Annotated in this window: 61 protein-coding genes, 3 pseudogenes and 1 other annotated feature; of the genes and pseudogenes, 16 read left to right on the top strand and 48 right to left on the bottom strand. The window is 44.3% G+C overall.

Annotation, left to right across the window (positions count from 1 at the left end):
- Nucleotides 1–145: 145 nt before the first annotated feature.
- Both LWH95_RS19260 and sipS read right to left on the bottom strand, forming a co-directional pair.
- Nucleotides 146–490 (bottom strand): hypothetical protein, encoded by a 345-nt coding sequence (locus LWH95_RS19260; protein WP_003236697.1) that lies wholly within the window; start codon nt 488–490, stop codon nt 146–148.
- A gap of 236 nt (nt 491–726) precedes the next feature.
- Entirely contained in the window at nt 727–1,281 is a 555-nt protein-coding gene (sipS, locus tag LWH95_RS19255) for a signal peptidase I sipS (RefSeq protein ID WP_060398946.1), read from the bottom strand.
- A gap of 356 nt (nt 1,282–1,637) precedes the next feature.
- On the opposite strand from sipS, the pseudogene LWH95_RS19250 reads away from it, so the two are divergent.
- A pseudogene (locus LWH95_RS19250) lies at nt 1,638–1,843 on the top strand (hypothetical protein).
- Here LWH95_RS19250 and LWH95_RS19245 read toward each other — a convergent pair.
- Entirely contained in the window at nt 1,786–1,992 is a 207-nt protein-coding gene (locus tag LWH95_RS19245) for a zinc ribbon domain-containing protein (RefSeq protein ID WP_003236703.1), read from the bottom strand. The pseudogene LWH95_RS19250 and the gene LWH95_RS19245 overlap by 58 nt on opposite strands.
- 299 nt (nt 1,993–2,291) lie before the next feature.
- Here LWH95_RS19245 and LWH95_RS19240 point away from each other — a divergent pair, with 299 nt between their 5' ends.
- Nucleotides 2,292–2,504 (top strand): spore germination protein, encoded by a 213-nt coding sequence (locus tag LWH95_RS19240; protein ID WP_003236705.1) that lies wholly within the window; start codon nt 2,292–2,294, stop codon nt 2,502–2,504.
- Nucleotides 2,505–2,655: 151 nt separating this feature from the next.
- On the opposite strand, the gene LWH95_RS19235 is transcribed toward LWH95_RS19240, so the two are convergent.
- Nucleotides 2,656–3,087, bottom strand: coding sequence for a peptidylprolyl isomerase (locus LWH95_RS19235; RefSeq protein WP_003223931.1), 432 nt, complete (start codon nt 3,085–3,087; stop codon nt 2,656–2,658).
- 257 nt (nt 3,088–3,344) lie between these two features.
- Here LWH95_RS19235 and LWH95_RS19230 point away from each other — a divergent pair, with 257 nt between their 5' ends.
- Nucleotides 3,345–4,217 (top strand): DUF1002 domain-containing protein, encoded by an 873-nt coding sequence (locus tag LWH95_RS19230; RefSeq protein ID WP_232920170.1) that lies wholly within the window; start codon nt 3,345–3,347, stop codon nt 4,215–4,217.
- 26 nt (nt 4,218–4,243) lie between these two features.
- On the opposite strand, the gene lysA is transcribed toward LWH95_RS19230, so the two are convergent.
- From lysA to ansA, 23 genes are all read right to left on the bottom strand, one after another.
- Entirely contained in the window at nt 4,244–5,563 is a 1,320-nt protein-coding gene (gene lysA, locus LWH95_RS19225; RefSeq protein ID WP_232920171.1) for a diaminopimelate decarboxylase, read from the bottom strand.
- A 106-nt stretch (nt 5,564–5,669) separates the two neighbouring features.
- On the bottom strand, nt 5,670–7,151 hold the full coding sequence (spoVAF, locus tag LWH95_RS19220) for a spore germination protein SpoVAF (protein ID WP_232920169.1): 1,482 nt from the start codon (nt 7,149–7,151) through the stop codon (nt 5,670–5,672).
- Nucleotides 7,096–7,713 carry a stage V sporulation protein SpoVABEA gene (spoVAEA, locus tag LWH95_RS19215; protein ID WP_100274454.1) on the bottom strand — a complete coding sequence of 206 codons (618 nt, stop codon included), beginning with the start codon at nt 7,711–7,713 and terminating at the stop codon, nt 7,096–7,098. The genes spoVAF and spoVAEA overlap by 56 nt, the downstream gene beginning before the upstream one ends.
- 7 nt (nt 7,714–7,720) lie before the next feature.
- Nucleotides 7,721–8,071, bottom strand: coding sequence for a stage V sporulation protein AE (spoVAE, locus tag LWH95_RS19210; protein WP_003236718.1), 351 nt, complete (start codon nt 8,069–8,071; stop codon nt 7,721–7,723).
- A 1-nt stretch (nt 8,072) separates the two neighbouring features.
- Nucleotides 8,073–9,089, bottom strand: a complete 1,017-nt coding sequence (gene spoVAD, locus LWH95_RS19205) for a stage V sporulation protein AD (protein WP_003236720.1) — start codon at nt 9,087–9,089, stop codon at nt 8,073–8,075.
- Between the two features lie 12 nt (nt 9,090–9,101).
- Entirely contained in the window at nt 9,102–9,554 is a 453-nt protein-coding gene (gene spoVAC, locus LWH95_RS19200; RefSeq protein WP_003236723.1) for a stage V sporulation protein AC, read from the bottom strand.
- A gap of 12 nt (nt 9,555–9,566) precedes the next feature.
- Nucleotides 9,567–9,992, bottom strand: coding sequence for a stage V sporulation protein SpoVAB (spoVAB, locus tag LWH95_RS19195; protein ID WP_003236725.1), 426 nt, complete (start codon nt 9,990–9,992; stop codon nt 9,567–9,569).
- Nucleotides 9,982–10,602, bottom strand: a complete 621-nt coding sequence (gene spoVAA / locus LWH95_RS19190) for a stage V sporulation protein SpoVAA (protein ID WP_019258805.1) — start codon at nt 10,600–10,602, stop codon at nt 9,982–9,984. Before spoVAA ends, spoVAB begins: the two co-directional genes overlap by 11 nt.
- A 126-nt stretch (nt 10,603–10,728) precedes the next feature.
- A complete protein-coding gene (gene sigF, locus LWH95_RS19185) occupies nt 10,729–11,496 on the bottom strand; it encodes an RNA polymerase sporulation sigma factor SigF (protein ID WP_003236728.1) in 768 nt (255 codons plus the stop codon).
- A gap of 11 nt (nt 11,497–11,507) precedes the next feature.
- The gene (gene spoIIAB / locus LWH95_RS19180; protein ID WP_003236730.1) at nt 11,508–11,948 is read right to left on the bottom strand and encodes an anti-sigma F factor; all 441 of its coding nucleotides are present in this window, start codon (nt 11,946–11,948) and stop codon (nt 11,508–11,510) included.
- Nucleotides 11,945–12,298: an anti-sigma F factor antagonist gene (spoIIAA, locus tag LWH95_RS19175; RefSeq protein ID WP_003223957.1), complete on the bottom strand. Its 354-nt coding sequence runs from the start codon at nt 12,296–12,298 to the stop codon at nt 11,945–11,947. Before spoIIAA ends, spoIIAB begins: the two co-directional genes overlap by 4 nt.
- A 95-nt stretch (nt 12,299–12,393) precedes the next feature.
- Entirely contained in the window at nt 12,394–13,563 is a 1,170-nt protein-coding gene (gene dacF / locus LWH95_RS19170) for a D-alanyl-D-alanine carboxypeptidase DacF (RefSeq protein WP_148981927.1), read from the bottom strand.
- 157 nt (nt 13,564–13,720) lie between these two features.
- Nucleotides 13,721–14,536 (bottom strand): purine nucleoside phosphorylase I, inosine and guanosine-specific, encoded by an 816-nt coding sequence (locus tag LWH95_RS19165; RefSeq protein WP_003236738.1) that lies wholly within the window; start codon nt 14,534–14,536, stop codon nt 13,721–13,723.
- Between the two features lie 12 nt (nt 14,537–14,548).
- Nucleotides 14,549–15,733: a phosphopentomutase gene (gene deoB / locus LWH95_RS19160; RefSeq protein WP_060398953.1), complete on the bottom strand. Its 1,185-nt coding sequence runs from the start codon at nt 15,731–15,733 to the stop codon at nt 14,549–14,551.
- 160 nt (nt 15,734–15,893) lie between these two features.
- Entirely contained in the window at nt 15,894–16,784 is an 891-nt protein-coding gene (gene xerD / locus LWH95_RS19155) for a site-specific tyrosine recombinase XerD (protein ID WP_003236743.1), read from the bottom strand.
- A gap of 7 nt (nt 16,785–16,791) precedes the next feature.
- Complete coding sequence (locus LWH95_RS19150; protein ID WP_003236745.1) at nt 16,792–17,019, bottom strand: YqzK family protein; 228 nt, start codon at nt 17,017–17,019, stop codon at nt 16,792–16,794.
- Nucleotides 17,020–17,142: 123 nt separating this feature from the next.
- On the bottom strand, nt 17,143–17,592 hold the full coding sequence (gene fur, locus LWH95_RS19145) for a ferric iron uptake transcriptional regulator (protein ID WP_003236746.1): 450 nt from the start codon (nt 17,590–17,592) through the stop codon (nt 17,143–17,145).
- A 112-nt stretch (nt 17,593–17,704) separates the two neighbouring features.
- Nucleotides 17,705–18,349 (bottom strand): stage II sporulation protein M, encoded by a 645-nt coding sequence (gene spoIIM, locus LWH95_RS19140; protein ID WP_019258808.1) that lies wholly within the window; start codon nt 18,347–18,349, stop codon nt 17,705–17,707.
- A gap of 100 nt (nt 18,350–18,449) precedes the next feature.
- Nucleotides 18,450–18,665: a hypothetical protein gene (locus LWH95_RS19135; protein ID WP_232920168.1), complete on the bottom strand. Its 216-nt coding sequence runs from the start codon at nt 18,663–18,665 to the stop codon at nt 18,450–18,452.
- Between the two features lie 101 nt (nt 18,666–18,766).
- Nucleotides 18,767–20,086 carry an NAD-dependent malic enzyme gene (locus LWH95_RS19130; protein WP_003236751.1) on the bottom strand — a complete coding sequence of 440 codons (1,320 nt, stop codon included), beginning with the start codon at nt 20,084–20,086 and terminating at the stop codon, nt 18,767–18,769.
- A 17-nt stretch (nt 20,087–20,103) separates the two neighbouring features.
- On the bottom strand, nt 20,104–21,510 hold the full coding sequence (gene mleN / locus LWH95_RS19125) for a malate-H+/Na+-lactate antiporter MleN (protein WP_133487059.1): 1,407 nt from the start codon (nt 21,508–21,510) through the stop codon (nt 20,104–20,106).
- Between the two features lie 140 nt (nt 21,511–21,650).
- The gene (gene aspA, locus LWH95_RS19120; RefSeq protein WP_003236755.1) at nt 21,651–23,078 is read right to left on the bottom strand and encodes an aspartate ammonia-lyase; all 1,428 of its coding nucleotides are present in this window, start codon (nt 23,076–23,078) and stop codon (nt 21,651–21,653) included.
- 45 nt (nt 23,079–23,123) lie between these two features.
- Complete coding sequence (ansA, locus tag LWH95_RS19115; RefSeq protein WP_060398958.1) at nt 23,124–24,113, bottom strand: asparaginase; 990 nt, start codon at nt 24,111–24,113, stop codon at nt 23,124–23,126.
- A 181-nt stretch (nt 24,114–24,294) separates the two neighbouring features.
- Between ansA and ansR the strand changes: the two genes are divergently transcribed.
- Complete coding sequence (gene ansR / locus LWH95_RS19110) at nt 24,295–24,645, top strand: HTH-type transcriptional regulator AnsR (RefSeq protein ID WP_003236759.1); 351 nt, start codon at nt 24,295–24,297, stop codon at nt 24,643–24,645.
- A gap of 8 nt (nt 24,646–24,653) precedes the next feature.
- On the opposite strand, the gene LWH95_RS19105 is transcribed toward ansR, so the two are convergent.
- Both LWH95_RS19105 and nudF read right to left on the bottom strand, forming a co-directional pair.
- Entirely contained in the window at nt 24,654–25,817 is a 1,164-nt protein-coding gene (locus tag LWH95_RS19105; protein ID WP_232920167.1) for a TIGR00375 family protein, read from the bottom strand.
- Nucleotides 25,814–26,371, bottom strand: a complete 558-nt coding sequence (gene nudF / locus LWH95_RS19100; protein ID WP_133487055.1) for an ADP-ribose pyrophosphatase — start codon at nt 26,369–26,371, stop codon at nt 25,814–25,816. Before nudF ends, LWH95_RS19105 begins: the two co-directional genes overlap by 4 nt.
- 73 nt (nt 26,372–26,444) lie before the next feature.
- Between nudF and mciZ the strand changes: the two genes are divergently transcribed.
- Nucleotides 26,445–26,567, top strand: coding sequence for a Z-ring formation inhibitor MciZ (gene mciZ, locus LWH95_RS19095; RefSeq protein WP_232920166.1), 123 nt, complete (start codon nt 26,445–26,447; stop codon nt 26,565–26,567).
- Between the two features lie 62 nt (nt 26,568–26,629).
- Complete coding sequence (locus tag LWH95_RS19090) at nt 26,630–27,550, top strand: aldo/keto reductase (protein ID WP_232920165.1); 921 nt, start codon at nt 26,630–26,632, stop codon at nt 27,548–27,550.
- 32 nt (nt 27,551–27,582) lie between these two features.
- Here LWH95_RS19090 and LWH95_RS19085 read toward each other — a convergent pair whose 3' ends face one another.
- Nucleotides 27,583–27,807, bottom strand: coding sequence for a YqkE family protein (locus LWH95_RS19085; RefSeq protein WP_084993907.1), 225 nt, complete (start codon nt 27,805–27,807; stop codon nt 27,583–27,585).
- 163 nt (nt 27,808–27,970) lie between these two features.
- Between LWH95_RS19085 and LWH95_RS19080 the strand changes: the two genes are divergently transcribed.
- Nucleotides 27,971–28,888, top strand: coding sequence for an alpha/beta hydrolase (locus LWH95_RS19080; protein ID WP_232920164.1), 918 nt, complete (start codon nt 27,971–27,973; stop codon nt 28,886–28,888).
- Between the two features lie 40 nt (nt 28,889–28,928).
- Here LWH95_RS19080 and LWH95_RS19075 read toward each other — a convergent pair whose 3' ends face one another.
- The 7 genes and pseudogenes from LWH95_RS19075 to LWH95_RS19045 form a co-directional block, all read right to left on the bottom strand.
- Nucleotides 28,929–29,168: a YqkC family protein gene (locus LWH95_RS19075; protein ID WP_003236767.1), complete on the bottom strand. Its 240-nt coding sequence runs from the start codon at nt 29,166–29,168 to the stop codon at nt 28,929–28,931.
- A 13-nt stretch (nt 29,169–29,181) separates the two neighbouring features.
- On the bottom strand, nt 29,182–29,505 hold the full coding sequence (locus LWH95_RS19070) for an iron-sulfur cluster biosynthesis family protein (RefSeq protein WP_232920163.1): 324 nt from the start codon (nt 29,503–29,505) through the stop codon (nt 29,182–29,184).
- The gene (locus LWH95_RS19065; protein WP_232920162.1) at nt 29,502–30,533 is read right to left on the bottom strand and encodes a bifunctional GNAT family N-acetyltransferase/GrpB family protein; all 1,032 of its coding nucleotides are present in this window, start codon (nt 30,531–30,533) and stop codon (nt 29,502–29,504) included. Before LWH95_RS19065 ends, LWH95_RS19070 begins: the two co-directional genes overlap by 4 nt.
- Nucleotides 30,526–30,871 (bottom strand): annotated as a pseudogene (locus LWH95_RS19060) (antibiotic biosynthesis monooxygenase family protein). Before LWH95_RS19060 ends, LWH95_RS19065 begins: the two are co-directional and overlap by 8 nt.
- Nucleotides 30,872–30,881: 10 nt before the next feature.
- Nucleotides 30,882–31,352 (bottom strand): GNAT family N-acetyltransferase, encoded by a 471-nt coding sequence (locus LWH95_RS19055; protein WP_060398963.1) that lies wholly within the window; start codon nt 31,350–31,352, stop codon nt 30,882–30,884.
- 189 nt (nt 31,353–31,541) lie between these two features.
- On the bottom strand, nt 31,542–31,880 hold the full coding sequence (locus LWH95_RS19050) for a YolD-like family protein (protein ID WP_003236771.1): 339 nt from the start codon (nt 31,878–31,880) through the stop codon (nt 31,542–31,544).
- Complete coding sequence (locus LWH95_RS19045) at nt 31,877–33,115, bottom strand: DNA polymerase IV (RefSeq protein WP_232920161.1); 1,239 nt, start codon at nt 33,113–33,115, stop codon at nt 31,877–31,879. The genes LWH95_RS19050 and LWH95_RS19045 overlap by 4 nt, the downstream gene beginning before the upstream one ends.
- Before the next feature lie 167 nt (nt 33,116–33,282).
- Between LWH95_RS19045 and LWH95_RS19040 the strand changes: the two genes are divergently transcribed.
- On the top strand, nt 33,283–33,489 hold the full coding sequence (locus LWH95_RS19040; RefSeq protein WP_003226541.1) for a YqzH family protein: 207 nt from the start codon (nt 33,283–33,285) through the stop codon (nt 33,487–33,489).
- Between the two features lie 160 nt (nt 33,490–33,649).
- Here the strand turns inward: LWH95_RS19040 and LWH95_RS19035 are convergent, their stop codons facing one another.
- A complete protein-coding gene (locus tag LWH95_RS19035) occupies nt 33,650–33,853 on the bottom strand; it encodes a hypothetical protein (RefSeq protein WP_148981933.1) in 204 nt (67 codons plus the stop codon).
- A gap of 243 nt (nt 33,854–34,096) precedes the next feature.
- Here LWH95_RS19035 and LWH95_RS19030 point away from each other — a divergent pair, with 243 nt between their 5' ends.
- Nucleotides 34,097–35,329 (top strand): MDR family MFS transporter, encoded by a 1,233-nt coding sequence (locus LWH95_RS19030; RefSeq protein ID WP_232920160.1) that lies wholly within the window; start codon nt 34,097–34,099, stop codon nt 35,327–35,329.
- Between the two features lie 51 nt (nt 35,330–35,380).
- Nucleotides 35,381–35,539 (top strand): hypothetical protein, encoded by a 159-nt coding sequence (locus tag LWH95_RS19025; RefSeq protein ID WP_166638367.1) that lies wholly within the window; start codon nt 35,381–35,383, stop codon nt 35,537–35,539.
- A 25-nt stretch (nt 35,540–35,564) separates the two neighbouring features.
- Here LWH95_RS19025 and LWH95_RS19020 read toward each other — a convergent pair.
- From LWH95_RS19020 to LWH95_RS19000, 5 genes and pseudogenes are all read right to left on the bottom strand, one after another.
- Nucleotides 35,565–35,675: pseudogene (locus LWH95_RS19020) on the bottom strand (VOC family protein); the annotation flags it as partial.
- Nucleotides 35,676–35,679: 4 nt separating this feature from the next.
- Entirely contained in the window at nt 35,680–36,639 is a 960-nt protein-coding gene (coaA, locus tag LWH95_RS19015) for a type I pantothenate kinase (protein ID WP_003236785.1), read from the bottom strand.
- Nucleotides 36,640–36,710: 71 nt separating this feature from the next.
- Nucleotides 36,711–38,045: a D-serine ammonia-lyase gene (dsdA, locus tag LWH95_RS19010; protein ID WP_232920159.1), complete on the bottom strand. Its 1,335-nt coding sequence runs from the start codon at nt 38,043–38,045 to the stop codon at nt 36,711–36,713.
- Between the two features lie 78 nt (nt 38,046–38,123).
- Nucleotides 38,124–38,903 (bottom strand): SDR family NAD(P)-dependent oxidoreductase, encoded by a 780-nt coding sequence (locus tag LWH95_RS19005; protein ID WP_019258824.1) that lies wholly within the window; start codon nt 38,901–38,903, stop codon nt 38,124–38,126.
- Between the two features lie 5 nt (nt 38,904–38,908).
- A complete protein-coding gene (locus tag LWH95_RS19000) occupies nt 38,909–39,868 on the bottom strand; it encodes an MBL fold metallo-hydrolase (RefSeq protein ID WP_232920158.1) in 960 nt (319 codons plus the stop codon).
- Nucleotides 39,869–40,022: 154 nt separating this feature from the next.
- Nucleotides 40,023–40,225: a binding site (T-box leader), on the top strand.
- Nucleotides 40,226–40,269: 44 nt separating this feature from the next.
- Here LWH95_RS19000 and proC point away from each other — a divergent pair.
- Nucleotides 40,270–41,106, top strand: a complete 837-nt coding sequence (gene proC / locus LWH95_RS18995; RefSeq protein WP_232920157.1) for a pyrroline-5-carboxylate reductase — start codon at nt 40,270–40,272, stop codon at nt 41,104–41,106.
- A gap of 48 nt (nt 41,107–41,154) precedes the next feature.
- On the opposite strand, the gene LWH95_RS18990 is transcribed toward proC, so the two are convergent.
- Nucleotides 41,155–42,789, bottom strand: a complete 1,635-nt coding sequence (locus LWH95_RS18990; protein ID WP_232920156.1) for a M20/M25/M40 family metallo-hydrolase — start codon at nt 42,787–42,789, stop codon at nt 41,155–41,157.
- Between the two features lie 172 nt (nt 42,790–42,961).
- Between LWH95_RS18990 and namA the strand changes: the two genes are divergently transcribed.
- A complete protein-coding gene (gene namA / locus LWH95_RS18985; protein ID WP_232920155.1) occupies nt 42,962–43,978 on the top strand; it encodes an NADPH dehydrogenase NamA in 1,017 nt (338 codons plus the stop codon).
- 110 nt (nt 43,979–44,088) lie between these two features.
- Entirely contained in the window at nt 44,089–44,850 is a 762-nt protein-coding gene (locus LWH95_RS18980; protein ID WP_232920154.1) for an alpha/beta fold hydrolase, read from the top strand.
- Between the two features lie 41 nt (nt 44,851–44,891).
- Here the strand turns inward: LWH95_RS18980 and rpmG are convergent, their stop codons facing one another.
- Complete coding sequence (rpmG, locus tag LWH95_RS18975) at nt 44,892–45,041, bottom strand: 50S ribosomal protein L33 (RefSeq protein WP_003226511.1); 150 nt, start codon at nt 45,039–45,041, stop codon at nt 44,892–44,894.
- A gap of 78 nt (nt 45,042–45,119) precedes the next feature.
- Complete coding sequence (rnz, locus tag LWH95_RS18970) at nt 45,120–46,043, bottom strand: ribonuclease Z (protein WP_232920153.1); 924 nt, start codon at nt 46,041–46,043, stop codon at nt 45,120–45,122.
- 225 nt (nt 46,044–46,268) lie between these two features.
- Between rnz and zwf the strand changes: the two genes are divergently transcribed.
- The gene (gene zwf, locus LWH95_RS18965) at nt 46,269–47,738 is read left to right on the top strand and encodes a glucose-6-phosphate dehydrogenase (protein ID WP_148981941.1); all 1,470 of its coding nucleotides are present in this window, start codon (nt 46,269–46,271) and stop codon (nt 47,736–47,738) included.
- A gap of 131 nt (nt 47,739–47,869) precedes the next feature.
- On the opposite strand, the gene gndA is transcribed toward zwf, so the two are convergent.
- Together gndA and LWH95_RS18955 are read right to left on the bottom strand one after the other, a co-directional pair.
- A complete protein-coding gene (gndA, locus tag LWH95_RS18960; protein ID WP_232920152.1) occupies nt 47,870–49,279 on the bottom strand; it encodes an NADP-dependent phosphogluconate dehydrogenase in 1,410 nt (469 codons plus the stop codon).
- Between the two features lie 109 nt (nt 49,280–49,388).
- Nucleotides 49,389–50,633 (bottom strand): DNA polymerase IV, encoded by a 1,245-nt coding sequence (locus LWH95_RS18955; protein WP_133487037.1) that lies wholly within the window; start codon nt 50,631–50,633, stop codon nt 49,389–49,391.
- A gap of 72 nt (nt 50,634–50,705) precedes the next feature.
- Between LWH95_RS18955 and mifM the strand changes: the two genes are divergently transcribed.
- Together mifM and LWH95_RS18945 are read left to right on the top strand one after the other, a co-directional pair.
- Nucleotides 50,706–50,993 (top strand): membrane protein insertion/folding monitor MifM, encoded by a 288-nt coding sequence (gene mifM, locus LWH95_RS18950; RefSeq protein WP_080010842.1) that lies wholly within the window; start codon nt 50,706–50,708, stop codon nt 50,991–50,993.
- A 29-nt stretch (nt 50,994–51,022) separates the two neighbouring features.
- Entirely contained in the window at nt 51,023–51,850 is an 828-nt protein-coding gene (locus LWH95_RS18945; protein WP_232920151.1) for a membrane protein insertase YidC, read from the top strand.
- Nucleotides 51,851–52,340 lie beyond the last annotated feature (490 nt).

The raw sequence follows: 52,340 nt of genomic DNA, 5'->3' as shown, positions 1-52,340 counted from the left end.
CTTCAACCGGATAACTCACTCTTGTCCCCATAGAAAAAACACCTCCAAGTCTAATTTCGGATAACAATCATCCGTATTCAAACTTGAAGGTGTTTTTATTTGTCTCATCTTATGGGGTCAGTCCCATCCGAAAGGTGTTTTTTTGTTAATCATTCACTTTGGCAACCTTGATTAATCCGTCGATTCGCTTTGATTTGCTGAAGTATGCTTTAATCTTGTCGCCTTCTTTTATATCAGACAAATCCTGATTTAATTTTTTTCCGTTGAAGATGATTTTCGTGCCGTTTTCTGCTTCTCCATGATACTCTGAACCGTCAATTTCCGTCACTTTATATTCCTCGATGGTGTATTCCTCTTCTTCCGAGGACAAAGTTTGTCCAATTGCTGTCGGAACATCCTTCAGCTCAAGATCATTTATATACATATAACCGCCTGCAAGTAAAAGCAAAAGCACTAACAGAATGGTAATCTTGGTTTTTATTCTTCCCATTTTTAAACCTCCAGCCAATATGAATCTATTCATTCATATGAGTTATTCCTTTTTTTCATGAATAAAAAACCGTAAATTCTCGTAAATTATTAATATAACGATGCATAACGGGAATATGTTTCACATTTCTGCAAAAATTTCTTTTCTATAGATATACGAATTTATGTTCTGGTTTTGGGGGATGAACATAAAAAAGATATAAAAAAGCAGCCTCCTGTTCAGGAAGCTGCTAGATCCTAATTCGTTTTTCGCATTTCGTTAAACGGGAAGAAAACAAACTTTGACGTACCCGCAATTTGTTTTTTCGTGAAGAGGCCAAGCCCGTTTCGGCTGTCCATTGAATTCCGGCGGTTATCACCCATCACAAAATACTTGTCATCAGGCACTTTAACCGGGCCGAAATCATCGGTCAAACGGTCATAGCCATCCTGCTTCGCTCTCTTTTTATTAGCTGTCAAATAAGGCTCGTCCACCTTTTTCCCATTGATATAGAGCTGGTCGTTTTTCATTTCAACCGTATCTCCAGGCAGGCCGATAATACGTTTGACATAGTGAACATCATCCCCGTTTAAAACGACGATGTCTCCTCTATCAAACTCGCCGATATATTTGACTGTCATATTGACAAAGACCCTTTCCCTGTTATGAAGTGTAGGATACATAGAGTCACCATCAACGACATACGGCGCAAAAATAAAATTGCGAATGAGCAAAGCGAGAACGACAGCAATCACAATTGCTTTTGCCCATTCTAACATTGATTTTTTCTTCGAAACATTTTCTGATTTCAACTGATTTCCTCCAATAAACAACGGTCTTCAATTTATGTTATCACGAATCGAAAAGAAATCCCATCAGGACCATTGAAGTGATTTTACAATCTATTAATCCTCATCTTCCACCCAAATCATACCTATCTTTTTCTTGTCGATCACAGCTAGCCCTGCATCAAATGTTGCTTGAGAAATTGGACTCCAGCAATCGTATAATACACAGAGACATCCGAAAGTAATGAAAGAAATAATCACATAATTTCAGCAGAGATGGGCTTAGAAGAAAGACAGCTCGTATGCTAAATCTTTAGATAATATATAAAAGGTTACGAGCAGGTCTTTTCATCTACTGCATTCCATTGATCGCCCAGTCCATGATACCCATGGTGCTTGACAAAATGATTCACATCATGAAGGTTACTGGAATGTTTGCGGCAGCCCATTTCACAGGTGACATATCCGGCCTGCATCCCGTTTTGCTTTCAAGATATTTTAAATATCATTGAAGCTCGAAAACATGGATCAGCCTCCAAAAAATAAATCCAATATATTGCCGGCAGTTGAAGATTCTTTATTATAAAACTCCGAATATCCACAATTCTTGCAGTAAACCACGAGAAAACGGTTATTCTGAACGTCAAACAACTTCGATAATCCCGTACCGGTTGTGGCTATTTCTTTTTGGCCCGCTTCAGTGCTTCCGCATTTTATACAGCCTTTATTGTTCATATCGTCAAGCTCCCTTTCACAACATCACGTTTGTTTTGATTTATTTTACTACAAAATACCATTTTCATGAACCATGCAACTTTAAAGTTTTCTTAATTTTATATATGAAATCCACAGAAATAAAAGCCGATTTTGCTGCTTAACTCGAGTGACTGGCTAAAAAAGATGCAATGATTGAAGAATCCCCCCCTTTTCGCGACATCATAAAAAACATAAGTATTTTTACCAATAAGTTTACGCTTATTGACTCTAGCAATAATACATATAAAAAATAGAGAATTTGAAAGGAGACTCCGTGAATGATTGATTATCCTATTAATATAAACAATGTTTCCGGGAACAGTGTAGTAAACGTAGGCGGCGCTTTTACGATCAGACCATTAACTGTGTCCAAATCTGTGTTTGGTTCCGGCGGCTTGAATACTGGAATTGTCATTGAGAACAATTTTGTAAGCCAGTCCAAAATGATTAACAGTCAATTTTCCGATCAGCATGTGACCAAAACATTGTAATTTCTGTCTGCTTTAAGCAGATACAAAACTCCTCGTTAACCGGATAAACGTCTTTTTATTCACCGCCTCCAGCACTCAGGCGGTTTTCTATTGGATCATTTTTTTGCAAATAAAAAAGCTCCCCCGAGATGAGGAAGCCTTTTGCTGCCTATTAGCCTTCTACGCGAACTTCTTTCATGACGTCGCCATTAGACATGTTTTTCGCGAATTCTAGTCCGCTTGTTACTTTACCGAATACAGTGTGAACACCGTTCAAATGTGGCTGAGGTTCATGCACGATGAAAAATTGGCTGCCGCCAGTGTCTTTTCCTGCGTGTGCCATAGAAAGTGCACCCGCTTCATGTGTATGCGGGTTTCCTTCTGTTTCACATTTGATTGTGTATCCTGGGCCACCTGTGCCAGTTCCGTGAGGACATCCGCCTTGGCTGACGAAGCCTGGAATCACTCGGTGGAATGTAAGCCCGTCATAAAAGCCTTCGTTCGCAAGCTTTTCAAAGTTTGCGACAGTGCCCGGTGCAGCTTCAGGGTAAAGTTCAAATTCAATTTTGTTACCGTCTTCTAATAAAAAGTAACCTGTTTTCAATTGTATGCCTACTTTCTTTATTTTAATTTTCAAAGGAGATTATGTATGATAGGTTATAGCCTGTCTCTCCTTGTCGCGGCTATTATACCACACCTTTCGGGGGAAAACGAATCTCCCGGCTTTACAAAAAATAAAAATGAAACCTTGATCTCTTTATCTCCGTCTAACCTAACGGAACTGTATTTTCATCATGATCACAGGTCCTCGCAAAGCAGCTCTATCCAGCTGCTTGTGAAATTGAAGGAGGTCAAACTGCTTTGAAAAAAATATGGATTGGAATGCTGGCAGCGGCCGTTTTGCTGCTGATGATTCCGAAAGTCAGTCTCGCGGATGCCGCAGTTGGAGATGTCATTGTAACTCTGGGTGCTGATTTATCAGAATCTGATAAACAAAAAGTGCTTGATGAGATGAATGTCCCTGATAATTCCACAACGGTAACCGTGACCAATAAGGAAGAACATGAATATTTAGGAAAATATATACCGAGCGCTCAAATCGGATCAAGAGCCATTTCTTCATCGTCAATAACCATTGCCAAAAAAGGCTCTGGACTGAATGTTGAGACGCATAATATCAGCGGCATTACAGATGAAATGTACCTAAATGCCCTGATGACAGCAGGTGTTAAAGATGCGAAGGTGTATGTTACAGCACCATTTGAAGTATCTGGGACTGCAGCTTTAACTGGATTGATTAAGGCGTATGAAGTTTCTTCTGATGAAGCGATCTCGGAGGATGTGAAGCAAGTAGCTAACCAAGAGCTTGTCACGACATCAGAGCTTGGGGACAAAATCGGTAACGAAAATGCAGCTGCGCTGATTGCAAAAATCAAAGAAGAGTTTGCTAAAAACGGTGTGCCTGACAATAAAGCTGACATTGAAAAACAAGTGGACGACGCAGCTTCTGATTTAAACGTCACACTTACAGACAGCCAAAAGGATCAGCTTGTATCCTTATTCAATAAAATGAAAAATGTTGACATCGACTGGGGACAGGTCGGTGACCAGCTTGATAAAGCGAAAGATAAGATTACGAAGTTCATAGAATCAGATGAAGGCAAAAACTTCATCCAGAAAGTCATTGATTTCTTCGTATCTATCTGGAATGCGATTGTTTCTATATTCAAATAAAAAAGCGCCGAGAAATCGGCGCTTTTTTATTGCTTTACACTCGTTTTAAAGGGCAGGTCAAGTTTGACAATATCCTCGTAAGTTTCTCTTTTCACGACTAAATGAGCTTCGCCGTTTTCTACAAATACAACGGCAGGTCTCGGGATTCGATTGTAATTGTTGGCCATGCTGTATCCGTATGCGCCTGTACAAAAAACAGCAAGAAGATCGCCTTCTTTTACTTCCGGCAGGTCAATATCCCAAATTAGCATATCCCCGCTTTCACAGCATTTTCCGGCAATCGTTACCGTCTTATTATGCGCTTCTCCGATACGGTTGGCTGTTGCAGCTTCATATTTAGCCTGGTAGAGTGCAGGACGAATATTGTCGTTCATGCCTCCGTCTACCGCGACATACTGGCGGACACCCGGCACTTCTTTTTGAGAGCCAACCGTATAAAGGGTTGTGCCTGCATCTCCCACGAGAGAACGGCCCGGTTCGATCCAAATTTCCGGAATGTCAAAACCGTAACGGGCAGCATTTGCTTTCACAGCTTCGATAATTTTTTCAACGTATTCAGTAGCGTGAAGCGGTTCATCTTCCTCCGTATAACGGATGCCGAAACCTCCTCCAAGATTCAAAACCTTGGATACAAACGAGTATGAATCTCTCCACTCGTCTAGTTTTTTGAAGATTTTTTCCGCTGCTAACACAAAACCGGCCGTATCAAAAATTTGTGAGCCAATATGGCAATGGACACCCAGCAGCTGAATGTGTTCTGATTGTAATACTTGCTCAATCGCCCGTTCAGTTTGCCCGTTATGAAGGTCGAAACCAAACTTTGAATCTTCTTGACCTGTTGTAATATAGTCATGCGTGTGCGCTTCTACTCCGGGTGTGATCCGAAGAAGAACATCAATGGAGTGTCCCGTTTCTTTACATAAGTCTTCCAAAAGCGAAATTTCATAGAAATTATCCACCACAATGCAGCCGATGTGATGCTCAAGTGCCATTCGCAGTTCTTCCCTGCTCTTGTTATTCCCATGAAAGTGGATGCGTTCTGCCGGAAAGCCTGCGGCAACAGCTGTATAAAGCTCTCCCCCGGACACGACATCTAAAGAAAGTCCCTCTTCTTCAGCAAGCTGAATCATTGCAACTGATGAGAACGCTTTGCTCGCATATGCCACCTGTGCTTTCAGCCCTGCAGTAATAAATGCCCGCTTAAAGCTTTTAGCACGCTCACGTATTAAAGCCACATCATATACGTAAAGAGGTGTGCCATACTTTTCTGCTAAATAGAGAGCGTCCACACCTCCGATTTCTAAATGCCCATGTTGATTTTGTCTGCTTGTGCCATGTAAGAACAATGTCATTCCCTCTTTCTCCGCTTATGGGTGAAAAGGACAGTTTTATCGACTGTCCCTTCATAATTAAGACATACATTATCATACTCTTCAGTCAGTTTCAATGCGATTATGAATTGGTAGGTTGTCTTAAGCGATTTCTTGGGTGAACGATACTAGGTCTTACTTTTGCGCCAGGTTTCGTTGTGCGGACCAGTACCTGCCACAGCGCCTTGCCATTAAAGGGCATCAGCGGCCATAAGTACGGTGTTTGGAGGGATTTGATGCTGGCCATGGCAATAATTAGCACTGTAAATCCGATAACGAGCCCTTTTACATGAAATAAAGCAACGAATATCATCAGGGCAAGCCGGCTCATTTTGTTTGCCAAGCTTAATTCATAACTAGGCGTCGTAAAGGTTCCGATTGCTGCAAGTGAGACGTACAGAATCACTTCAGGCGAAAACAGGCCGACTTCAATGGCAATCTGTCCGATCAGCACAGCGGCAATTAATCCCATTGCCGTCGATAAAGCTGTCGGGGTATGAATGGCAGCCATTCTGAGAAACTCAATCCCTAAGTCAGCTAAGAATATCTGCAGGATGATCGGGATATGCGTATCTTTATTTAAGCCGATAAATTTCATATTCTCGGGCAGCAGGTCCGGCTGCAGCACAAATAGAAACCAGATCGGAAGAAATATAGTAGAAGCAATGATACCGAAAAACCTTACCCATCTTAAAAAAGTACCGACTGCAGGCGCCTGTCTGTATTCTTCAGCATGCTGGACATGGTGGAACAAAGTCGTCGGCGTGATAATCACACTCGGCGATGTATCAACCATAATGATGACATGGCCTTCAAGTACATGATTAGCAGCCACATCCGGCCTTTCTGTATAGCGGACGAGCGGATACGGGTTGTAGCCTTGTTTAATGATGAATTCCTCTACTGTTTTGTCTGCCATTGTTAATCCGTCGACATCAATAGCGGCAATTTCTTTTTCGACGATGTCAACCAGATCCGGATCTGCAATATCTTCTATATAACAAATGCTTAGATCCGTTTTTGATCGCTCACCGACCTTTGTCATCTTGATGCGAAGACGTTCGTCTCTGATCCGCCGTCTGAGAAGAGCCGTATTGACGACGATATTTTCTACAAATCCGTCTCTGGCTCCCCTGACGACCTTTTCCGTATCGGGCTCTTCAGGGTTTCTGCCCGGATAGCTTCTAACGTCAATAATAAATGCGAAGCCTGCGTCTTCAACAATGACTGCGACTAGCCCCGACAGCACTTGGTCAGTCGTTTCATCCAGCGTTTTTACTTTTTCAACCTGGGCGTTAAGCAGCCTGTTTTCGACGATATCGACCAGGTTATCAGCGTCCTCTTTCCGATTGTTAATGGCAACAAGCTCTCTCATTAAATGAATGATATAGGCGGTATCAGATAGTCCATTTAAATAGTAAAGCTGTATTTCCTTGTCTAAAATGTTGAGCTTGCGAACCCCTACATCATAGCTGGTTCCCATTCCGACCCGATTTTTAAAATACGCTTCATTTTTGGCTGGATTCCGATAAACCCGGATTTTCTCTTCCTTGTGACCCGGCATGATACCCGCTCCTTTCTAAAATAAACTCGACCGCTTTCATGGTGATGGGCGACCCTTTTGAGATATCGTCTTTTCTCCCCATTTTGCCGATATCCCCGATGCCGACAATAAGCGGAAGATCAAGTTTATCAAGGCAATAGACTGTGTCTCCACTCATTCTATGTTCATCAAACTCCCTTTCTCCGCCTTTATCGACGCCGTATTCTGTTATTTCTCCATTGCGGTCAATGCTTACGTCAACTCTGGTCCATTCAGCTTGATGGGTTTTTGACGCGACCGCAATCACACCGAGCACTTCAATTGACGGATGGGTGGCGACATAGGTAAGAGCGGCTTCTCCCGGACCCTCTCCTTGCAGGCCTGAGTCGTCAAACATGACAAATACGGGATCATACTGCGCTGAGGTGATTAGCTTGACAAGCTCCGCGCCGCTGCGGATGGAGGGGTTCCCTTTTGATTGTGAAATACATCGCCCCCCCACTTGGCTTGCGGCGTATTCAATTGTTTTAGCGGCATACACGTCCCCGTCTGTTACCAGTATGACCTTTCGCTTTGTCGTCATGTTGACATTATCCTTTCGGTTTGAAAATAACAGCTACGAGAAAGGCGAAGAGAATGGCGGCTGAGATACCGGCAGATGTCAGCTCAAAAATCCCCATGCCGATCCCGATAAATCCGTGTATATGCGCCTGATGCATGGCACCATGCAGAAGACTGTGGCCAAAGCTTACGATCGGAACAGTGGCGCCCCCTCCGGCAAATTCAATAAATTTATCGTAAATGCCGAAACCATCTAAAATCGCTCCTATAACGACAAAGGACGTCATGACGTGGGCTGGCGTCAATTTAAATACGTCTAACAGCAGCTGGCCAACAATACAAATAGCTCCGCCGCATACAAAAGCCAAAAGGTAGTCCATGTTAAGATGCACCTCCTGCGCGCTCAAATACAACCCCGTGGGCGATGGTCGGGATGGTTTCTTTTTGCTGGACCATTGTCGGGCTTAACAACGCCCCGGTCGCCACGACAAATACACGGTTTAATTTTCCTTCTCTCAGCTGCTTAAAAATGTGAGAGTAGGTAACGACCGCTGAACATGCGCAGCCGCTCCCTCCGGCAAAGACCTGCTGATCCGGCGTATAAACCAGAAGCCCGCAATCATCATGCTTTGTGCCGACCGGATAGCCATCTTCTTTTAAGATGTCTTTTACGATGGGAGATCCGACGCCGGATAGGTCACCTGTCAGGATCAGATCATAGTCATCCGCTGTCCGGTTGAGGTCTTTAAAGTGCTGTTTAATCGTATCAGCTGCAGCCGGAGCCATGGCCGATCCCATATCAAACGGATCTGTAATTCCTAAGTCAGAAACCTTTCCGACAGTCGCGCTTGTGATTTGGATATCACCCGGTGTCTGACTGATGACAACAGCTCCGCTTCCAGTTACAGTAGACGTTGCAGTGTCCGGTTTTTGGCCGCCGTATTCCGTCGGATAGCGAAACTGTCTTTCCGCTGTGGCATTATGACTGCTGGTGGCAGCGAGAGCCCTCTTGGCAAACCCGCCGTCAACTAAGGCTGATGCGACAGCCACCGTTTCCATTGATGTTGAACAAGCGCCAAACATACAAAGAAACGGAATTTTCAAGTGCCTTGCCACATAATTGGCCGTCACGTTTTGATTCAGCAAGTCGCCTGCCAGCAATAGATCAATATCATCTTTTTTTAGATTACTTTTTTGAAGCGCCGCGTTTACAGCGTCTTCCATCAGCTGGCGTTCAGCCATTTCCCAGCTTTTTTGATTACAGTGCATTTCGTCATAGGTTTTATCATATAAGGAGCCGAGCGGCCCGTCTTTTTCCTTTGGCCCAGCTGCTGTTCCCGCTGAGTTGACAAATAAGGGATTTTCAAATACCCAGGTTTGCTTTCCTGTTAATTTCATTTTCTTCTCCTCCTACGACATCAGTTTCTCAAAAGCAAACCGAATCATTCCGACGATGTAAGCAGCCACAACACCAAAAACGATGACATTTCCCGCCAGTTTAAACATGTTTGTCGCTACTCCGAGCACAAACCCTTCGCTTTTATATTCAAGAGCCGCGCTTGCCATGCTGTTGGCGAAACCTGTGACCGGTACGGCTGAACCGGCGCCTGCAAACTGCCCGATTCTGTCATAGATGCCGAACCCGGTAAGCAGGGCTGATAATAATATCAGCGTTGCCGCCGTTGGATTTCCCGCTGTTTTTTCATTAAAATCAAAAAAATGGATATAAAAATTCTGCAGACCTTGCCCGATCATACAGATCAGACCGCCTACCAGAAAGGCTTTTACACAGTTCCATACGTAAGGCGGCTTAGGCTGATACGTTTTTACTTTTGATTTGTAGTTTTCTTTTATGTTTGTCATCTTGAAACCTCCTTATGAATGATCAATAAAATATAGCCAGTGAAATAAAGATCCCGCGATTTTTCCAATCACGATGGCCATTAACAGAATAATGATTTTACTTCTGAGCCCGATTCGTTTTGCCAAAATCGGCAGGACATTTAAAACCTCTGTAAGGGCAGCCGCAAGCATTCCGACAAACACACCTGCCAGCAGCCCGACCGGTACAGCAATCCATTTTGTTAAAAAAAGATGGTTCATATGAAGCGTCTCCCATCCCCCGCAAACAGCGCCAAGAATAACAGCCGCTTCATAAGCCTGAACGAATCTCATCGTTTTGGTGAGCTGCATCAGCCGCGGAATGATCCCCATTACGGTTAAAAAAGCAACGAAGCCAGCCCCCACCGTGATGCCTCCGCCGAGCCCGACAAAAATAATGAACAATACACTAGCGATCATGCAGATCCTTTATTGTTTCTTGATTCTCATGCATGGCCACATATTGGTCGAGATCAAGCTGATAGTTAAACATCTCAACCTCCAGCGGGCTGGGCTCTTCATTAAGGCGCTTTTTAAATATGTGGTTGAAAAACACGATCATCCCAAGTCCCAAACCGATGCTGTATGGGATTTGCAGCAAATATGGATAGTCATTCCTCTCTCCAGTTATGATTTCATAAAGTGCAATATGAACATCTCTCATGCTTACATCCTCATGAAAGTTCATGATGGCAAGACACGATCCGATAAACAAAAGCAGCCAGACACCAATAAACAGAACCGTTGATATTTGCCGTTTCCGGTACTGAATTTCAACAATGGTTTCTGCTCCGCCTACCGTTTGAACATCAAGTGTCGGATCTTGTAAATGAATGGCTTTGAGGACTTGTATGATATCCAGAATTACGATATTTTTATCTTTTTCGCTCACCTGATAGAGCGGCATAGCCGAAAGTTTCTTTTTCAGCTGAAGCTGTCCTTCAATTTGCGCGGCATCTCCAACCGTGATGATATCCCCCGGATGTGCCAGCACCCTGTGGCGAAGTCGGATAAATATACGTCGTTCCATCTTTGATCACCATCTTTCGGTGGTTATATATGTAGTATGTGGTTCGATTTTGTTCTCATTCATCCGCTTGAAAAGACCATAAATTACCACGCTTTTGCACACAAAAAAGCCAGCCTGCATCGCAGACTAGCTATCCGTATGATCCATTTGAACCTTGATCTGTTTTAATATTTTCTTTTCAAGCCTGGAAACCTGAACTTGAGAAATCCCGAGCCGCTCAGCAACCTCGGACTGCGTCTGGTCTTTATAATATCTGAGATAGACGATTAGTTTTTCCCTTTCCTCCAAATCGCTGATCGCTTCTTTCAGCGCAATCTTTTCAAACCACTTTTCTTCAGAGTTGTCAGCGATTTGATCAAGCAGGGTAATCGGATCTCCGTCATTCTCATAAACGGTTTCGTGAATCGAAGACGGAGCCCTTACTGCCTCTTGAGCGAGTACGACATCTTCTGCTTCAATCTCCAAATGATCGGCGATCTCCTGCACTGTCGGCACTCTGCCCAATGTTTTTGAAAGTTCATCCTTCGCGCGCCTGATTTTGTTTCCAAGTTCTTTCAATGACCTTGACACCTTTACGGTTCCGTCATCACGGATAAAACGCTGGATTTCACCAATAATCATCGGCACTGCATACGTTGAAAAACGCACATCATAGGTTAAATCAAATTTGTCAACAGATTTTAACAGCCCGATGCAGCCGATCTGGAAGAGATCGTCAGGCTCATAGCCTCTGTTTAAAAACCGCTGTACGACAGACCAAACAAGACGCATGTTTTTTTCTATGAGGAGGTCTCTTGCCTGCTGGTCGCCATTTTGGCTTTGCTTGATTAATTCCTTTACTTCATGATCCTTCAGCTGAGCGTTTTTGCCGTTCTTCTTAACCTCCACATCCATAACAAATCTCCTTAATTACAAAGCGCTTTGCTTTTTGATAAGTGCTTTGTTAAGCGAATCGTCGTTCCCATCTCAGGCGATGAATCGATACTGACATCATCCATGAAATTTTCCATAATGGTAAAGCCCATTCCAGAGCGCTCAAGCTCAGGCTTCGTCGTAAATAAAGGCTGGCGGGCTTCTTCAAGATCTGTAATGCCCATGCCTTCATCACGAATGGTCAAATATACGACATGATCTTCCAGCGTCACTGAAATGTAAACTTTCCCGTCACAGTTCTCTTCATATCCATGGATAATGGCATTCGTCACAGCCTCTGAAACGACTGTTTTGATTTCGGTCAGTTCGTCCATTGTCGGGTCTAGCTGGGCAATAAATGAAGCAACTGTCACACGGGCGAATGATTCATTCTGGCTGAGGGCAGAGAACTCGAGATGCATTTCATTTTTCATGATGCCACCCCCAGCGTCAGCAGCGCCTGCTGCTCGGATTGTTCAAATCGGATAATTTTAAACAGACCCGACATATCAAACAGCCGTTTCACCGCAGGAGAGATAGCGCAAACGACCATTTCCCCACCAATTTGCTTAATTTGCTTGTATCTTCCTAAAATAACGCCAAGCCCCGAGCTGTCCATAAAGGAAAGGTCCTCCAGGTTCAGCACAATATGGCGAATATCATCCTTCTCCAATGATTGAGTCACTTTTTGTTTCAGGGTTTCAGCCGTATGGTGATCGAGTTCGCCTGTTAATCGAATACAAAGCACAGATTCTTTGACATGCATGTCAATTCCAAGGCTCATGCTCATTCCTCCTTGATATGATCGGATAATGAGTGTTTCGATTTCGACGGAATGAATTCCTTCACCGTGACAAAACTAGTGGTCATTCGGCATAATTACTTAAATTTTGTCCAGTCTCCCATCGTCCGCTTCAAGAATGTTATGAACCCGGCTTTCTTCATATCTTCTTTAGCAGCAACAGGACTTTCAGCAAGCACTTCTCCATCCTTTTTCAGAACGAGAGTGCCAAGCTCTTGGCCTTTTTGAATCGGAGCACTTACATTGTCATTCATTTTGATTTCTTTTTTCACATTTTTCATATCCTCGCCTTTTTTCGTCAATATTGAAATCGGCTCAGATGTAGTGAGTTCGACAAATTTTTGTTTTCCTTTTTTGACCTTTACTTTTGCTACTGTTTCATTTCGTTTATATAAAGGATGCGTTTCATATTGACTAAAAGCGAAATCAAGCATCTTTGTCACTTGCGCGTTTCTATCTTTAGGTGTGCTCGCTCCGAACACAACCGCAATGGCCCGCATGTTTCCTTTTTTAGCTGAAGCTGTCAGACAATATTTGGCCTCTCCTGTATAGCCTGTTTTTACACCGTCTACGCCAGGATAAAATTTGATAAGCCGATTCGTATTGACAAGCCAAAACTTTTTATCTGTATTTTCGCGCAGATAATCCTCATACGTACCGGTAAACTTCGTGATTGATTCGTATTTCAATAATTCCTTAGCCATGATTGCCATGTCATAAGCAGAGCTGTAATGCCCTTCCTCGGTCAGTCCGGTCGGGTTTTTGAAGGATGTGTTTTTCAAGCCAAGCTCTTTTGCTTTTTTATTCATTTTCCTAACAAATTCTTCTTCAGAGCCGGAAATGAATTCAGCCATTGCTACGGAAGCGTCATTCCCTGAAGCGATTGCGATGCCTTTCAGCATTTCTTCGACAGTCATTTCCTCACCGGGTTCAAGGAAAATCTGTGAGCCGCCCATTGAAGCCGCATGCTCGCTCGTACGGACCTTATCACTCATTTTGATTTTGCCTTCATCTAAAGCTTCCATAATCAAAAGCATCGTCATAATTTTCGTCATGCTTGCAGGCGCCAGTCTCTCATTGCTGTTCTTGTTGTAAAGCACTTTTCCTGTGTCACGTTCTATCAGCACCGCAGACTTCGCTTCATGAGCAAGCTCCGATGTACGTTTTCCGTCTTGTTTTGCAAATGCAGACGGTGCAAATGTAAGCAGCATTATACCAATCAACAAAGTGGATAAAAGACGTTTCATCTCAAAAGCCCTCCATTTCATAATCCTTTTTATTTTTTCCAAGCGGGATGGTTTTATACCCCACTGATGGAAAATGTTTCGTATCTTTTTTGGCATAAAAAAAGAGAGCTGCGTCCATGGGACACAGCTCTCTTTTGATCTTGCTCTGATTCAATTTTTATTCGTACTGAGCGACGACCGCTTTCACAAGCTGCAAGAAGCCAGCTTTTACTTTTTCCGTCACTTCCATTACTTCATCGTGGCTTAAAGGCTGATCCAAAATTCCGGCTGCCGCATTAGAGATGCAGGAAATGCCAAGGACACGCATTCCCGCATGATTCGCTACAATGACTTCCGGAACAGTAGACATACCGACAGCGTCAGAGCCCATTGTTCTTAAGAAACGGACTTCTGCCGGTGTTTCGTAAGAAGGTCCTGTCACAGCGGTATACACGCCTTTTTGAATTGGAATGTTAAGGTCTTTCGCAATCTTTTCAGCCAGTCCGGATAGGTCTTTGTCATAGGCTGACGACATATCTGGAAATCTGGCGCCGAAATCGGCTTCGTTTGGCCCGATCAGCGGGTTCGTTCCCATAAAGTTAATATGATCGGTAATGATCATTAAGTCTCCCGCACGGAATTCAGTGTTGACGCCGCCAGCAGCATTAGTTACGATCAACGCTTCCACGCCGAGCGCTTTCATCACGCGTACAGGGAAAGTGACTTTCTCCATTGAATAGCCCTCATAAAAATGAAAACGGCCTTGCATCGCAATGACGGATACTCCTTCAAGAGTCCCAAGCACAAGCTGTCCGGCATGTCCTTCAACAGTGGATACCGGGAATTCAGGTATGTCCTCATATTTCAGCTTGACCGGGTTTTCGATTTCGTCTGCCAAAATGCCAAGACCTGAGCCTAAAATAAGGCCGATCTTCGGAGATTCCGGCAGGTTTTGTTTAATAAAAGCGGCTGCACGTTCGATTCTGTCTTTCAAGAAACAGTCCCCCTATTGTAATAAAGATAAAAAGCTTTTTCCGTATTTCGGTTTAGTCGTTTGGAAATTATCAGCGATTGTTGCGCCGATATCAGCAAATGTATCTGCAAGCGGCAGCATTTGCGCATTCTTATGTTTTTTGCTGTAAGCGAGAATCGGCACGTACTCGCGTGTATGATCGGTTCCATGGTGAATCGGATCATTGCCATGGTCGGCTGTAATGATTAACAGATCGTCTTCTTTCATTTTCTCAAACACTTCCGGAAGCCTCGCATCAAATTCTTCAAGCGCGCGTCCGTATCCTTCCGGGTCACGTCGGTGTCCGAATAAAGCATCAAAATCAACAAGGTTCGCAAAGCTCAGACCTGTAAAGTCTTCTCCCAGCGTATCAATCACCTTGTCCATTCCGTCCATATTGGAAACCGTTCTTCGTGAAGAAGTAATGCCTTCTCCGTCATAAATATCAGAGATTTTTCCGATTGAGATCACATCTAAGCCGCTGTCTTTCAATTCATTCATAACAGTGCGGTCAAACGGCTTAAGCGCATAGTCATGGCGGTTTGGCGTCCGCTTGAATTGTCCGGGCTCTCCGACGAACGGCCGTGCGATAATGCGGCCTACCATATACTTCGGATCAAGCGTCAGCTCTCTCGCCGTTTCACAAATGCGGTACAGCTCTTCAAGCGGCACAACCTCTTCGTGAGCGGCAATTTGCAGAACAGAGTCAGCAGATGTGTATACAATTAAAGCCCCTGTCTCCATGTGCTCTTGCCCAAGTTCATCCAAAATCGCTGTGCCGGAGGCCGGCTTGTTTCCGATAATTTTGCGACCAGATCTCTTTTCCAGCTCCTGAAGCAGTTCATCTGGAAAGCCTTCCGGGAACACTTTAAACGGTTTATCAATGTACAAGCCCATGATCTCCCAATGGCCGGTCATCGTATCTTTGCCGTTTGACGCTTCTTGCATTTTTCCATAATACGCTAGCGGATGTTCCGTTTTTTCTACACCTTTGATATCTCCAATGAGACCAAGGCCGAGTTTTGCCATATTCGGCATATGTAATCCATTCATATGCTCGGCAATATGCCCGAGCGTATTTGCGCCTTCATCATTAAAGTCAGCGGCATCCGGCGCTTCGCCGATTCCGACTGAATCCATTACAATTAAAAACACACGATTATATTTGTATGCAGGCATCTTGAAAGCCTCCTTTTTTTCTATACGTCTATTGTATCGCTAAGAGGTCTGACAACTCAAGTATAAACCGTTTTCATTCCCGTTGACAATGCATTCGGAAATAATGAAAAACTTCAGTATTTTCTGTCGTTCTAAACAAAAAAGCCGCAGCCACCTGCGGCTAGGCGCGCGGATGAAACTGCTTGTACACATCCTTCAGCCTTGTTTTCGTCACATGCGTATAAATTTGCGTCGTGGATATATCCGCATGGCCGAGCATTTCCTGCACCGCTCTTAAATCAGCCCCGTTCTCAAGCAGATGCGTCGCAAAGGAATGCCTGAGCGTATGCGGGGTCAGCTCTTTTTTAATCCCAGCTTCCAGCGCGATTTTCTTCAGGTTTTTCCAAAATCCCTGGCGGCTGATTTGTTTGCCGTGATGATTTAAAAAGAGAGCGTCAGACACATTGTTCTTCAGCAGTTTCCCCCTGGCTTTTGTCATATATTCCTCAATGGCAGAAGCGGCTGCTTCACCGATTGGCACAATCCGTTCTTTTCTTCCTTTCCCAAAGCAGCGGACAAAACCCATAGATAAATGAACATCTGCCGTTTTCAATTCAATCATTTCACTGACTCGTATGCCTGTCGCATAAAGCAGCTCCAGCATCGCTTTATCCCGATAGCCGAAAGGGCTCGTCAGCTTAGGCGTGTCTAATAATCGCTCGACCTCATTGAGCGCGAGCACCTTCGGAAGCGCCCGCTCGGTCTTTTGTGTTTCGATATGAACGGAAGGATCCTTGTCCGTCACCTTTTCCCTGAGCAGAAATTGGTGAAAAGAGCGAATGGATGCCAAATGCCGTGCTGAAGTCTTGCCGGATTTCCCCGAGTCCTTCAAGTGCTTTAAATATTGAATAATATGTATACGGGTTACATGATTCCAATCCGTAACATGAAGGGTTTCTGTTAAATAAAGAGAATAGCTTTTCAAGTCACGTTCATAGGATACCACCGTGTTTTGGGAAAGCCCTCTCTCTACCATGACGTAGTGGATGAAATCCTTTATTTGATCTTTCACTCTTGATCTACTCCCCGTTTTGGTAAAAAAAGATCAACCGGTCGAACCATCCGCCTTTTTCATCCTGATCCATTTCAACAACTTTTACAGCGGAGCCTTCCGGTTTATCGTACCGATGATAGTTTTCATATTCTTGATTTACCCATATCATAGCATAATAGAACAGAGCGGTAAAACCGGTAAACAGGATGAAAACCTTCAATGCATCGAGAGTTGTTTTTAGGAATCTTCCCATGTCCTAATCGATCCTTTCCCTATGGTTCCAGTTATTTAACCATATGCCAAATCAGAAAGGTTTTATACATGGAAACAGCAAAAAACCCTTTCCCCAGGAGAAAAGGTTCGCGCTCGGCACCGTCTATTCAGCATCTTTTCCGTTACAGCGGTGGCAAATGCCGTGAAACGTCAATCTATGATCTTTAATCTTAAATTTCCAATCACGTTCAATGATTTCTTCCACGTCTTCTAGTAAATCTTCTTCAATTTCATCAACGGCTCCGCACTCCATGCACACTAAGTGGTGATGAAAGTGAGCTGCACCCTCTTTACGAAGATCGTAACGGGACACGCCGTCTCCAAAGTTAATTTTATCAACGACTTTTAATTCAGTTAATAATTCAAGCGTACGGTATACTGTTGCGAGACCGATCTCAGGAGATTTCTCTTTTACGAGGAGGTATACATCTTCTGCGCTTAAATGGTCTTCTTCATTTTCAAGCAGCACTCTTACTGTCGCTTCACGCTGAGGCGTAAGTTTGTAGCTGGATGAGTGCAACTGTTTCTTAATTCGATCAATACGGTTTTCCATGTCTTTCCCTCCTACGCCGCATTCCATGACTCATTATAACAAAATACGCGCAGAGTTCCAACTATAATTATTATAAACTGATAAATAAAACGATTTTTTCTTAATAATTATTTTAAAAAAGTCTTAATGTAAGCTTTTCCATTAATACAGGAGATAAATATGCTTCAAAGAGGGATGAGATCAGCGCTAAAAACAGAATGACCAGAAGCACAAAGGCATACCGTCCGAACCACTGAATCGGCGCGTCATGCAGGCTTCGTTTAACGAACAGCTGCCTGATTAACTTTAAAGAAAACGCAATCGCACACGTGCCCATAATGAGATAAGCCGGAATAAGCAGTACATTTTGCGGCAAAACGGAGACAAAGGATAAGAAAAAACCGCTGATTCCCATCTGATTGACGAGAAATCCGACAGTAAAGCCGACGACGATACCTTTTAGAAAGATCATGATAAAAATAATCGGCATCCCAATGACGGAAATCCCCAATATCCACATCAGCCCTAAATACTTTACATTATGAAAGATACTTTGCCCAAACATATCAGATGAACTTGCCTGTTTTCCATCCGAAAGCTGTCCAAAAAATTGACTTAAATAGTAATATAAATCTTCCTTCTGGCTGATGGTCATGCTGTTGACAATAATTGCGCCAAAAATGACACCCATGAAAAACAGCACTGAGACAAATATATAAAGAGAGAGATGATCTTTGACATGTCTGAGAAACATGTCTTTATAAGAGATTTTTCGCATACCGTTTCCTCCCGCCCGTTCTAGTGATTTGATTTAATAGATTGTATGAAAGAAACGGAAAAACATGCTCTTTTTCAAAAAGAAACGATAGAGAAGGATGCTAGGCTGCTTTTGTGGGCACAAAAAAACCCTTATCATCATATGCTGTATGATCATAAGGATTCCTATGCTTTTTCTTATTCAAAATCTCTTTTTTGCTTTTTGTCATTCTTTCATGCGTGCTGAACGATGGTGCGCTTCCTCTTGATAATAAAACGTCACGTCCGCCATTTCTCAGCAGGTGCTCCCGCTTCTTTTTCGCTCGGCTTTTTGCCATGCTGATCACTCCCTTATTTATTTTCACAGCAATTATAGCAAAAATGAACACATGATGAGAAAAAAACAGCACCTGTTATGCCAGGTGCTGTTTGACTTCATTTATTTAACTGCTGTAAGAGCTGCGTGTTCGACCGCAGCTGCTACCTCATGATGGACTTTTGAATCAAGCGGCTGAGGGACTACATCGCCTTGTTTTGTGCAGGCTGCGATGGCCTCTGCTGCTGCGACAAGCATATCATGATTGATCTCCTTGCTTTTTGCGTTGAGCGCTCCTCTGAAAATACCCGGGAAGCCAAGCACATTATTAACAGAACGTCCGTCCGCTGCATATGCGGCGCCAGCCTGCAACGCGGCCTCCGGCTCAATTTCCGGCTTCGGATTTGATAAAGCCAAAATCACCTGGCCAGAGCGTACAAATGCTGGTTTTATTAACCCTGGAACTCCCGTTGTTGCAACGACAATGTCACACACTTCCATGAGCTCCTCGATGCTGGAAACTGCCTGTCCGCCGTATTGTTCGAGACGGTCCATTGCTGCCTCTGATTTGTCTGTGCCGTAAACAGCTTTCACGCCATAGGCCATAAACATCCGGCAGATGGCAACGCCTGCTGCGCCCAGACCGATTTGCCCCACTTTCGCTTCTTTCAGGTCAACACCTGCACTCCTGCATGCCGAGATGGCAGCTGCCAGCGTCACAACAGCTGTACCATGCTGATCATCGTGCATAACAGGGATGTTCAGCTCCTCTTTTAGGCGGTCCTCGATTTCGAAGCAATGCGGCGAGCCGATATCCTCAAGCAGGATGCCGTTAAAACCTGGAGAAATATGCTTTACCGTTTTGATGATTTCTTCAGGGTCACTCGTATCAAGCAATATCGGAATGCCGCTGATACCCGCCAGCTGATCAAACAGAGCAGCCTTTCCTTCCATGACAGGCATGCCTGCGACAGAGCCGATATTCCCAAGACCGAGAATTGCCGTTCCATCTGTCACAATCGCAACAGAGTTGCTGATCGTTGTATAAATAGAAGCTTTTTCAGGTTCTTTTTCAATCAGACGGCACACGTCTGCAACACCTGGTGTATAGACCCGCCCGAGCTCTGCCAATGAGCGGATCGGCATTTTGCTTTTCATTTGGATTTTTCCGCCTTCATGTGCGGACAGGACTTCATCAGATACGGTGTGAAGCCTGATCCCTTCTCCTAGGGCCTGTACAGCCGCGATCACTTCCTGAAGCTGTTCTTCATTCTCCACTTGAACGGTAATATTCCGCATTGTGTAATTGGGTCCGACTTTTACCGTCTCCACCTCACCAATATCCCCGCCCAGAAGGCCGATTGCCGTAGCCACCCTTCCAAGATTTCCGGGAACCGAAGGCGTTTCGATCATCAGTGTCCGAATCATGTGTTTCGCTATCATTCAGTGATCCTCCCCTATTAGCCTAGTTTTTCGGCTTTAACTGTATTGTTTTTCGTATACCATATAAATTTTCCTGTATAACCATAGATAATTGCAAGACCTATTGCAACAAAACTGAGCCACATAAACGGCAGATAAGAGAAGGTAGAAACACCTAAAATACCAGCCATGTAAATACCGTTATCAGACCAAGGCACCATACCTGAGGTTAATGTTCCCCCGACCTCTGCGTTACGTGATAACACTCTTCTGTCCAGATGTAATCGATCATAGCTGTCTTCCATAATCTTCGGAGTCAAAATAAGGGATACATACATGGCACAGCCGAAGATGTTCGCTAAAAACGCTACAATCAGCGTAGACAAAGTGACATTGCCTGATGATGTTAATTTCTTTTCAAACGTTGAAACAATGACTTTTAACACGCCGAGTTTCTCAAGCAGGCCGCCAAAACCAAGGCCAAAGATAATCACAACGAGAGAATCAAGCATACCGACAATTCCACCGCGGTTTAACAGGCCATTCAAAAATTCAACATCTGTTTTAATAGAAAATCCGTTGTACGCTGTAGCAATCGCATCGGCAATATTCATGCCTTGGAAAACAGCTGCCCAGATTGCGCCAAGCAAAGCACCGATCACGATAACCGGCATAGACGGCTTTTTCAGCGCCAATAAGACAATGACGACAACAGCCGGGATCAGCATCCAAATATGAATGTCAAACGTATTTTGCAAAGATGATTTCAAGAATTCCACTTTGTCAAGATCAATATTTTTTCCGCCGTACATAAATCCAACAACTGTAAAGAGAATAGCTGTAATCACATATGCAGGTATTGATAAATAAAGCATCGCTCTCACGTGAGCCAATACATCGACTTTTGATAGTGAAGAAGCCAGAACTGTACTGTCAGACAGCGGAGACAGCTTGTCCCCGAAATAAGCGCCTGAAAGGATAGCTCCCGCCACAAGAGGAAGCGGAATTCCCAATCCTTCTCCAATTGCGATCATGGCGATGCCGGCAGTTCCGACTGTTCCCCAAGACGTTCCTGTAGCTACAGACATAATTGAACAAATAATTAACGTTGCCAGTAAAAAGATGCTAGGATGAATAAATTCTAACCCGTAATAAATCAGCGTCGGCACAACGCCTCCCGCAATCCATGTTCCAATGAGCGCCCCGACTGAAACAAGAATCAGAACGGCTTCAAGGCCATTCGATATCCCATGTACAATCGCATTTTGTAAATCTTTATAAGAATAACCGAGTCTAATACCTAAAAGCATTGCAATAAACCATGAAACAAAAAGCGCCAGCTGTATCGGCAAGTCGAGAAAGACTGTAAACGACAGAACAAGTGCTAAAAATGCTCCTAGTACAATAATAATTTCGAATAGTGTTGGCAATCTTACATCCTTCAAAAGAAGTCCCCCTTCATGTAAAAGCTAAAACGCTTTCAATATATAGTACAACACGTATACTATACTTCCTCATCCCTATGTTGTAAACAGCTTATTCATCCGACTATCCGGAGATGAATAAGCTGTATTTTGTTCAAATTTTATTTTTCTAATAGTTCTTTCCCTGCAATCCCTGGTTTTGTCATCTCATATGGATTTAAAATAATATCCAATTCTTCTTCTGTCAGCACATCATGCTGCAGGCAAAGATCACGGACTGATTGGCCTGTCATAATCGCTTCCCTTGCGATTCGGGCAGCCGCTTCATATCCAAGATGCGGATTGACTGCAGTGATCACTCCTGCGCTTTTTTCCACGTATTGCTTCAAGCGTTTTTCGTTGGCCTCGATGCCTTTTAAGCAATAGTCAGTGAACGAACGGAAGCCGTTGTTCATGATGCTGATGGATTGAAGCAAATTAAAGACAAGCACTGGCTCCATGACGTTCAATTCAAGCTGGCCGGCTTCAGAAGCAAGGCAGATAGTATTGTCATTTCCAATGACCTGGAACGCAATTTGGTTGATCAGCTCCGCCATCACCGGATTGACTTTGCCCGGCATAATGGATGATCCCGGCTGACGTGCTGGCAGAGTAATTTCCGCAAGTCCGGCGCGCGGGCCTGATGCCATTAAGCGAAGGTCGTTTGCGATCTTCGACATGTTCATCATGCAGACTTTTAATGCTGCTGATACCTCTGTATAGGCATCCGTATTTTGTGTGGCATCAACAAGGTGATCAGCTCCGACAAGAGGAAGCCCGCTGATATCAGCAAGGTGCTTCACAACCTGTTTGATATATTCAGGATCTGCGTTCAGGCCTGTACCGACAGCAGTTGCGCCCATGTTGACTTCATACAGGTGCTGGCGCGATTGCTTGATCCGTTTAATATCACGCTCGAGAACACGGCTGTACGCTTCGAATTCCTGGCCAAGACGAATCGGAACAGCGTCTTGCAGGTGTGTCCGTCCCATTTTTATAACAGAATCAAACTCCTGTGCTTTTTGTTTGAACACACTATGCATGTCTTCCATTGTTTTCAGCAGTTTTTCCAAGAGATTCAATGTGGAAATATGAATCGCAGTCGGGAACACATCGTTTGTCGACTGTGACATATTCACATGTGTGTTTGGGCTTAAATGGATATAGTCTCCCTTTTTATGCCCCATGATTTCAAGCGCCCGGTTTCCGATAACCTCATTCGCATTCATGTTCATAGAAGTTCCGGCACCGCCCTGAATCGGATCGACGATAAACTGATCGTGCCATTTGCCTTCCAGAATCTCGTCAGCGGCTTGTACGATAGCTTGGCCAATTCCTTCATACAGCCGTTTCACGTCCATGTTGGCAAGAGCCGCAGCTTTTTTTACAATCGCCAGCGCGTTAATCATTTCTTCATGGATCTTGTATCCCGTAATCGGGAAGTTTTCAGAAGCACGGAGCGTCTGGATTCCGTAATAAACATCTGCTTCAATTTGTTTTTCCCCAAGGAAGTCTTTTTCCACGCGGTATTCTTTTTGGCCGTTTAACATAATCTTTAACCTACTTTCTCTTTGTTGGTTATGGTTTCTGACATTTTACAGGACAACGTCATCAGCAATCGGCGTTTCCATAATTCTCTTGACGACAGGAAGATCCGAAGACTGGCCGAGTGCCCACATCAATTTTGGCACGATTGCTTCTGTGTTCATATTTCTGGATCGGATAATTAAGTCTTGGTTGACTCTGCGGCCGACCTCGTAAATGCTCATGTCTTCCCCTTCTTCCAGACATTGAGTCGTGATCACGACGACGATGCCGCTTTCAATCAGCTCATTCACTTTTGACAAAATGTCTCTGCCTTCAAACGGCACGCCTCCGCTGCCATAGCTCTCAATGACAATTCCTTTGTACATGCTTTTCAGAGCATCAAACATTTCAGGCTTTAAGCCCGGATGCAGCTTCAGCAGACATACATCTGTGCATAGTGAAGTATCAACTGTGAAAGTGTCATTCTCAGGTTCCGTTACTTGTTTGTTGTATTCGATCCCGTCTTCATTGATAAAAGCGATATATGGGTAATTGATGCTTTCAAATGCGTCGTAGCTTTTCGTTCTTAATTTGATCGCACGCGTTCCTTGAATGACTCTGCCGTCAAACACAACATATACGCCGCCCACGCCTTCACAGGCAAAGCGAATGGCGTCTGTGATATTTTTTTTGGCGTCCGTTTTTTGGAACGTGATCGGGATCTGCGAGCCAGTGATGACAATCGGTTTTTTGGCATGCTGCAGCATATACGATAATGCGGCAGATGTGTAGGCCATTGTATCTGTACCGTGAGTAATAACAAATCCGTCATAGGCATCATAATTTTCCTTAACGGCATCTGCTATTTCCACCCAGTATTCAGGCTGCATATTGGTGCTGTCTATATTCATAAGCGACTGAGTTTCCATCGTGTAATCGTTATCAAGTTTTGATACGTAACTTAATAATTCATCAGCCTTGACTCCGGGAGCCAGCCCATTTTCCCCTTCAACTGAAGCAATCGTTCCCCCAGTTGTCAACATCAATAATTTTTTCATACCATGCACCTCTTCACTGTATCTAAAGATGGGTTGCGAGAAGGTATTCGCTTTTCGCATACTTTTAATGCAATTATAGACACGGAAAATAAAATACGCAAGACATTATTATTCAATTCGCGTACACTTCCTAATACCTATATGATATAATCAGCTCAAGGTGAAAAAGGAGCGGAAGTTCATGAATCTAGATCGTTTAACTGAATTGAGAAAAAAGAAAAATTGGTCGCTTCAATATACAGCTGACCTTCTGGGTATCGCAAAAAGCACATATGCCGGCTACGAGTCAGGCTACCGCCGGCCTTCGCTTGAGGCACTTGCCATGCTGGCTGACCTCTTTGACACAACGTGTGATGAACTTTTGGGCCGCGAGAAACAAAAGCAGACTGCCCCTCAGACCATTGAACTGACCACGTGGAGCAGTCTTGACTTTCACATTTCTGTTGATGGCAAGCCGCTGAGTGAAGACGAAATCATCCAGCTGATCACCTTTATCCGGACAAAAAGAAAAGTACAGGAGGAACTGAGTTAATTTTTAACTCACGGTTTAATTTTTCCGTAAGTTCCTCCTCCTCCGGCTTTCAATTCCAGCTTTCCGGATCTCGCTTTTACAATAAGCGCCGCGGTTTTCGGCGGGACAACGCGAGCCAAATCTTCTTCTGCAGCCTCATGAAGAACAGCCATTTCTGTTCCGAAGGCTTTTTTTAGTTTGTCCAGCGTTTTCGGACCGACACCCGGAACAAATTGCAGCGGAATCTGATGAACATATCGCGGACGCGAGACGCGAACTTCAGCCTGATCACTCAATTCACGCAATCTTTCGCTGACTCCCTTGGTAAACCTGGCATTTCCGCAATTCGCGCACGCCGTTTCCCCGCTCACCGCAGGTTCTCCGCACGCTTCACAAGCCGTCTGATAATATTTCCCCAGTAACGGGTCCAAGCCGTAATTTGCGGCAATTGTTCTGTCACCCTGTCCTCTTAATGCAAGAGCAAATTCAGTAAAATCAGCTGACTGTACATATAGTTCATTATATTCTCTGCCGATTTTCCCTAACGAATGCGCATCAGAATTTGTTAAAAAAGGATACTGATTCAATTCAGATACGTGGGAAGCCATGTCTGTATCACAGCTTAGCCCAAGCTCCACCGCATCTATCATAGAGGGATCAAAAACCTCGGTTAAACTTGATTTAACCCCTTTTCCATATAAGCTTTTATGCGGTGTAAAGATATGGGCGGGGATAAACAGCCCGCCCATTTCCTTCACTTTTTTTTGCAGGTTCAAGCCCGTTTCATATATCCGCTGGGAGCTTAAATGAATATTTTTCAGCCGCGCTGACAGCCAGTTTGAAAACTGTTTCATATCAGCCAGCGTCGGCATAAAGACGAGCACATGGATTGGCCCGCTGCAGGCTTCATCATATATCTCCAGCTCGCTCCCCAACAAAAGAGTCGTGCTGCGGTAGCGAATCCCACCGCCGTCAAGCTCGCGATATTTTCCGGATGAAATGCCTTCCTCAAGCTCCAGGATGACTTCCGGAGAATGACAGTCGATAATACCAAGAAGTTCAATCCCTTTATGTTCACTGGCTTCAACCAAAATTCGGTCCAGCGTCAGTGTTTTGGCGCCTGTTATTTTGACAGCCCTTCCCGTAAAGGTCCGGCCGATATGAATGTGCAAGTCCGCGTAAATCTTTTTCATTTTTGTGCTTGGAGCGCTTCTTTCAGTTGAAGATACTGAATCGCATAGGCTGTTTTAGCATCATATACTTCACGCGATTCAACCAGCTTCAGCGCCTCTTCAAGCGTCACCTCCATCACTTCAACAAACTCGTCCTCATCAAGCTCCCGTTTTTCTTCGAGTGCAGAAAGCTCTTCAGCAAGAAACACGTGAACGATTTCATCAGCAAAGCCAGGCGATGTATAAAACGCAGTGATTTTTGTCAGTTTTTTCGCTGTATAACCCGTTTCCTCTTCAAGCTCCCGAAGTGCCGTATACTCCGGCTCCTCCCCTTTTTCAAGCTTGCCGGCCGGAATTTCAACGATCGTCCGCTCAAGCGGCTTACGGAATTGTTTCACCATGACCATTTTCCCTTCATCCGTGACAGCTAATATCGCTACAGCTCCAGGGTGTTTCACAATTTCACGTTTACTCGCTTTGCCGTTTGGCAATTCGACGTCCTCTACATAAAGATCAATGACTTTACCTGAAAAAATTTGTTCTTTGGCAATTGTTTTTTCTTCTAATGGTTTCATTTCTCCATCTCCCGTTCTGTCTCTATATGATGCCCCATACATTTTATCATACTAGAGAAAAGGGGGCTTCTTCGTGAAAGTGCACCGTATGGCAAAAGGTGTTATCTTAGTCGGAAAAGCATGGGAGATTCGGGCGAAGTTAAAGGAGTACGGACGCACATTCCAATATGCGAAAGATTGGGTCTCTAAGCCGTAAAAGTTGAAACTTAAGCTCCTTTATATTACGGTCAATACAAAGCCTAAAAAAGGAGTGTGCACATGAGAAAGCGCAAACTGGGTACATCTGATTTAGAAATAAGCGAAGTCGGACTCGGCTGTATGTCTCTTGGAACTGACAAAAACAAAGCCTTGTCCATCCTGGATGAAGCCATCGAGCTTGGGATCAACTATTTGGACACAGCAGATTTGTATGACCGCGGACTCAACGAAGAAATCGTCGGTGATGCGATCCAAAACAGACGCCAGGATATTATTTTGGCAACGAAAGCGGGAAACCGCTGGAATGACGAAAGCGAAGGCTGGTATTGGGACCCTTCAAAAGCTTACATAAAAGAAGCAGTAAAAAAGAGCCTTGCGCGGCTGAAAACGGATTATATCGACCTTTATCAGCTTCACGGCGGGACGATAGAGGACAACATTGATGAAACAATTGAAGCGTTTGAGGAATTAAAACAAGAAGGCGTGATCCGTTACTACGGCATTTCTTCTATCCGCCCGAATGTGATCAAAGAATATGTAAAAAAATCAAACATCGTCAGTATTATGATGCAATACAGCCTGTTTGACAGACGCCCTGAGGAATGGCTTCCGCTTTTAGAGGAACATCAAATCAGCGTTGTCGCCAGAGGTCCGGTTGCCAAAGGGCTCTTAACTGAAAAACCGCTTGAACAAGCGGCAGACAGCATGAAACAAAACGGGTACTTGTCCTATTCATTTGAGGAATTGACAAATGCCCGCAAGGCGATGGAGAATGTTGCTTCCGATCTTTCCATGACAGAAAAATCACTGCAGTATCTATTAGCACAGCCGGCTGTCGCCTCAGTAATTACAGGCGCCAGTAAGATTGAGCAGTTACGGGAAAACGTTCAGGCTGCAAACGCACGGCGTTTAAGCGAAGAGGAAATCAAAGCGCTCCAATCTCATACGAAACAAGACGTTTACGAAGCGCACCGCTCATAACAGAAAAACCAGCACCCTGTATGGGTGCTGGTTTATTTATATTGATGCCAATCCATTTGGCTTTCATTAAGGAGTTCTTCAAAGCTTTTGTTTTTTTCGAGCTCTTTTTTCTTTCTGATCTGTTCTGCTTTTTCTCTTTCCTGCCTCTTTTCATCCTCTTCCTTCAATTGGCTCTTCATCTCCATAAGCTTTGCTTTGATGTCGGATTGAAGGTCGTCTTTTAACTGGTGTTTGTCAGCGGATTTTTGTTTTTTCATGTACGCTTCCCCCGTATTTTGTTTTGAGGCCAGTTTATCACGGAGCATACAGACTGAACAAGCGGACTCTCTTCTGAAAACTTTTTTGATCAGCACAGCACTGTTTAGGTATAATGATTTCAAGTATAAATTTCCTGTATTTAGTTGAAAGGTGCTGTGACTTTTGAAGAAAATCCTTTTGGCCATTGGCGCTCTCTTAACCGCTGTTATTGCAATCGGAGTTGTTTTTTCAAATATAATTCTGTTTATCAGGAAAAAGACAGATGAAGACATTATCAAAAGAGAGACAGACGACGGACATGATGTGTTTGAATCATTTGAACGAATGGAGAAAACCGCTTTTGTGATACCATCCGCTTACGGGTATGATATAAAAGGATACCATGTCGCACCGCATGACACACCAAACACCATCATCATCTGTCACGGGGTGACGATGAATGTGCTGAATTCTCTTAAATATATGCATTTATTTCTTGATCTTGGCTGGAATGTGATTGTTTATGACCATCGCCGGCACGGACAAAGCGGCGGAAAGACGACTAGCTACGGGTTTTATGAAAAGGATGATCTCAGCGAGGTTGTCAGCTGGGTCAAGAACAAAACAGATCATCGCGGATTGATCGGAATTCACGGCGAATCAATGGGAGCTGCAACTGCCCTGCTTTACGCTGGTGAACACTGTGATGATGGGGCTGATTTTTATATTGCCGATTGCCCATTTGCAAGTTTTGATGAACAGCTTGCCTATCGGCTGAAAGCGGAATACAGGCTCCCGGCTTGGCCGCTGCTCCCCATCACCGACTTCTTTTTAAAGCTGAGGGGCGGCTATCGCGCACGCGAAGTTTCTCCGCTTGCTGTCATTGATAAAATTGAAAAACCGGTCCTCTTTATTCACAGTAAGGATGATGACTATATTCCGGTTTCTTCAACCGAACGGTTGTATGAAAAGAAACCCGGACTGAAGACGCTGTATATTGCCGAGAACGGTGAACACGCCATGTCGTATACAAAAAACCGGGACACATACCGAAAAACGGTGAAGGAGTTTTTAGATAAAATGAAAGATTCAACAGAATAAAAAAGCGAAAGGCCCCTTCGGCTCTTTCGCTTTTTCCATTTCATAAAACGTCGGTAATGCCATCCATATTTTCTCTGATCCATTCAATCGCAAGATCTATCGTTGTAAACTCCTGCGTTTCGAATGTCATTTCATCCTGCAATAGCCAAACATCTTTCTTGATGGATTCTGCTCCTCCGATTGACCAGTGGAGCAAGGTATAGGGATGGTTTTGATTCAGGAAGGATACCCACGTTTTATTCTGTGCTGTGTTCTTCATTGACTTCAGCTTTTGTTCCACGTTTCGTGTCTCCCTACTTTACTAATATGCTCATTCTGGGGCTGAGCATTTCAGCCGGGCTTTTCAGCGCCAGCGTTTTGGCTTTTTCATTGTAATCGATCGTCATTTGATCGTCAAAAAACACTTTTTGCGACGATTGGATATAAAGCGGGATGCCGTTCGTTTCCAGCTGCTCGCACTGTCCTGTTAATTCTTCTGCCAGCCAGATTGTCGGTACACCGCTTACCGCGCAGCCGCATCCTTCTGCATCGTAACGAAGCTGGGCTTTTTTTCCCGGGTTGGCGTCAAACGCCTGCTGCAGTGCCTGTTTTGCTGCCTCTGTCACATGTATGTTCATAAGGTGAGACCCCCGTTTTCATCATTTTCGCTATTGTAGCATACAACGCTTCCATTCGCATTGTTTCTGCCCTCTTTCCAGCGCTTCGCATTTTCTTCTGCAGTCTTGATCCAATCATCTTTCCCTTGTATGTACTGATGGATACTGTCCGGATGCTGGGCCGCTAGCCGTTTTTTGAGAACGGCGTATTCTTTCGCTATTTCTGGATGAGCTCTGAGATAATCTCTGAATAATAGGTGCCTTTCAATTGCAGGATTCCCCTTTTCGTACATATGGACATGATGAGTGCGTTTATTTCCGCCCTTTTGGAAATAACGCCTGCCAGCTATGCCGTTTTCTCCCTTCGGTGTATAGCCGATTGACTTCATTTGTGTATCATATTGGCTCACAGCTTCAATGCTTCTGACTTCAATTAACATATCAATGATTGGCTTTGCCGCCATATCCGGTATCGATGTGCTTCCGATATGATGAACAGCAATGATCTCCGGTCCGAACACAAGCTTCAGCCGCTCCTTTTCTTCACTGAAAAGTTCCGCCCATTTTTCATTGTAGTGAACGACTTTAACATTTCTTTTCGGATACAAATAAAAGACAGACAGCAAAAGATCCTCCGTCGCTTTCACAGTTTCGACCTTTTGAAATCCCGCCTGTGTATAAAGCGACACGGCTGGTTTATTTTTCTCGGCTGTGACTACCTCGATTTTCTCAGCGTCTTCGTTTTGAGCAATGACAAATTGCAGAAGTGCTCGTCCAATCCCTTTTCTGAAACCATCGGGATGCACAACAAGCCTGCAAATCGTTAGATGATGCATGTTTTTCTCATATGAAATGACACCGATCAGTCTGCCGTCTTTCCGATATCCCGCAAACTGTTCATGAGATGCTTGAATATCCTTTGCCTTCTCTTGTAAGGCGGGAATACCGTCAAAACCGATTAGCTCTGCTTCTTTTATGTACGCGGCCTGCTGTACGGCAATAATCTCACGCGCTGTGATGTCTTCCTTATGCTGAAGAAATTCAATCATTCGTGATCTCCTGAAAACAGCCGCTGCCTCTCGACTTTTGTGACGCGGACTGCATACGACTCGTACCAAACGCTTTTTCCTTTTTCTTTTGCCGCTTGATGTTCAGTGTGATGCTTCCAGTGGTTAATTGCATTCATACTGTCCCAGTAGGAAACCGTTATGCCTCTTCCATCCGCTTCACGAACGCTTTCGACGCCTAAAAATCCGGGCTGACCCGCCGCAAGTGATACCATCCGTTCCGCTGTTTCTCCATATCCTGTATCATTTTCACTTTTGACAGAAGAAAAAATGACCGCATAGTAAGGAGGCTCAGGTGTTTTTGATAAAAAATCCATCATATTTCCCCCCTCATATGGTTTTGACAAACAGTACCCTGTCTTGGCCCGGGCCATCGTAGTTTGCAAACACTGAGATGCCATTTACCGTTTTGGTGCCCTTTTCAATGTCAAAACCCAATTTTGTGTGATACGCGATTGATACCTTATTCACCGGTGAAGTGACGCACTTTACCCGGGTGCAGCCTCTTTGTTTTACTGTTTCAATAAATACATCGTATAATTGTTTACCAATTTGCATTTTTCTGAAATCCGGATGCACACCGGAAAAATGGATGTATGCCGTTCCAGGGTCCGATTGCGATTGAAATCCGATTAAAAATCCGGTCATGCTGTTATGTTCAGATGTGATAAAGCTTGTGTCCTGAAAATGCTCAAAAAATAATCTCGGCAATTTTTCTTTCAGCTGTCTGCCGCCCCACCATTCATTCATTACAGACGTTACCATTTCATAATCTGAAGACGTGATTGTTCGAATATCCATTACGATTTGATCTCCCTCCGTCTGGCAAAACGAATGTCAGCTCTTTTTTCTCACAATATAAAAATTATATTTTGCCTGACTGGAATTGTAAATGCCTTCTTTCCTGTATCATACGTTTCCAGACTGCCGAGGGAACAATGTTTGATATTTTTACACATATTTCTCCCCCCAGTGCAGGAGGGAGAGACTTCACAGCACAATATCAAGCACTTGATCAAGCTTCAGCTTATACAGCTGATCCTCGTCTCCTTTTATCCATACTGTTTTTTCAAACTCTTCATACCGGCAGATTTTTCCGGTGCAGCGGACAATTTCACCGTCCTGAAAGCAGCTGACAGTGATATCCTGAGCAAACTCCATCGCGGCGCAAAGCGTTTGATTCATCTCCTCCAGCTTATCAGGATCCAGGATCGGCTTTGGCAGCTTCTGTTTATGGCGCTTTCTCTCAAGCAGGCTTTGTTTATGTTCCGGCAGAAACATCCTGCTTCCTTCCCACAGCAGGTTGCCTCTTTTTAAATGGTCGTTCATTTATAGTGACCTCCTATTTTAGCCGCACGTTCAAATGCCTGGCCTGCCGCTGTCAGTGACGCCGCCCGGATGATGGCTGTGTCGCCGAACCGGTTCTTAATGCCGTCCATCACATAGCCGAGGCTCATTTTCTTTGCATAATCCTGAAATAAATTGAGCTGCCATATGTCATCAGATGAGAGCTGAGACAGATTGACCCCGAGGCGGCGGACAGGCTTCCCGTCCCAAAACGTAAGAAACAGCCGGCATACAGCCTCATATACATCCTGCGTAGAATTAGTCGGCTCCGCCAGCTTCACTTGCCGGTTGAAGCCCGCCGGCCAATCAAAATCAGCCCCCCGGCAGCTCACTGATACCGTCTGCCCCATTACTCCGGCGTTTCGGCTTCGCCTGCACACTTCTTCACTCAGCTCCAGCAGCACGACTTTGATTTCTTTGTCAAAGTGTTCGTAGTCTTTTGGGAGAGTCATTCCATGGCCAATCGCCTTTTGCCCGTCCAGAGATGAAGTTGATACAGGGGAATAGTCGATCCCGTTCGCCGTCATCCACAGCACGTGGCCGTTAATGCCCCATTTCTTTTTTAAAAGAGCGAGCGGAAAAGCCGCGAGCCCGCCGATCGTACTGATGCCCATTCGGTTTAAATGATACTTCATTCGGCTCCCGACGCCAAACATGCTGCCCACCGGGAGCGGCCACATATCAGTTTTCATATTTTCTTTCGTTAAGGTAAAAATACCGTTCTTATTCTTTTTGGCAAAATTGTCGCACGCGATTTTGGCTAGCGCTTTGTTAGGGCCGATTCCTACCCGCGCATAAACGCCGATCTCCCGCATGATTCTGCCCTGAATGCTTGTCGCGATCTCCTCCGGCGTCCCAAACAGCTTCTGGCTGCCTGTAATGTCCATGAATTGTTCATCGATGGAATACGGCTCCACAAGGTCTGTATATTCCTCTAAAATGGCCGTGATTTGCAGTGATACATCAATGTACCGCTGCATACGGGGCCGGAGCACAACAGCTTCAGGGCACTTTTCCTGCGCCTCCCACAGCCGCGAAGCATTCGCCACCCCCTTTTGTTTCGCCAGCGGGCAGGCAGCCAATACGACTCCGCCCCTTCTTTCAGGATCACCCGAAACAATGACGGGCCTATTTTTCAAATGTGGATTTTCCGCTTTCTCTACAGATGCATAAAACGATTGCATGTCAACGAGAAAAATCACTTTTTCTTTCATCATACACACCTCTAAAAAGAACTTATGTTCGCTTTTTCTATTATATGCGAAAATATGTTCGTTTTATACTGGTAAATGATTCTTGTCTGACAGAAAATATGATCCAAGGGTGTGAGAGAAGAAAAACATTTAGTAGAATAAAAGCGAAGCATAAAGATAGGAGAGTCATAATGGAGAAATTTGTTGAAAAAATGATGGGGCAGGCACTGCGTCAATACGGCAGAAATGTTGCCATAGATCCGTTAAGCCCGTACGAAAAACAAAGCCTGAAAGCCGCCTTAGAAGAGAGACGGAATGAAGAACCCGATGAGGATCTGCATGCGCATATAGAAGATATCATTTATGACTATGTCACAAATCAAGGACTGTTCTCTTAAACGCTGGTCAAAAGAAAACAGAGGCGCACAGCGCCCCAATCAGACTGTCAGTTCTTTCAGCCGCTGATGCGGCTTCCCTTTGAAAACACCGCCGTGAAATAACAGGCTCAAGCGTGTCATACTGCAGAAGGGCTTGCAGAGAAAGAAAAGCAGGCTTTTCTCACGCTCCATAGATTGATATGGCCTGACAAATCCCCGGCGTAAAAATCACCCGAATGCCCCTCAAAATAAGGCCGCCGCTCCAGTTCGCGTAAATCTTGATCTCATGTCCGGCATCACTGAGCATTTCCGGAACTTGATCCACATCATGATAGGTTGACATCACTGCCTTTAATGTTTCAAACAGACCTCCGTATTCTTCCATGCCCCTGCCGAATCGCTTTAAAATGTCTCAGCATTCCAGCATCAATTAATATTGTGCTTTTACCCCGGATAAGCGTCGGACATATCGTCGTCATTTTCCTTCCGAATGCTTTAACCTCAATTTCAATCATGTCCACACATGGTAAAATGTCAATAACAAAATATTTTGAATTCTCCATTGGAGAAGGGAATTTTTTCATATATGATAGAAAAAGATTCTAACATACAGGAGAGAATACGATTTATGAAAAAATGGAAAAATATCCACCCGATCAGCTGGACAATTATAATCGGAACCATTTTCGGCAGAATGGCCACATCGATGAGTATCCCTTTTTTAGCGATTTATTTAACAGCCGTCCAAGGCGCATCAGCGTCCTATGCAGGGCTGGTCATTGCCGCAAGCTCATCAGTCGGCATCCTTGCAAGCTTTTACGGCGGATATATCTCGGACAAATTTGGCAGAAAAAACATGATGCTTGTGTCCATTTTCGGCTGGATGCTGGTATTTGCAGGATTTGCGGCGGCATCTCATCTCTGGGTGTTTTTTGTGGTAAACGCATTAAACGGTCTTTGCAAATCACTGTTTGAGCCAGCTTCAAAGGCTTTGCTGTCTGATATGGCAGAAGAAAAAAACAGACTGCTTGTTTTTAATTTACGCTATGCAGCTATTAATATCGGCGTTGTCTTCGGACCGGTACTCGGCCTGTATTTCGGCTCATCTCAATCGACCGCACCCTTTTTGGTGCCCGCAGTCATTTACGGACTATACGGACTCGTGCTTGCCATCCAATTTAAAAAACATCCATCCTCATCAGCATCAGGCCAATCCCGAAATATGAGCGTGCGGGAAGCATTTATGGTGACGCAAAAGGATCATCTTTTTACAATTGCTTTGGTCGGCATTACAATATGCACCTTCGGCTACTCACAATTCAGTTCAACATTCCCGCAGTATATGGCGCAGAACCCCTTGATCGGCAATGGAACGAAGCTGTACGGGTTGATGCTGACATTAAACGCAATCGTTGTGTTGGCAACGCAATTTCCCATCGTCCATTTTGCAAAACGTTTTTCGCCGCTTCGCTCCCTGATGCTCGGTAATGTGATGGTTAGTGTCAGCATGGCCATTTTCACCATATCACACGGTGTTTCATCACTTGTTATAATCGTGGTTACATTTACAATCGGCGAAGTGCTTTTATTCTCTATGATGGATTTGTTTGTAGACCAGATTGCAAAACCAGGATTAAAAGGCACTTATTTCGGGGCAATCGGTTTTTCACAGCTCGGAAACGTCATCGGCCCCTGGGTCGGGGGTATATGTATAGACCTATTTGGCGCTGGCCGGCCGATTTTTATTTTTTCTGTCCTGAGCGGCATCACCCTGCTCGGCCTGCCATTTTTAGCGTTTGCCTATCGGCAGATGAAAACGGAAATGACAAAACACCGGTCCGCGCTGGAAAAGCCGCTTTAAACAAAAAAACGGGAGAGAACCAATCTCTCCCGCAAAAATGAGGTGATGAACATGAATATAGGTGATGTGATGTTTCAGCTTTTCGTATTTATCGTGTTTGCCGCTGTCATCTTTGCAGCTGTTACAGGCTTCAAGTATGCGAAGAACCGAAAAGCGCAGCTGGATCGCATTGAGAAAAAGCTTAACAGCCTGCCCGAAGATCACGATTAACCGCTTGGGGCAGTGAGCTCTACCTTAATCCGATCCGGCCTTTTTGAAACTCTTTATAGCCAAGTTCTTTTAAGAACCATCCCCAAAACCGTCGAGACGCTTCCAAATCAGAGACATACAGTTCAATATGATGCACGATATCACACCCGCCTTACCAGCACTTCTTCAACCTTATGCCCGTCTCCCTTACGCAAAATGAGATCTGACCTGAATTTAGTCGGCAAGATATTTTCATATAAATTCGGCCGGTTGACACTCTCCCAAATCGAGGCCGCCATCTCGTCAGCCTCCTGATCAGACAAGTCTTTAAATTTATGAAAATAAGAATCGGGATTTTGAAAAGCTGTTTCCCGAAGCAGACGAAAACGCTCTAAATACCAAGTGAAAATCCGGCTTTCTTCCGCATCCACATAAATCGAAAAATCAAAGAAATCGGAAACAAAAATACGCGGATTTTCCCGGTCATCCTCCAAGGTGGGCGACTGAAGAACATTAATACCTTCAATAATCACAATATCGGCCTGTTCTACAACCTCGAACACACCTTCCTCGCGGTCATAGGTGAGATGGGAATATACCGGAGCCTTTACTCTGTCTTTTCCTGATTTTAAGTCATTCAAAAATTCGAGCAGCGCCTTTACGTCATAGCTTTCGGGAAACCCTTTTCGTGACATCATATTTTTCTTTTTCAGCTCGGCAGTAGGAAATAAAAAACCATCTGTCGTGATAAGGCTCACTTTAGGACGGTCCGGCAAACGCGAAAGCAGCTTCTGCAATATCCGCGCCGTCGTGCTTTTCCCGACTGCCACACTGCCGGCGATGCCGATAATAAACGGAATTTTGGCTGAATGAGGGTGCTTTAAAAAAACATTGACATGCTTATTGCGTTCGGCCGCAGACTTAACATGCAAATGAAGCAGGCGAACAAGCGGAATATAGATCGTTTCCACTTCTTCAACAGATAGATAATCATTCAGCCCTTCCACGGCTTTTGCCTCTTCTTCAGAAACAGCAATCGACAAATGTCCCCCAAAACCAGACCAAGACTCACGATTGTGCTTTGTATATAAAGTATGTAAGTTAAGCTCTTTATTTTTCACTGTTTACACCTGACTCTCTGAAGGTTAAAACCCTTACAAAGATTGTAACGGAAAACCCTTTCACTGTCTGCTTATTTTTTCAGCAAATCCGCACCGATTCGGTTATACGCGGCCATTTCTTCTTTTGGAACCATGCTCCCTCCCGTTCCCCAGACGACATGTACGGCATGTTCCATGTTATATTTCTGACTATAACGCCTTCCCTCTTCTGTCGAAAAAAGCTGAATCGGCCCGAACATGCCGGCAAGACCAGAGGGCTCTAAATATTTATTTTCAGATACAGCCAGCATATGAAGCAAGGTATAAAGCGTATTGTCCTTTACCGTATAACAGCCGCTCAGAAGAGGTTCGATCAGCTTGCCGACAAATCCTGACGGCCTCCCTACGGCAAGCCCGTCAGCAGCCGTCCGATTATCCAGGCCGATATCCTGGACAGAAATCTTCTCGTGAAGGCCGGAATAAAGCCCCAACAGCATACACGGTGAATGAGTCGGCTCCCCGAAAAACACATGAACATGGTCTCCATATAAAAGCTTCAGCCCGAATGCCACACCACCCGGCCCTCCGCCGACGCCGCACGGCAGATACACAAACAGCGGCGTCTCAAGACTCGGTTGTATATTCATACAGTCAAGCTGGGTTTTTAATCGGCTTGCAGCAACAGCATATCCTAAGAACAGCTGACGGGAATGTTCATCATCAATGAAATAACAGAATGGATCTTGTTCCGCCTGCCGTCTCCCTTCTTTCACCGCTTCACTGTAATCTGATTCATACTCCATGACGGTGACACCCTTTTGGCGAAGGAGATCCTTTTTCCACTGCTTAGCATCGGCGGACATATGCACTGTCACACGAAACCCGAGTTTGGCACCGATGATGCCGATGCTTAACCCCAGATTTCCTGTCGAACCCACAGCAATCGAATAGCGCGAGAAAAACGCGGCAAACCGCTCTTCATGTAAGATGCGGTAATCATCGGTTTCCTGAAGCATTCCTTCTTGAAGTGCCAGCTTTTCAGCATGCTTCAGTACTTCATAAATCCCGCCCCGCGCTTTAATCGATCCTGAAATCGGAAGCTCATGGTCGCACTTTAAAAGCCATCTTCCCGGAAATGGCTGCTTGTATGCCGCTTCCAGCTTTTCCTTCATATGCTGCATCTCAAAAAGCGGAGACTCGATCATTCCTTTGGCATCTTTCGTCTCAGGAAACACCTCAGCAATATAAGGAGCAAACCGCCGCAGCCTTTTTTCCGCCTCTGCTATCTCACTTTCCCACTCATCTGCATCGAATAACGGTCCCTCTTTCTTGCCCGGATTTGCCCAGAATACAGGCTCTGCATCAATCAGTTTCTGAATAAACGGATCTTTGAGCAGAACATGAAGGGCTTCTTGATTGATTGACATCCAATGGTTTCTCCCTTCCTCTATAAAAACTGCCTGTGACTATGCCAACAAACCAACTCGCTACAGGCAGTTCCATCGTTATTTTTTCATGAGTACCCGTCCTGCCAGCTTTTCAACGAGAGCTGGAAACAACTGATACAGCTTGGTGCCGGCATTCATTAAACGCGGAAGATTGATCTCCCGTTTGTTGGTTAAAATAGCAGCTGTAATTTGAGCTGCCACGTCATCAGGATCAAGCATCCACCGGCCTACATTTTTGACGTAGTCCCCGTCTTTATCAGCAATGGAAAAAAAGTCCGTCTGAATCGGTCCCGGATTGACTGTTGTCACATAAATGCCGGTTCCCGCCAGCTCCATCCGCAAAGCGTTTGAGTAGCCGAGCACGGCATGTTTTGTCGCAGAGTAAAGACTCGACTTCGGTGTTGCAATTTTCCCTGCTTGAGAAGCGATGTTGATGATATGGCCCTTTTTTTGCTCAAGCATATGCGGAAGCACCGCTTTTGTACAGGCGATCAAGCCAAAGACATTCACATCAAACATCGCTTTCATGTCATCCAGTGTCGAGTCTAAAACCGTTTCAAATATACCGAAGCCCGCATTGTTGATCAGTACATCAACCGAGCCGATCTGATTGCGGACACGGTCGATATCCTCTAGGCGGCCGACATCCAGAGGAAAAATCTCACACTGTCCGCTCCATTCCTCGGTTATTTTCCTTTTGATTTCAATCAAACGATCCTCACGTCTTGCCGACAGCAGGACATGGGCTCCTTCAGCAGCGCATAAATATGCAATTCTTTCACCAAGCCCTCCTGAAGCGCCGGTTATCCAAATCCGCTTTCCCGCTATATGTTTCACCCATTTCACCTCTTCATTGTTCTAAAGTATGCAGTATTTCCTTCCCAATATGACGTGATGGCTTCTTCAGCCGCCAACACATCAAGATGCCCTGCCGTTTCTGACATCGTTAAAAATAATTCCTTTTCATACACAGCAGGAAAAAGCTGCTGGCAGACCTGAAAAGCAGTCATCGGCTTTTCATCCAGCATGCGCCGCACATCCTCCGTCCTGTTCCTCTGTTTGTCAAAACGCTTCTCAATCAGCGCCTGAACGCTGGTGATTGTCTCGCCGTGACCGGGAAACACGATTGTTGGATCAAGTTCAGACAGCCTTCCCAACGACCGCTGATAATCGACTAAAGGCTTTGACCTTATGTCTCCCGCTTTCGGCGCTTCCAGAATCGGGTTAGACGAGCTGTTGGCCAGCAGAAGATCGCCGCCAAGCATTCTCCCGCTTTTTTCATGGAAAAGAACGATATGCGATTCAGCATGTCCAGGCATCTCCAAAACCGACCAGCCCTCAAGCCCATCAATACTCATACCTTCTCTGACTGTTTTCGTCAGGGATCTCGTACAGGAAAATGCGTACGCGGACCGAATGAGCTTTTCTGCCTTTTCCATATCAAAAGGAACGCCTAATTCTGGCAGCAGCTTTTGGAAAAAACGTTTTTGCCAATCCATAAAAGCCTGATCTCGGCTGATATAAGGTTCGTTAAACGGATGTCCGATCACTTCGATTTCATCAGAAAAGACATCAAGCAGGCCTGCATGATCAGCGTGATGGTGAGTCAGTACAACCTGCTCGATATCTGACATTTTCACATTTACAGCGGCAAGCTGCTCTTGAAGGGCTCTGACAGCCTCCTTTGTATTCGGCCCGGCATCGATAAGTGTCAGCGCATCGCCTTTTACTAGATACACGAGAACATCGCCGACAGCAAATGGCGTCGGGATACGGATCGCAATTACATCTGAAGTTGTCATCCTTTTGCTCCTTGTCTTCATTCATTATTCATATTTTAGCTTTTTCTCGGTCTTGTGTCATTATTGCCGAATGAGAACGGCCCTTTTTGAAAAAGCTATTGACATTAGCTTGTCCGCCATTGCATAATGAACAACAAACTAAAACGAGAACCATTGGAACGCTATGACGAGGAATAGTATACAAGACAATGGCCAAAGAGAGCGATATCCCCGGCTGAAAGGTATTGCGGCCCGCTTGTTTGTAGAACCTGCCCTCAGAGCGGTTAGGAAAACCTAAACGTTTCCCGCGTTACGGGATTTGAGCTGAGCACAATCTGTGCTAATGAGGGTGGTACCGCGAACCTTTTCGTCCTTTACGTGATGAAAAGGTTTTTTGTTGTTCTGATAGAAGGAGGATATCAATGAAAAAGATAGGATTTGTCGGCGCCGGGTCCATGGCAGAAGCAATGATCAACGGTATTTTGCAAAGCGGCATCACAAAACCAGAACATATCTATATCACAAACCGCTCAAATGATGAGCGTCTGATTGAATTAAAGGAAACGTACGGTGTGCGTCCATGCAGAGATAAAAATGAGTTTTTCACTCAAACCGATATCATCATCCTCGCTTTTAAACCGAAGGACGCGGCGGAAAGCATTGACAGCATCCGTTCGTATCTCAAGGACCAGCTTGTAATTTCAGTACTTGCAGGCCTTACCATTGAAACCATTCAGCACTATTTTGGCAGAAAGCTCGCGGTCATTCGCGTCATGCCTAATACTTCAGCAGCCATCAGAAAATCAGCAACCGGATTTTCCGTAAGCGCTGAAGCAAGCCAGGATGATATCACCGCAGCAAAGGCTTTATTGGAAACAATCGGCGATGCCACACTTGTTGAGGAACAGCATCTTGATGCTGTCACGGCGATCGCCGGCAGCGGTCCAGCCTACGTGTACCGTTATATTGAGGCAATGGAAAAAGCGGCGCAGAAAGTAGGATTGGATGAGGAAACAGCAAAAGCACTCATTTTGCAGACAATGGCAGGGGCAACAGATATGCTCCTTCAAAGCGGCAAACAGCCCGCACAGCTCCGCAAGGAAATCACAAGCCCGGGAGGCACAACAGAGGCAGGTCTTCGCGCTTTACAGGACTCCCGCTTTGAAGAAGCAATTATTCACTGTATTGAAGAAACTGCTAAACGCAGCGCTGAAATCAAAAAGCAGTTTGCCGGTGCCGCCTTAGAGAGGCATTCATAGTGTAAGCACAAAGACAGAAGGCACAATGCCATCTGTCTTTTGTTTTTCCTAAGACAGCTTACCGGCAGTTTCTGATTGTTTTAATAGCGCAGCGATCGTAAACGAAAGCAAGTCGGGAAGCACTTCAAAGGAATAAGGCAAATACAGTCTTTCCGTCCATTTGTGCGGGTCTTTTCCAGCCGGGCCGACATTTAAAACCGGTACATATAAAGCCTGGTCTTTGCCGCTTGGCAGCGAATATCCTCTGTTAAAGAGCGGCATATTGCTTGTGTACGCATCAACCTCCTGCTTTTCGAGCTGCAGATAGCTTAAGTCTGAAAGTCCGGGAAAATATTGAACCTCCCGTAACGCAATGCCGTATCTGTCAGCCGCATATTGCATAAGCTGGTCAGCTGTATTCCTGATCAACTGATCGTCCTTTGAAGAAACCGCCGGATAAAACGGCGGGCTGTAAAAAAGAACAATAAGCGGCGTATCCTCCTTACAAAGTGCAGCAAGCTCAGATACAATTTTCGTCGAAAAATCCCTGTCTCCAAGATCTCCCCTGTTGGCAAAGGCATAATTCAGAACCCGCTCGGTTTCAGAATTTCCAGCACGCTTTTTCGCACGCGCGATCAGCTCATCAAATGTCAAAACAGAGACAGCGCGTTCCATCGGCGTAAATGACTCAAATTGCTGAAAATCCTGTGTTTTCTTCCGAATGTTCGCAGTTATTTCCTCCGCCGCCTGTTCGGCGGTTTTAAGCAACATCTGATGCAGTTCACTGGCCGATCGTTTCATTGACAGCACATTAAATAACGTGACAGCTGTATGCGGTGTCTGAACAGAATACGCCTCTTTCAAGTCCTTTTGCATTAAGTTTACCGGCGGCGGAGTGACTTCACCATCAACCTTTTCGCAATAATCCGCATTCAGCTCAAGCAAGCGGTTAATCTCAGATACCATTAAATTTGCATTTATGCCTGAAAACGGCTCTCCGACATGAGTTTCAATCCCCTTGCAGAAAAATCCCGCAAGCACCTTTCCAATGCTTCCTGAGTAAAAATATTGCTGCTGGTCGCCGGGAAATTTTTCAAACATCGGTTCAGCATTCAGGCAAGCTGTTAATGTGATATCATACTTTTTCTCCATTTCCTTCAGTACAGGAACCGCTTCAATCATGCCTCTTGAATTCACTTCCTCGTCAGGAACCGTAATCAACAGCAGATTGCCTTCAAATTGGCCGTTCATTGCCCGCTCCAGCATCGACAGCTGAACCGCAAGCCCCGCTTTCATATCCATCGTCCCTCTTCCGAACAGCCAGTCGCCGCTTTCAGCGTCTGTTCTGACACGCTCCGGAAGCAGCTCTTTTTTCTCTAAAAAGGAGCTCAACAGCTCAGCAGGCTTACATGCCATATGTTTGAATTCTCCATAATCCTCTATGTCCACGACATCAAAATGACTCAGCAAAAGCACTGTCTTTTTGACATTCTTCTTTTTGACAAGAGCCGTAAGAAAGGATCTGCCGTCGTCCATCGTATGAAGTGTTACATCATCTGGATGTTTTTGAAAATAAGGCTTGTCCTTCAAAATAAAATAAAGATATTCAGCAAGCGCTGCCTCTCCCTTCGAACCGGTGATGCTTTCGTATTGCACAAGAGAAGTTAAAAGGGTCAGCAATTCGTCCTTCGTCTGCCAATTCATCGATTTCCGCCCCCTCCTATGTATAAAAACGCTTCTAGCTTGAAAAATAAGATGATTCCCTGTCTATTATACAGAAATGTTTGACAAAAACGGATCTTTTGAGCAGTTTATATGACGTGAAAGAAATGACCTGATATAATCAATCTCTAAAACCTTACGGGAGGCGAAAGAAATGGCCAGAAAATTATTCACACCTATTACAATTAAAGATCTGACGTTAAAAAACCGCATCGTCATGTCGCCAATGTGCATGTATTCTTCTCATGAAAAGGACGGAAAATTGACGCCGTTCCACATGGCACATTACATATCACGCGCAATCGGCCAGGTCGGACTGATTATTGTGGAGGCATCAGCCGTTAATCCTCAAGGGCGAATCACAGACCAAGACTTAGGAATTTGGAGTGACGAGCATATTGAAGGCTTTGCCAAACTGACTGAACAGGTTAAAGAACAAGGCTCAAAAATCGGCATTCAGCTTGCCCATGCCGGCCGTAAAGCAGAGCTTGAAGGAGATATTTTCGCTCCATCGGCGATTGCGTTTGACGAACAATCAGCAACACCTGTAGAAATGTCAGCAGAAAAAGTAAAAGAAACGATCCAGGAATTCAAACAAGCGGCAGCCCGCGCAAAAGAAGCCGGCTTTGATGTAATTGAAATTCATGCGGCGCACGGATACTTAATTCACGAATTTCTATCTCCGCTATCCAACCATCGTACAGATGAATACGGCGGCTCACCAGAAAACCGCTATCGTTTCTTAAGAGAAATCATCGATGAAGTCAAACAAGTATGGGACGGCCCTTTATTTGTCCGTGTATCTGCTTCTGACTATACAGACAAAGGCTTAGACATCGCCGATCACATCGGTTTTGCAAAATGGATGAAGGAGCAGGGTGTTGACTTAATTGACTGCAGCTCAGGCGCCCTTGTTCATGCAGACATTAATGTATTCCCAGGCTATCAGGTCAGCTTCGCTGAGAAAATCCGTGAACAGGCTGACATGGCAACTGGTGCTGTCGGCATGATTACAGACGGTTCAATGGCTGAAGAAATTCTGCAAAACGGACGTGCCGACCTTATCTTTATCGGCAGAGAGCTTCTGCGGGATCCTTTCTTTGCAAGAACTGCTGCGATACAGCTCAATACAGAGATTCCGGCCCCTGTTCAATACGAAAGAGGCTGGTAATGTCCAAAAGAGATATCCTCAACCGGATATCTCTTTTTTTATTTTTTAGAGAAACGATCAGCTCAGGTTCTCCGTCTCCCTAGTAGAACCAATTAGAGGAGATGACTCCAATGAACTCAGCTTGGATGGAAAAGACATATACAATTGACGGATGTGCGTTTCATACACAACACCGGAGAGGATCAAGCGGTGTAACGATTGTCTTTGAGGCCGGCTACGGTACTTCTTCTGAGACGTGGGAACCATTAATGGCGGACATTGATGATGAATTTGGCATTTTCACATATGATCGGGCAGGAATAGGGAAAAGCGGACAAAGCAGCACTAAACGAACAGCTGAACAACAGGTGAAAGAATTGGAGAGTTTGCTTAAAGCAGCAGATGTAAAACCTCCTTATTTGGCTGTTTCTCACTCATACGGAGCTGTGATCACCGGTTTATGGGCCTGCAAAAACAGGCGCGATATTATCGGTATGGTCCTCCTTGATCCAGCTTTAGGAGATTGCACAAGCTTCTCCTTTATTCCTGAAGAAATGCACAAAGCATACACAAGAAAGAGGATGTTTGAGGGCACACATGCAGAATTTTCAAAAAGCCTGCAGGTTCTCAAACAACAGCAAGTCCATTTAGGAAACATGCCTCTCCTTGTGTTGTCATCAGGTGAACGGACTGAGAAATTCGCTGCTGAACAGGAGTGGCAAAACCTGCACAGCAGCATATTGTCTCTATCTAATCAAAGCGGCTGGATTCAAGCTAAAAACAGCTCGCACAACATCCATCATGATGAACCTCATATCGTTCATTTGGCTATTTATGACGTATGGTGCGCAGCGTGCCAGCAGGCCGCTCCTCTTTACCAGGCAGTCAATTAACATAAAAAAAGACCGGGCTGTAAGACGCCCGGTCTTTTATGTTATTTTGTTTCACGATGAAGAGTATATTTCTTTAAACGCGGTGAATATTTTTTCAGCTCTAAACGGTCTGGGTTGGTGCGTTTATTTTTTGTTGTGATGTAATTTCGGTCTCCCGTTTCAGTGCAGGCTAAAGTAACATTTACTCTCATATTAACATCTCCTTATAAAGCGTAATGATTACGTTTTATTATACAATGTAATCTCAGATTGTCAAATAAGAGTTTTTTTCAGCCTCGTGGGACGTTTACCTCTAAGAAATCATACGCCGCCACGCTGTTTGGGAAAACGTCTGCCGCTTCTTTTTGAAGCTCCAGAGAGGCATCTCCCTGATATCTGGCACTGATATGGGTTAAAATGAGCTGCTTCGCCCCGGCTTCTTTCGCTGTTACAGCAGCTTGTTCCGTTGTACTGTGAAAATAATCATAAGCAAGTTTCCTATCTTCCTTAGCAAATGTCGCTTCATGAACAAGCACATCACAATCCCTTGCAAGCTCTTTTAGTTTGTCACTTACTCTCGTATCTCCTGAAAACACCACAGCCCTGCCCTTTTTAGGAGGCTCCAGAAAATCATTTCCATTAATGATGCGCCCGTCTTCAAGCGTTACCGTTTCGCCTTTTTTGATTTTTTGATACACAGGTCCGGGCGGGATGTTCATTTCCTTTAATAAATCCGCCTTTAAGGAACCAGGCACGTCTTTTTCCTGTACGCGGTATCCGAAGGCTTCCACTCCATGAATAACAGATACTCCCGTGACAATAAACTGATCGTCTTCAAACACGATTCCTTCTTCGATTTCATTGATCACAAGCGGATATGTCAAATGGGTTTTCGTGACGGCAAGGCTTGTTTCAATAAAAGCCTTGATGCCTTTTGGCCCGTACACCGTCAGCTCGTCTTCACCGCCTTGAAAGGAGCGGCTCCCCAGAAGCCCTGGAAGCCCGTAAACATGATCGCCGTGCATGTGGGTAATGAATATTTTTTCTATTTTACGAGGTTTAATCGTTGTATGTAAAATTTGATGCTGTGTGGCTTCCCCGCAGTCAAACAGCCATATCGAACGCCTTTCTTCAAGCAATTTTAATGCCACCGACGTTACGTTTCTCGCCTTGGCGGGAATGCCGGCTCCCGTCCCTAAAAAAAGTAATTCCACATTTCCTTCCTCCTACTAGAACTAGTTACCTACAAGAATACAGGATCATGCGCAAAATGTGAATCTTGCCTCTGAAAGGAACAATCCTTTCGTTCTAGAAACATTTTTACGGCATTCAGCAAAAAATGGGCTGAAATGTTTGCTTTCGTTGAATTTTAGATTTAAAATGAAGGAAATATACGGGGTGTACTAAAATAAAGCTTCGAATAAAGTGAGGTACTTTTAGTGAAAACAAACCAACAACCAAAAGCAGTAATTGTCATATTCGGTGCAACGGGAGATTTAGCAAAACGAAAACTGTATCCGTCTATTCACCGTTTATATCAAAACGGACAAATCGGAGAAGAGTTTGCAGTTGTAGGAGTTGGAAGAAGACCTTGGTCTAATGAAGATCTTCGCCAAACCGTTAAAACATCCATATCCTCATCTGCAGATAAACATATAGATGATTTCACGTCTCATTTTTACTATCACCCGTTTGACGTGACAAATCCTGGCTCTTATCAAGAGCTTAACGTATTGCTTAACCAACTGGAAGGTACATATCAAATTCCGAACAACAGAATGTTCTACTTGGCAATGGCTCCTGAATTCTTCGGGACAATTGCAAAAACATTAAAATCAGAAGGTGTTACAGCAACAACAGGCTGGTCCCGCCTTGTCATTGAAAAGCCGTTCGGCCATGATCTGCCAAGCGCACAGGCACTGAACAAAGAAATCCGCGAAGCGTTTACAGAAGATCAAATTTACAGAATCGACCATTATTTAGGCAAACAAATGGTTCAGAACATTGAAGTAATTCGATTTGCCAATGCGATTTTCGAACCGCTTTGGACAAACCGCTATATCTCAAATATTCAAATTACATCAAGCGAATCACTTGGCGTTGAGGACCGTGCAAGATATTACGAAAAATCAGGCGCCCTGCGCGACATGGTGCAAAACCACATCATGCAAATGGTTGCCCTTCTTGCAATGGAGCCGCCGATCAAATTGAACACAGAAGAAATCCGAAGCGAAAAAGTGAAGGTTCTGAGAGCTCTGCGCCCTATTGCAAAAGACGAAGTGGATGAGTACTTTGTGCGCGGACAATATCAAGCCGGTGAAATTGACGGTGTATCGGTTCCTGCTTATACAGATGAGGATAATGTCGCTCCTGACTCAAATACAGAAACGTTTGTTTCAGGCAAGCTCTTGATAGACAACTTCAGATGGGCTGGTGTTCCATTCTATATCCGAACCGGAAAACGAATGAAAGAAAAGTCCACAAAAATCGTTGTTCAATTTAAGGACATTCCGATGAACCTGTACTACGGCAATGAAAACAATATGAATCCGAACTTGCTCGTCATCCATATTCAGCCTGACGAAGGCATTACGCTTTACTTAAACGCTAAAAAGCTTGGCGGGGCAGCACACGCGCAGCCAATCAAACTGGATTACTGCAGCAATTGCAATGACGAGATGAACACCCCTGAAGCATATGAAAAATTAATTCACGACTGTCTTCTTGGCGATGCAACAAACTTTGCTCACTGGGATGAAGTTGCCCTATCTTGGAGCTTTGTCGATTCCATTTCTGAAACATGGGCAGCAAACAAAACCTTGTCTCCTAACTACGAATCAGGCTCTATGGGACCGAAAGAATCAGATGATCTTTTGGCGAAAGACGGCTTGCACTGGTGGAATATATAAAACGAGAAAAGCCGAAAATGCTTGTGAGCATTTTCGGCTTTTTTTGCAGCTGTCAAGACTGCCATATCCCTTAAGACATTCTTTAATAACAAAAACCCCCGAAGCCTAAAGACTTCGGGGGTTTCTATTGATCACTTCATCCATTCAGTATGGAAGATACCTTCTTTATCAGTACGCTCATAAGTATGGGCGCCAAAGTAGTCACGCTGTGCTTGGATTAGGTTTGCAGGCAGTACGGCTGTACGGTAGCTGTCATAGTAAGCTAATGCGCTTGAGAATGACGGCGCCGGCACACCTTGGGCAACTGCAAGTGAAATCACTTGGCGAAGCGCTCCTTGGTAGCTTTCCACAATATTTTTGAAGTAGCTGTCTAGAAGCAGGTTATCAAGCTCAGGTTCGCGATCGTAAGCTTCTTTAATCTTTTGAAGGAATGCTGCACGAATGATGCAGCCGCCGCGGAAGATCATAGCGATTTCGCCATATTTCAGATCCCAGTTATATTCTTCAGAAGCAGCTTTCATTTGGGCAAATCCTTGCGCGTAAGAACAAATTTTACTCATGAACAGCGCTTTTCTGACTGCTTCAATCAGCTCTTCTTTATTTTCTGTAACAGGCTTCTCTTCTGGCCCTGAAAGAATGCCGCTCGCTTTCACACGTTCTTCCTTCATAGCTGAGATAAAACGTGCGAATACAGACTCAGTAATAATCGGAAGCGGAACACCTAAGTCAAGCGCGCTTTGGCTTGTCCATTTTCCTGTTCCTTTTTGGCCTGCTTTATCAAGAATCACATCAACAAGCGGTTTGCCTGTTTCTTCGTCTTTTTTCGTAAAGATGTCAGCTGTAATCTCAATCAGGTAGCTGTCAAGCTCACCTTTATTCCATTCAGCGAAAACTTCGTGAAGCTCATCAGCTGAAAGGCCGAGCACCTGTTTCAGAATGAAGTAAGATTCAGAAATCAGCTGCATATCTCCGTATTCAATACCGTTGTGGACCATTTTCACATAATGGCCGGCACCGTCTGGACCGATATATGTGGTACAAGGTTCTCCGTCAACTTTTGCAGAAATCGCTTCAAGAATCGGCTTCACAAGCTCATGTGCTTCTTTTTGTCCGCCTGGCATGATAGAAGGCCCTTTAAGCGCTCCTTCTTCTCCGCCGGAAACGCCTGTTCCGATAAAATGAATGCCGCTTTCAGCGAGCTCTTTGTTACGGCGCTGTGTATCTTTATAGTATGTATTACCGCCGTCAATTAAAATATCATCCTTTTCTAGATGAGGAAGAAGAGATTGAATTGTCGCATCTGTTGCAGTTCCCGCTTTAACCATTAATAAGATTTTGCGCGGTGTTTCCAAGGATTGGACAAACTCTTCAATGCTGTATGTGCCAACAACATTTTTGCCTTTTGCCTCCTGCAGAAACTCCTCAGTTTTACTGCTTGATCTGTTGAAAACAGAAACAGAAAATCCCCGGCTTTCGATATTTAAAGCCAGATTTTTACCCATGACCGCAAGACCGATAACTCCGATTTGTTGTTTTGACATATTCTAACGTCCCTTCTGCAAACGTTTAATCATTTTAAAATTTAAATTAAAATAAAATGATATTTATAATAAAGAAATTACCATACTTCCACCCTTTTTTTCAAGCTATTCAACTTTTCTTTTCATCCTGAAAAAAATCTTTATTAAAGCTTGTTCCCTTCGTTTTGCTCTCCTCTTTTTTTATCCTTGCCCCTTTTCTGATCAGTTTGGAGCCGTACTTATCATTCAGCTTTTCCATCATCTGCTGAATTGGTTCATCCTTCGCATCTTCATTAAAACTGAACAAATCGAGCTGCTTATAGGCCTGCTCTTTTTCTACTAAATCAGTTCCGGTAATGCCAAGCAGCCTGACAGGATTTTTATTCCAATGTTTAAAAAAGAGGTGCTCCGCTTCTTTCATAATTTCATTTTTTTGATCGATCGGATTTTTCAGCGTGATGCTTCTCGTGATGGTTTTCCAATCTGCATATCTAATCATAATAAAAAGCTTCGAAGCCATGACTTCCTTGCGCTGTAAGCGGTCACTGACGGAAGCGGCCAGTTTTCTGAAAACGCCTAACAGCTCTTCTTCATCACTGGAATCATGTGAAAGTGTCGATGAGTTGCCGACGCTTTTAAATTCGTAAATGCGCTCCGGGTCAACTGGCGCATGGTGAATGCCATTTGCTTTATTTTTAAGGCGCGGCCCATTGATGCCAAGCAGGCGCTTCAGCGAGTGTTCATCAGCTGCAGCTAACTCTCCAATCGTATGAATGCCGAGTCCCTTCAGCTTTTCCGCTGTCTTTTTGCCAACTCCGTGCATCTCTCCAACAGAAAGCGGCCAAAGGATATCAGGCACTTGTCTCTTTCTTAAAATCGTGATGCCAAGCGGTTTTTTCATATCAGACGCCATCTTAGCGAGAAATTTATTCGGCGCGATCCCTATGCTTGACGGAAGCAGCAGCTCTTTTTGCAGCCTGCTTTGGATTTCTTTTGCCGTCTCCAAAGCGCGGCTGCTGTATGGTGTATCGGTCATGTCCATATAGCCTTCGTCGATGGAGACAGGCTCCACCAGGTCAGTATATTCACGGAGGATGTTAAACATTGCTCTTGAAGAGCTTCTATAGCGGTCAAAGTTCGGCGGAAGAACGATGAGCTCAGGACAATTGCGCTTCGCTTCCCAAACCGGCATCGTTGTTTTAACGCCGCGCGCTCTTGCTTCGTAGCTGCATGTCACCACGATGCCCTTTCGCTCCTTTACGTTTCCGGCAACTGCGACCGGCTTCCCCCGGAGGGCCGGGTCATATGCCATTTCCACCGATGCATAGAAGCTATTCATATCAATATGGAAAATAATTCGGCCATTTCCCGGCATAAATAAAACTCCTTTTCGTTCATTAGACAACGGCTTGTACATATAGTAAAATGAAGGTATTGAATGGATGTGATTACAATGTTTGTGGAATCGATAAATGACGTTTTATTCTTAGTCGATTTTTTCACAATTATTCTTCCGACTCTGACGGCAATCGGGATTGCATTCCTCTTACGAGAGTGCCGTGCCGGCGAGCAATGGAAATCAAAACGAACAGATGAACATCAGACGGTCTTTCAAATTAACCGAACAGACTTTCTTATTATTATATATCATCGCATTACAACTTGGATACGTAAAGTCTTCCGCATGAATTCGCCTGTGAACGATGATGAAGACGCCAGTTCTCTTCTTTTATAAACCGCATTTATAAAAAGGAGGAGAACAAATTGTTAAAAACATATCAAAAACTTTTGGCTATGGGTATCTTTTTCATCGTATTATGCTCGGGCAATGCTGCATTTGCCGCGACTAATCAGGTGGGAGGCCTCAGCAACGTCGGTTTTTTCCACGACTATTTAATCGAACCGTTTTCTGCTCTGCTTAAGGGTGTTGCCGGGCTGTTTCACGGAGAATACGGACTGTCTATTATTCTCGTCACCATTATTGTGCGTGTCGTTGTACTGCCTTTGTTTGTCAATCAGTTTAAAAAACAGCGCGTGTTCCAAGAGAAAATGGCGGTTATTAAACCTCAGGTTGACAGCATTCAGGCAAAAATAAAAAAAACGAAGGACCCGGAAAAACAAAAAGAACTGCAAATGGAAATGATGAAGCTGTACCAAGAGCACAATATTAATCCGCTTGCCATGGGATGTCTCCCAATGCTGATTCAGTTTCCTATTGTGATTGGGTTTTATTACGCGATTCGCTCTACACCTGAAATTGCGTCACACTCGTTTTTATGGTTCAGTTTAGGACAATCTGACATTCTCGTGTCTCTTAGTGCGGGAGCGATGTACTTTATCCAGGCCTATGTCGCTCAAAAACTAAGCGCGAAATATTCCGCTGTCCCGCAAAACCCGGCGGCACAGCAATCTGCAAAACTGATGGTGTTCATCTTCCCTGTGATGATGACGATTTTCTCGCTTAATGTTCCGGCAGCCCTTCCGCTGTACTGGTTCACAAGCGGGCTGTTCCTGACAGTGCAAAATGTTGTCCTGCAAATGACGCACCATAAAAGTAAAAAAGCCGCCGCTCTTACTGAGCCGGTGAAATAAAAAGCAGTTCTATATTTGTTGATATTATCCCCTTTAAGTAGTGGGCAGAAGAAGCAAGTCTACTTACTTAAAGGGGAATTTTAATGAAAAAATCTAAAAAAAGTATAAATTCAACAAACCAACTGAACTAAACCTCGTCAACGTCCTATAAATGGAGCAGCATCAACAATTTAAATCTAGTAAGCGATACTATTCAAGAAATAATAAAAAAGAGATGTAAATGAAACCCTTTATTCAGTGACCAAGGATTCTCTCACATCTCATCAATCATAAGTTATTACAATCTGTACACCACGAAAAAAAATGTCAGTATACAGCTTTAGCCGAACATCTGCATTTTTAACTTTTAATGAATAAAGAGTATAAAACTATTGATGACATATCAATTTCTATATAAGAAAAGGCTTCTTCTGTCTAATTATTAAGGTTCCTGTGAACTACCCAATAAGTATACTGATGATAAAGAAAGCTTTTATTAGGAAATATATAC

The organism is Bacillus sp. G16 (assembly GCF_021282335.1).
GTDB classification, from domain to species: domain Bacteria; phylum Bacillota; class Bacilli; order Bacillales; family Bacillaceae; genus Bacillus; species Bacillus inaquosorum.
The sequence above is the reverse complement of the archived record's forward strand: the minus strand, read 5'-3'. Positions and strand labels throughout refer to the sequence as shown.

What these genes read in the sequence shown, in the direction of transcription:
- aspA (WP_003236755.1), bottom strand. Translation starts at nt 23,078, where the DNA reads ATGTTAAACGGCCAAAAAGAATACCGCGTGGAAAAAGACTTCCTTGGG.
- LWH95_RS19025 (WP_166638367.1), top strand. Translation starts at nt 35,381, where the DNA reads ATGAATATAGGTGATGTGATGTTTCAGCTTTTCGTATTTATCGTGTTT.
- LWH95_RS19130 (WP_003236751.1), bottom strand. Translation starts at nt 20,086, where the DNA reads ATGATAGCGAAACACATGATTCGGACACTGATGATCGAAACGCCTTCG.
- deoB (WP_060398953.1), bottom strand. Translation starts at nt 15,733, where the DNA reads ATGCCTGCATACAAATATAATCGTGTGTTTTTAATTGTAATGGATTCA.
- spoVAE (WP_003236718.1), bottom strand. Translation starts at nt 8,071, where the DNA reads ATGGACTACCTTTTGGCTTTTGTATGCGGCGGAGCTATTTGTATTGTT.
- LWH95_RS19070 (WP_232920163.1), bottom strand. Translation starts at nt 29,505, where the DNA reads ATGAACATACATGTGACAGAGGCAGCAAAACAGGCACTGCAGCAGGCG.
- dacF (WP_148981927.1), bottom strand. Translation starts at nt 13,563, where the DNA reads ATGAAACGTCTTTTATCCACTTTGTTGATTGGTATAATGCTGCTTACA.
- proC (WP_232920157.1), top strand. Translation starts at nt 40,270, where the DNA reads ATGAAAAAGATAGGATTTGTCGGCGCCGGGTCCATGGCAGAAGCAATG.
- LWH95_RS19050 (WP_003236771.1), bottom strand. Translation starts at nt 31,880, where the DNA reads ATGAACGACCATTTAAAAAGAGGCAACCTGCTGTGGGAAGGAAGCAGG.
- LWH95_RS19030 (WP_232920160.1), top strand. Translation starts at nt 34,097, where the DNA reads ATGAAAAAATGGAAAAATATCCACCCGATCAGCTGGACAATTATAATC.
- spoVAEA (WP_100274454.1), bottom strand. Translation starts at nt 7,713, where the DNA reads ATGACGACAAAGCGAAAGGTCATACTGGTAACAGACGGGGACGTGTAT.
- sigF (WP_003236728.1), bottom strand. Translation starts at nt 11,496, where the DNA reads ATGGATGTGGAGGTTAAGAAGAACGGCAAAAACGCTCAGCTGAAGGAT.
- LWH95_RS18990 (WP_232920156.1), bottom strand. Translation starts at nt 42,789, where the DNA reads ATGAATTGGCAGACGAAGGACGAATTGCTGACCCTTTTAACTTCTCTT.
- LWH95_RS19055 (WP_060398963.1), bottom strand. Translation starts at nt 31,352, where the DNA reads ATGGATATTCGAACAATCACGTCTTCAGATTATGAAATGGTAACGTCT.
- LWH95_RS18980 (WP_232920154.1), top strand. Translation starts at nt 44,089, where the DNA reads ATGAACTCAGCTTGGATGGAAAAGACATATACAATTGACGGATGTGCG.
- spoIIM (WP_019258808.1), bottom strand. Translation starts at nt 18,349, where the DNA reads ATGCGAAAAATCTCTTATAAAGACATGTTTCTCAGACATGTCAAAGAT.
- LWH95_RS19135 (WP_232920168.1), bottom strand. Translation starts at nt 18,665, where the DNA reads ATGGCAAAAAGCCGAGCGAAAAAGAAGCGGGAGCACCTGCTGAGAAAT.
- spoVAC (WP_003236723.1), bottom strand. Translation starts at nt 9,554, where the DNA reads ATGACAAACATAAAAGAAAACTACAAATCAAAAGTAAAAACGTATCAG.
- LWH95_RS19035 (WP_148981933.1), bottom strand. Translation starts at nt 33,853, where the DNA reads ATGGAAGAATACGGAGGTCTGTTTGAAACATTAAAGGCAGTGATGTCA.
- LWH95_RS19105 (WP_232920167.1), bottom strand. Translation starts at nt 25,817, where the DNA reads ATGAAAAAGATTTACGCGGACTTGCACATTCATATCGGCCGGACCTTT.
- LWH95_RS19045 (WP_232920161.1), bottom strand. Translation starts at nt 33,115, where the DNA reads ATGATGAAAGAAAAAGTGATTTTTCTCGTTGACATGCAATCGTTTTAT.
- gndA (WP_232920152.1), bottom strand. Translation starts at nt 49,279, where the DNA reads ATGTCAAAACAACAAATCGGAGTTATCGGTCTTGCGGTCATGGGTAAA.
- LWH95_RS19090 (WP_232920165.1), top strand. Translation starts at nt 26,630, where the DNA reads ATGAGAAAGCGCAAACTGGGTACATCTGATTTAGAAATAAGCGAAGTC.
- spoVAA (WP_019258805.1), bottom strand. Translation starts at nt 10,602, where the DNA reads ATGGAACGACGTATATTTATCCGACTTCGCCACAGGGTGCTGGCACAT.
- LWH95_RS19245 (WP_003236703.1), bottom strand. Translation starts at nt 1,992, where the DNA reads ATGAACAATAAAGGCTGTATAAAATGCGGAAGCACTGAAGCGGGCCAA.
- spoIIAB (WP_003236730.1), bottom strand. Translation starts at nt 11,948, where the DNA reads ATGAAAAATGAAATGCATCTCGAGTTCTCTGCCCTCAGCCAGAATGAA.
- LWH95_RS19085 (WP_084993907.1), bottom strand. Translation starts at nt 27,807, where the DNA reads ATGAAAAAACAAAAATCCGCTGACAAACACCAGTTAAAAGACGACCTT.
- spoVAF (WP_232920169.1), bottom strand. Translation starts at nt 7,151, where the DNA reads ATGCCGGGTCACAAGGAAGAGAAAATCCGGGTTTATCGGAATCCAGCC.
- spoVAD (WP_003236720.1), bottom strand. Translation starts at nt 9,089, where the DNA reads ATGAAATTAACAGGAAAGCAAACCTGGGTATTTGAAAATCCCTTATTT.
- spoIIAA (WP_003223957.1), bottom strand. Translation starts at nt 12,298, where the DNA reads ATGAGCCTTGGAATTGACATGCATGTCAAAGAATCTGTGCTTTGTATT.
- LWH95_RS19240 (WP_003236705.1), top strand. Translation starts at nt 2,292, where the DNA reads ATGATTGATTATCCTATTAATATAAACAATGTTTCCGGGAACAGTGTA.
- namA (WP_232920155.1), top strand. Translation starts at nt 42,962, where the DNA reads ATGGCCAGAAAATTATTCACACCTATTACAATTAAAGATCTGACGTTA.
- rpmG (WP_003226511.1), bottom strand. Translation starts at nt 45,041, where the DNA reads ATGAGAGTAAATGTTACTTTAGCCTGCACTGAAACGGGAGACCGAAAT.
- nudF (WP_133487055.1), bottom strand. Translation starts at nt 26,371, where the DNA reads ATGAAACCATTAGAAGAAAAAACAATTGCCAAAGAACAAATTTTTTCA.
- ansR (WP_003236759.1), top strand. Translation starts at nt 24,295, where the DNA reads ATGAATCTAGATCGTTTAACTGAATTGAGAAAAAAGAAAAATTGGTCG.
- LWH95_RS18955 (WP_133487037.1), bottom strand. Translation starts at nt 50,633, where the DNA reads ATGCCGGGAAATGGCCGAATTATTTTCCATATTGATATGAATAGCTTC.
- dsdA (WP_232920159.1), bottom strand. Translation starts at nt 38,045, where the DNA reads ATGTCAATCAATCAAGAAGCCCTTCATGTTCTGCTCAAAGATCCGTTT.
- ansA (WP_060398958.1), bottom strand. Translation starts at nt 24,113, where the DNA reads ATGAAAAAATTATTGATGTTGACAACTGGGGGAACGATTGCTTCAGTT.
- LWH95_RS19000 (WP_232920158.1), bottom strand. Translation starts at nt 39,868, where the DNA reads ATGACAACTTCAGATGTAATTGCGATCCGTATCCCGACGCCATTTGCT.
- LWH95_RS19040 (WP_003226541.1), top strand. Translation starts at nt 33,283, where the DNA reads ATGGAGAAATTTGTTGAAAAAATGATGGGGCAGGCACTGCGTCAATAC.
- LWH95_RS19150 (WP_003236745.1), bottom strand. Translation starts at nt 17,019, where the DNA reads ATGGGAAGATTCCTAAAAACAACTCTCGATGCATTGAAGGTTTTCATC.
- LWH95_RS19065 (WP_232920162.1), bottom strand. Translation starts at nt 30,533, where the DNA reads ATGATTGAATTTCTTCAGCATAAGGAAGACATCACAGCGCGTGAGATT.
- fur (WP_003236746.1), bottom strand. Translation starts at nt 17,592, where the DNA reads ATGGAAAACCGTATTGATCGAATTAAGAAACAGTTGCACTCATCCAGC.
- spoVAB (WP_003236725.1), bottom strand. Translation starts at nt 9,992, where the DNA reads ATGATCGCTAGTGTATTGTTCATTATTTTTGTCGGGCTCGGCGGAGGC.
- LWH95_RS19260 (WP_003236697.1), bottom strand. Translation starts at nt 490, where the DNA reads ATGGGAAGAATAAAAACCAAGATTACCATTCTGTTAGTGCTTTTGCTT.